We start from the raw sequence: 47,402 nt of genomic DNA on the forward strand, positions 1-47,402 counted from the left end.
CCGGTGGCCGTTCATCTATGCGGGCATCATCCCGACGCCGGAGCAAACCCCCGGATCAGGTCGAACCCGTACACCATCTCCATGGACGCAACCGGTCTTCGGGGAGGTCCGAGTCGGGCGCGACGCTCGTCGAACGGCTGGATGTCGGCATCCGTCGTGCCACAGCTCCGCTGTGCGGGTGTGCGCAGAGCGTCTCGGTGGCGGGGTATCCCGATCCCGCCGATCTCGACGCCACATCGCTAGTAAGCGGACCAGCCGTGACTGACCCGGTCAAGGTCATCTCTGCGCCACCTACCAGCCGGTATCGGCCATTCAGGGCGGCCACGCGGGCGCATCTGAGTACAAGTGCTCATGCGTCTGATGACGCTGGGGTGTTGGGTGGGCTCATGCTCGATGAGTCGCCTTGCTCCTGCCAGCGGGTCGAGGGGTACTACGTGGATGGCCTGCTCTCGGCCACTCCCCGCTACAGGGCGCCTGTGGACTGTCACCGCTGGTAGCTAGAGTTGCTGGTGGGGCTTCCGGTGTTCGGTGTTCTGACGGTAGGAGGAGGACGGTGTGTTGCCGAGCGATGCCGGGTCGACGTCGGGCGCGTCGTCGTGGGTGTCCGGCCTGTTCGACGTGGCACGCGACGCTGTCGCCGATGTGGCCACGGAGCTGTCGTCCTTCACCACCTTCCAGAACCGCGTCGACGCCCTGATCCACGACCTGAAGGGCTCGCAGGCAGGCCCGCGCCAAGTCGGACAGGAGCGGCTCGTGCGCCATCAGTTCGGTGGCGGGGCTGGGGCGTGGGCGGAGGCGGCCGGGCTGTTCAGCGCGTACGAGACGGTGATCAGCGAGCTGGAGACGCTGTCGAAGCTGCTGTCGGACTCCATGGAGGGCATGGGTATCGCGGTCATGGCCTCGCACAAGGGTTACCAGGACGTCGACCTGGACATCCGCGACCGCATGGCGGCGATCAGTGCGGAGACGACGGAGCACTACGGCGGCAGTTACGACCCCGAGGGGTCGAGCAGGGGCCACGACGGCGGGAACGGGACGCAGACGGGGCAGGCGCCGAGGCCAGCGCCGACGGGTGGCGACGCGGGCGGCTCGATCTGATGGAACCGACAGGGACGGGGGAGTTCTGATGCCTGGCAAGGGATCCGGCGGCGGCACGTCCTTCGAGGACATGAGCCACGAGCAGATGCTGGCGTGGCTCGACCAGGCCGACCCCGGCACAGTGCAGGCCGCCGCGGACCGACTCACCGCGGCCGCCAAGGAGATCCGCAAGATCGCCGAAGAGCTCAAGATCCGCCCGCAGTGGGTGGAATGGAAGGGCGAGGGCGCGCACGCGTTCCGCACCTGGTCTGGTGACCTGGCCAACTCCACACTGCGGCTTGGCGACTTCAGCGAAGGCGCTGGAAAGTGGCTGAACGAGGCTTCCGGAGCGATCGCGCAGGCGCAGGCATCCATTCCGCGCGACACCAAGGGTGCGACGGCCGATATGGACGCTGCGAACGCGGCGCACAACGACCCGGACGCGGCGGCGGTCAGCGCCAAGGCCAAGAGCGAGCCGGCTGCGCTGGCGGCGCACAAGGAGAGGGTCCGCCTGGAGGCGGCGGCGCAGATGCGGAAGCTGGGGCAGACCTACGAGTGGTCGGCCACGCAGATGAACAGGCTGGAGCGGCCGAAGTTTCCACCGCCGCCCGCGTCGATCGTGCCGCGTGACGTTGACGGACGGAGTACTGACCTAGCGCGTCCGAGCGCGGCAAGCTCAGGTAGGCCCAGCGGAGGTGGTGCCGGTGCCGCCGCGATCGGAGTGACACATGGGCATGCGGTGACCTCGGGACAGGCCGAGGCAAGACCGTCGACAAGTGCGGTGTCGCCACATCGCCTCGATCACCCGAGTTCGCGGCCGCCAGCAAGCGAGCCTGCAACGCATGTCGGCATTGACTCGGCGGGGGTGCTGCCGGAGGTCCACCATCCGTCCACTGATTCGCCGACAGGGGCACCCGCCACCCCTCGTCCGAACACGGAAGCACCACCTCTGTCGAACGGCACGCCTCCGCCTCCTATCGGTGTTCCTGCGCGTATGCCGTCTGTCCCAGGCGGCCTGGGGAGGGAAGCCGTCGGAGGACGCATGCCGGCACAGCCTGAGCAAGGAGCGGGCAGGCCAGTTCCCGGTCGAGGACCCATGGGACCCGGTGCGGCGCCGGGCCTGAACTTGCCCAGCCCTGAGGCGACGCCCAGCGGCCGCGCTGTCCCCGGGCAAGACCTGACACCCGGCCGCGGTGCCTCGACCAGTCCGGGAGTTACTGGTGGACGTCCTGCTGCGACCTCCGCCACCGGCCGGCGAGCAGGTCGGTGGCCCGGCGGGACGGTTGTCGGTGGCGAGCCTTCGGCCAGCCGCAGCTCGACTGGCGGCGGGCCGACCGCAGCCCCGCGAGAGCAGGAGAGAAATCCTTCCAGCTCGGCAGCCGGGCGTTCCATGACCACCCCGCGTAACGGAATCACCGGTGGTCGCCTGTTGCAGGCCGGCCGCACACCGGCGCGCCCGGGTGCACCGATACCCTCCGCACCGATGCGGGAAGGCATCTCCGGAGGTATGCCCAGCCAGGCCGGAACCCAACGCGGTGCTCGCGGTGCTGCCGCCGGGCCGACCGGCGGTGTCCGGCAGCGACAGCAGAAGCAGCAGACGGACCGTCGTGGCGAAGAACCGACCGAAGATCGCTGACTGAGAACCAGGCACACGGGAAGGAAGCACATGCTCACCGGCAACGCGCGGTACAGGGGGATCTGGGCCGCGGCCTCGGCGGCGATCAGTCTGCTTCTGGTGAGCGGTACGGCCACGCAGGCCGATGCCGACTCCACCCGAGCCGAGCAGTGGTATCTGGGTGCCATGCACGCCGGGGAGATGTGGCGGACGAGTACGGGCAAGGGGATCACTGTCGCCGTCATCGACACCGGAGTCGATCCGAACAATCCTGATCTGAAGGGACGAGTCCTCGACGGAAAGGACTACGCCCCCGCAGGCCGTGCCGGTGACGAGCACACGGACTACGACGGCCATGGCACGGGCATGGCAGGGCTCATCGCCGGCACGGGTGCGTACGGCGGAGGAAACGGCGCGTTCGGGCTCGCACCCGGGGCGAAGATCCTCCCGGTCCGGATGCCCGACACCGCGGACGTCAGTCCCTTCGCCGTGTCCGACTACTTCAGCAAGGGCATCCGCTACGCGGCTGATTCAGGAGCTCGGATCATCAACGTTTCGATGAGCGGTGGCATCAACACCCCTGAGCTGACCAATGCGGTCAAGTACGCCCTCGGCAAGGGTTCACTGATCTTTGCCGCAGTGGGCAACGATGCCGACAAGAGGCACGAGGTCGACTATCCGGCGGCCACGCCCGGAGTCGTCGGCGTGGCAGCGGTCGGCAAGGACCTCCGACGGGCCCCCTGGTCCCAGTACGGCCCTCAGGTGGACGTCTCTGCTCCAGGCGTGGACATGGTCCACGCCTGCGGTGGCAAGACAGGCCTCTGCAAGACCAGCGGCACTAGCGATGCCACGGCCATCGCCTCCGCCAGCGCCGCCCTGATCTGGTCCAAGCACCCTGACTGGACCAACAACCAGGTCCTCCGCGTCATACTCAACACCATTGGCGGCCCCACGGACGGATCCAAGCGCAACGACTCCATCGGCTACGGCATTGTGCGGCCGCGCGTCGCCCTGCAGAACCCCGGAGACCCGGGCTCCGCTGATGTCTATCCGCTGCCGGACCTGAAGGCCGCGGCGTCGAAGCCGGCGTCTCCGGAAGCCTCCGAAGCCGCAGGCGCCGGTGCTCCGGCAAAGGATGACAACTCCGCTGCGCCGGCATCCGCATCCGATGCCAGCGGCACCTACTGGATGGCGATGGGCATCGGTGGCGTCGTACTCCTCGGAGCCGTGCTCGCGGTTGGCGCCATCGCCCGCAGGCGACGGATGTCCGCAGCCCCACGCGCAACGCCAGTGTCCGCCCCGGGCCAAGCTCCTTACGCAGCACCGGGGTTCAGTCCCTCTCCTTACACACCACCGGTCCCACCGGACAGGTTCCCCCCGTCCGATCGAGGACCTGGGGCCGTCTGAGTACGGATACTCAGACGGGCTGGTGGCCGACGCGGATGGGGCACGTGATGCGGTCTGGCTACTGTGCTTCTCGACCACCGCAGCAATGCGGTCGCACGTTCACAGCATCTCGGCGGCGTACGACGAGACACGGGGAGGGGCCACGCGTGGCGTGGGATGAGTGGGAGCAGCTCAAGGCCGCGGCGGTCGAGCGGCAATCGGCGCACATGCAGCTCAACCAGCTGCCGGCCGACCTGGGAGGCACCAGCTCGGGCGGCGGCGTGTCCGGCAAACTCAGGTCCGACAAGGCCGCGTGGTCCACGGCGGGTGACGGCGTCGGCGATCTGCGGGACAACATCAGCAAGGCGCTGGCGCAGCTGGGAGAGGGCCAGAAGGGCCTCGGTAAGGATTCCGGGTGCCTGACCGCGGCTGCCCAGCGGGAGGTCCACACATCCTGGGAGCGCTACGTCGGGGACGTGAGCGGGCGCTGCGACAAGCTGGCCGGGCTGTTGGAGAAGGTGGGCAACGATCAGCTCAGGACGGACGAGGCCATCAAGGCTGAGATCGCGAAGGTGAAGACCGCGTACGAGGACACACCGGCGGTCGGCGGACAGTCCAGGGGCCGGTGACAGAGGCCATGGATTACATGACGCTGAAGACCTTGAAGCTGTCCGAGTACTCGGATGCGGCGGATGGTTTCCGCGCGGTGAGCGACATGGCCAGCGCGGCCAAGGACCGCATCGAATTGCAGATCACCGTGGCCATGAAGAAGGCCAACGAGGGTGAGGCAGCACATGCGGCGGACGGCCAGTTGCGGGAGCTGGCGAAGAACTTCCACTACACGCAGGTCGAGTGCGGCCTGGTCAGCACGGCGCTGGACGGGTTCGTGTACGACCTGGAGGCGGCCAGGAAGAAGCTGGACGCTGTGGTCGAGGAAGCGCACGCCAAGAAGTTCACCGTGAACTCCGACGGCTCGGTCAGCTACCCGCCCGCCGGTGAGAAGACCGACGGCAAACTCCCCGAGGGCGGCACCATAACCAGCCTGGCGGAGGACCCGACCGCAGACGCGATCGGCCGCTACGCGGCCAACATCGACCCCAACCCCAACGCCCAGTACGCGCAGGAATACGCCGACCTCATCGCGGACGCCGTCAAGGAGGCCACGGAGGCCGACGAGAAGTGGGCGCCGAAGCTGCGGGCGCTGAAGGCGGACGACGACCTGACGGTCTCCGACCGGGACTGGGCCGACGCGAAGAAGGACACCGCCGGTGTTCTCAAGGGAGCCGAGGACTACCTGCATTCCATCAAGGAGCCGCCCAAGCACGGGACTCCCAAGGAGAACGCGGAGTGGTGGAAGAGCCTTACCGACGAGCAGCGGGCGGATTACATCGCCGTCCATCCTGATTCGATCGGGTGGATGGACGGCCTTCCCGCCACCGTGCGTGATGAGGCGAACCGAACCGTACTTGCCGAGACCCGTGGCGCCACTCAGATCGAACTGGACGCCTGGATGGCGAAGGAGCCCGACCGCTTCACCACCGTTCACCAACTCAACCCCAACACGGGTGAGGAGGTGGACGTCCAGGTAAGGGATCCCGAAAAAGAAAATGAATGGCAGAAATGGGAAGCGAAGCGGAAGGAATTGCAGGGCCGAATCGACGGCATGGATTCGATCCAGAGTCGCTACGACAACTTCACCGGGGCTGACGGGACTCGGCCTTACCTGCTCGGATTCGACAACAAGAATCTCGGGCATGCCGCCGTATCCATTGGAAATCCGGACAGCGCCGACAATGTGGTGACGTATGTTCCGGGAACTGGCTCGAACCTGGGCGGCATTGATGGTGAAATCCGCCGAGCCGAAGCGCTCCAGGCCAAGGCGGAGCGAACTGATCTGACACATTCGACCGCATCAATCGTCTGGCTCGGCTACGATGCTCCGCAAAGTCTCGTGCCTGATGCGACTGACGACACCACATGGGCCGACAATGCCCGTGGGCCGCTGAGCAACTTTCTGACCGGCCTTGACACAGCCCACCACGGAGGGCACGTGAACTCGACGCTCCTGGGCCACAGCTATGGCTCTCTTGTGGCTGGCGAGACGATGCGCGACCATCCGAACCTGCCGGTGGACAACGCTATCTTGGTCGGAAGTCCGGGCACGGGGGTCAATCATGCCAAGGACCTGAACATCCCTACGGATCACGTCTGGGCAGCCACAGCGAAGAACGACCTGGTCAACATGGCCCCGCCGCCGGCAGGACGGCTGGCACCCCTGAACCCGAAGGCGTACATGCAGCTCTTTGACGACCACTCAGCCATGTACGGGACCGACCCGACATCCAACGAATTCGGTGGGCGGACCTTCGGGGTTCCTAACGGGCATCTTCCGGGTTGGCATTTGAAACTCATGCCCGCTCACTCCCAGTACTGGGAGGGGGACTCCCTGGACCATATGGCGGAGATCGTAACCGGAGGTGCTCCGTGAAGCTGCGCAACCTGATGTCGATTGGTGCACTGCTGACCGCGATGGTTGCGGTTACGGCGTGTGGGGCACACGGAAGTAAAGGAGACGGCGCCGCAACGCCGAAGCAGGTCGCGATGAACGAACATAAGGCAACCAAGCGCGCAGAGGAAATCATCCACCAGGCGGTGGACGGTATGTCGCCGAAGCCGAAACTCGAGCGCATCGGCCCCACGCCGGTGGGAGCCTGTATTGCCCGGGACGACGGCGGCCCCGATGATCGGTTGCAGGTCAGTCTCGCGTACAAGCTGACCGGAGTGCCAGGCAGTAAAGCCAAGTCGCTGGTGCGGCAGGCCAGGGACGCCTGGCTGAAACTGGGTTACAAGTTCCAGTCATCGGATGCGGACTGGTCCAAACCATTCCCCCACGTGAACATGCGTACCGAGTCCGATGACTTCTGGATGGACGCCATCACAGGCGTGGTGAACCGGGCCACAGGCGAAGGGCTGGCCTCCATCGGTGTGACCTCACCTTGCTTCTCGCGTAGCGCCAGTGATCAGTCCACGGCCGACTCCGCAGCCCTCCGGCGCACACCGGTCGACGAGCGCGCCGAGCATCGGGCCCTCGACCACTCCAGCCGAATCTATGACGCGCTCCAGGTACGGCACGCCCCAGCGCAGGAGGGGGAGGGGACCAGTGCCTACCAGGACTCGGAGGGGTCCTACGTCCACCACGCCTGGTCGACCCAGCCTCTTACGGAAGAGGAGACGGTCCGCGCGATGGCACGTGCGCAGACCTACTTCGAGAGGGCGGGCTGGATCGTGCGTCATGTTCCAACTGACACCGGCATCCCCGCGATCGTCGCCCGCAACGCCGAGGACGGGAGCGTGGCCCAGGTCGCCCCGTCGACGACCACCGGCGCTGTGCGCGTCGCAGTGACGACACCTGCTGTGCCAGAGGATCCCGCGAAGGTTTGAGTTTGCCCCAGGCCGAAAGCAATCGCGCGGAGAGCCCTGTACGCCAAACTTCTGGCGGTTGCGCTGCAGTTGACTGGAGCAGAGTGAGACCCCTTGGCTTGCGGCCAAACTGGGCTCATCGGCGCTCCTCCGGCCTCATTACGGCCGTGGGCGAGAAGGCCCGCCGAGACGGCGGCCGGATCCGGCGTACTCCCGTCTACGCGGCACAGCGCGAGGACATGTTCCACGTCCTGCGGCACACCTACGCCAGCGCGCAGCTGGAGGCCGGCGAGTCGGTCGTGAGCCTGTCCACATGGCTGGGGCACTCCTCGCCGAAGATCACACTCGACCACTACGCTCACTTCATGCCCGGCGCCGGTCAGCGCGGCCTGGCCGCGATGGACGCATGGCTGGATCAAGATCCACCGCGGTTTGTCCCCAAGGAGTCGAGTGCTGACCCCTCCCCCGCCGGCCGGCTCTCCCGCGTGACGTCCGGTTGCCGTTTCCACCGCCCGTCCTCGGCTCTCATGTTCAACTGCTCGTGAAAGACGCCCACTTCGCGAGGGCGATGTTCCTCCAGGGGCTACCGTTCAGTAACCGATCTCTCCTACGCTGCCGCCAACTCAGCGACAGCGAAGGGGAGTTCACGCATGCGCGCGGTTCGTGTGGTGAGACGGGCAGGGGTGTTCCTGGGTGCCGCCGCCCTGCTGATAGCGGTGCCGGCGAATGCCCACGGGGCGGAGCCGAAGTTCTCCGGGACGACGGCCATCGGGACGCACAACGCGTACGACAAGGCCAAGTACACCTACTTCGCACAGGCGTTGGACTCGGGTGCCTCGCTGCTCGAGCTGGACGTGTACGTGGACAGCATCAGCCACCGCTGGCGCGTCAGTCACAGCAATCCGTTCGGCGACAACAACAACTGCGAGGCCGCGAAGACGCCGGGCGAGCTGTACAGCAAGAGCCGGAACCAGGACCTGGGCAGTTGCCTGGACAACATCGCGGCCTGGAACCAGCTGCACCCCGACCACCCGCCGATCGTGTTCAAGGTCGAGATGAAGGTCGGCTTCAACGACAAGGGGGGCCTCGGCCCGGACGAGTTCGACACCCTGGTGTCGCAGAAGCTCGGCAGCAGCGTGTACAAGCCGTCCGACCTGCTGGGCGGGACGTACTCCTCCCTGGACGCGGCGGCCAGGGCCGACGCCTGGCCCTCCCGCGACTCCCTCAGGGGCAAGTTCCTCTTCGAGCTGATCCCGGGCACGGTGGAGCAGTCCAACCCGTTCGACCACTACTGGACGGACGAGGAGTACGGCGACCATCTCCGCGACCTGTACGCGGCGGGCAGGATCGGCGAGGCACAGGCCTTCCCGGCCGTGCTCGGCGCCGCGAACGGCGACCCGCGCACCAGCCGTTACGACGCCTCGATCAGGCCCTGGTTCGTGTTCTTCGACGGTGACGCGGCGACGTACGTGAACAACGGCTACGACACCTCGCTCTACTCCGCGAACCACTACATCCTGATCACCACGGGCGCCGACGGCGTGTCCCCCGCGATCTCCTCGACCGATCCCACGGACGCCGAAGTCGCCGCCCGGCTCGCCCTGCTGGCCAAGGACCACGCGAGCATCATCACCTCGGACTGGTCCGCCAAGTCGGCGTCGGTCCTGGGATCGGTGACGCCCCGGAGCTGACTTTTCGCCTGCAACGGCGGATCTCCGGCGCCAAGGTGGGGCATAAACACGTCAACTCCTGTCCCCCCACCGGCACTCAAGGGAGTCCCCTCATGCTGCACGGCATTGACGTCAGCGCGTACCAGTCGTCGTCGTACGACACGGACGGCCTCTCCTTCGTCTTCATCAAGGCGACGGAGGGGCGTTCGTACGTGAACCCGAGACTCGCCACCCAGGCCAAGCACGGCCGCGACGCCGGACTCGTCGTCGGCTACTACCACTTCCTGTGGCCGGGTCATGTCGCCGCCCAGGCCGAGTACTTCGTCAGGCACGCCCCCGAGCGGGCGGGCGACCTGCTCGCCGTCGACTGGGAGACGACCAGCGACGGCACGCACGCCAGCAACGCGGAGAAGGACCTGTTCATCCGCACCGTGAAGGAACTCCGCCCCCACAACAAGGTGTTGCTCTACGCCAACCGGGAGTACTGGCTGAACGTGGACGTCACCTCGTACGCCGGCGACGGCCTCTGGATCGCCGACTACGTGAGCGCGGGCCACCCCCGCATCGAGGCCAAGTGGCGCTTCCACCAGTACAGCAGCGAGCCGCACGACAAGAACGTGGCCGCCTTCGCCGACCGCAGCGCTCTGCGGGAGTGGGCCGCCGGCGACTGAGCCCCGCGTCGCCGGCGAGGACGAGGCCCGTGCGGCCGGGCGACCCGGGCGTCAGCCGCGGAACTCCGCCGGACGCTCCGGGGACGCCTCCGCCAGGGCGTTGCGCACGGCCTCCAGGCCCGCCTGCAGGCCGTACACCGGGGTGCCCGGCTGCTGGCGCCAGGAGTCGTCGAGGCCGCCCGCATCGACCGTGTCGAAGCCGAGTTCGTCGATGAGGTCGCGGACGACCTGCTTGGCGGCCCGGTCGTCGCCGGCCACCGGGAGGGCCATGCGCCCGGCGTCGCCGGCCGGGCGGGGGCGGTCGAGGATGTCCTGGGCGTAGGTGCCGTTGAACGCCTTGATCACGGGGTGTCCGAGGTGCCGTTCGGTCCAGCGGCTCTCGGTCAGGCCCTCGTCCTCGATACCGGCGATCCGGCCGTCGCGCTGCTGCGGGTAGTAGTTGTTGGTGTCGATCACGGCGACACCCTCGGCCGCCCCGTCCAGCAGGCCGGCGGGGAGGTCCGGGACCCGGTTGAGGGGAACGGTGACCACGACGACCTGGGCGCCCTTGGCGGCCTCCGTCGCCGGGACCGGGGTCGCACCGGTCTCCTCTGCGAGTTCCTTGAGGGTCTCGGGGCCACGGGAGTTGGCCACGGACACGTCGTGGCCGAGGGCGGTGAGCCGCCGGGTGAGGTTGCCGCCGATGTTCCCCGCGCCGATGATGCCGATCTTCATGACAGAACCTTCCGGGTCGATGCACGTGCATACGTCAGTCGTCGGCGACAACCTCGGGGGGAACGGGAGTATTCCGGTGACTGCGCCGGACGGGCGACCCCCCGCGGTACGTCCCCGGACCCGTACGACGATCTCGCCCGTGTGCCGGTTGGACCGCGCGGGGTGGCGTAGGCATGACGAAGGGGGTGCCCTCCCCGCGGGACGGGCACCCCCTTCGGGCGGGTCACTTGTTCAGGTAGGCCCAGAACTCGTCGAACGACAGGACCTTGTCGCCGTTCAGGTCGCGGGTCTTGATGATGGCCTCGGCGACCGTGTCGGTGACGTTCCAGTCGCCCCCCTGCGCCAGCGCGTGCTTGAACTCGGCAGCGGTGATGACACCGTCGCCGTCCGCGTCGATCCGCTGGAACTGCTTGCGTGCTTCCTCGATGTCGGCCACCGATCCGCCCCTTTTGTTCGTGGTTCTCATGCCGTTTCGGCGTACTGTCGCTGGTCAGATTAACGGCCGCCGTGAGCATGCGGTGCGGCGACCACCCACAGCCCACCCATGGTGAAAAGTCCGGTGCCGTTGTCGATCACGTCTGCGAGTCTGGGCCTTCCGGTCGGTGGAGACTCGAGGAGCACGGTTTTGGAGACTTTGCGGGACATTCTCGATGCGGCGGCGCAGGGCGTCTTCCCGCCGGCGGACGGCGGCACGACGGTCGTTCCCCAGCCCTCGCCCCGGGACGCCGGCGTCCTGGCCTTCACCGCGCACTCGGTCGTGTTCACCGACGAGGATCCGGCCTGGGTGCGGGAGACGCTGCGCACGGTCACCGAGGAGTGCGACGCACTGGCCGCCACGATGAACCCGCGTTTCCTGACCGCGCTGACGGACCGCACCGGGCGCCGTACGGACACGGTCGACGTGATGCTCGTCGGGTCCCCGCTGCCGGGCCGTCCGGCGCTCGCGCTGCGGGAGATCGCCGACCCGTCCCACCCGCGGGTGGTCAGCTCGCGCCGGCGGCGCGACGACGTCCGGGTGTGGACCACGGACGGCGGGGTGCTGGTGCTGGGGCGCGGGGTGGCGGGCCGGCTGGAGGTGGCGGTCGAGGTGGACGGCGCGGTACGGCACCGGGGGCTGGGCCGGGCGCTCGTGAGGGCGGCGCGGCAGCTGGCCGATGAGCCGGTGTGGGCCCAGGTGTCGGCGGGGAACGCCCGCAGTATGCGGGCGTTCCAGGCGGCCGGGTACCGTCCGGTGGGTTCGGAGGTGCTGCTTCAGCGGAAGATGCCGGTGTGCCCGAGTGAGTAGCGGCCCGGCTGCGGGTAGACGGCGAGGCCGTGCGGTCCGCTGCCGACCTTGATGCGGGCCAGTTCGGTGCCGGTGCGGGTGTCGATGGCGTACACCTCGGAGTTGTAGCGGCCGGAGAGCCACAGCACCTTGCCGTCGGAGGAGACCCCGCCCATGTCGGGGCTGCCGCCGCCGGGCAGACGCCACTTCTTGGTGAGCCTGTTCTCGGTGAAGTCGAAGATGGAGATGGTGCCCTCGCCGCGGTTGGAGATGAACATCTCCCGGGAGTCCCGGCTGATGTACAGCCCGTGGGCGCCCTTGCCGGTGGCGAGGAAATCCGGCTTGCCGAAGGTGTCCCCGTTCACGATCCACATGCCGTTGGCCACCATGTCGGCGATGTAGAAGAGCTTGCCGTCCGGGGAGACCTTGACGTCCTGCGGCATCGCGCCGTGCAACGGCAGCTTCTGGTGGGCGACGACCTCCATCCGCGCGGTGTCGACCTTGAGGAGTTCGCCGCTGAACTCGCAGGAGACGATGAAGTAGCGGCCGTCCAGGGAGAAGTCGGCGTGGTTGACGCCGTAGCAGCCGACCGGGAGTGCCTTCGCGACCTTCATGGTGTGCGCGTCGCGGAAGACGAGCTGACGGTCCATGGAGGCCATGACGATCGCGTACTTGCCGTCGGGCGTGAAGTACAGGTTGTACGGGTCGTGCACGGCGACCGGCCGGCCGGCCTTCCCGGTCCTCGGGTCGATGGGGGTGAGGCTGTTGCCGAGGTCGTTGTTGACCCAGAGGGTCTTCAGGTCCCAGGACGGCACGACGTGCTGGGGCTGCCGGCCGACCGGGATGGTCTTGAGGATCCGGTAGGTCTCCGGGTCGATGACCGTGACGGTGTCGGAGTTGGTGTTGGGGACGTACACCCGGGACGGGAAGTCCTTGACGACCGGGGAGAGTCGGTTCGGCCGGTCGGCCGCGTAGACGTCGGCCGGGTCCAGCACCGGGGGCATCCCGGGCAGCCCGTCCACCTGCTGCCTCTTCACCTGCGGCTGGGCGGGGGCCTTGCTGCCGAGGGCCTCGCTCTCCCTGGTCTGGGCGTCACCGCTGCACGCGGACAGCAGTGCCAGGGCGGTGAGGGCGGCTCCGGCGGCCAGGAGGCGGGCGGCTTTCGTGGTTCGCATCAGCTCAGCAGCTCCGTGGTGGTGACCGCGCGCAGGTGGCGGCGGTCGAGTTCGTGGAGTACGGCGGGGAGGGCGGCGACCGTGTCCGGGTATCCGAAGTGCAGGCTCACCACCGATCCGCCCCGCACTTCGGCGAGGACCTTGCGGGTGACCGCGTCGGCTCCGGGGCGGGTGTAGTCGAGCGAGTCGACGTCGTACGACAGCACGTGCGGGTAGCCCGCGGCGCGGGCCAGCCGGGTGACCAGCGGGGAGGCCGTCGGGGAGCGGGAGGGCCGGAACCAGGTGCCGATCGACCCGGTGAGCCGCTTCAGCCGGTCCGCGCAGTCGGTGATCTCCTTGCGGGCCTCCGCCTCCGCCATGGCGTTGACGGAGATGTGCCGCTGGGTGTGGTTGCCGAGGTCGTGGCCGCCGTCGAGGATGCGGCGGGCCAGGCCCGGGTGCTGGTCCAGCCAGGTGCCGACGGCGAGCACGGTCAGCCGGGCGCCGTGCTGTTCGGCCGTGCTGAGCAGGGACTCGGCGAAGTCGGGGTCGCCCTGCCCGTGGAAGGTGAGGGCGACCTGGGGGCGGGTGCGCGGGCCGTGGGTGATCTGGGCGGGCAGGCCGGCGTAGGCGCGGGGGGCGGGGGCGGCGTGGGGGGTGGCCGCGGGACGGCCGGACGCGTCGGCGGGCGGGGCGGACCCGGGATGCGCGGCGGTCGTCGCGCCGGGGCGGGCCTCCTGGCCGGCGCCGCAGCCGGCGGCGAACGCGCCCCCGGTGACGAGCCCGGCGCCCGCGCGCAGCACCCCGCGTCGGTTGGTCGTGGTCACCCGCACCATTTAAGGGGCGTTGGGTAAGAAAACGGCCGATTGCGCCGATCGAGGGGCGATTTCGGGTCGCGGTCGCCGCCGGACCCCGGGCACACGGGCGTGCCCGGCCTCTCGGGTCGGGCACGCTCGTGCCGTGGAACGGTCCTACGCGATGCCGAAGGCCACCAGGTGCCCGTCCCTGGTCCCTACGTAGACGCGGCCGCCGTCGGTGGCGGGCAGTGACCACTTGGACGCCGTTTCGATCGGGAAGGAGCGGCGCAGGTGGAGGGTGCCGTTGACGGGCACGGGGTCGTAGACCCGCAGTGCGCTGGCGGAATCCGATTTGTTGACGGTCCAGACCAGGGCGGATCCGGGCGTCGTCCCGTTGGAGGTGACCACCGGGGAGGACGAGCCGTAGCCGAAGTTCTCGGCGCTGGTGCCGGCGCTGGTCAGGACCGGGGTGCCGGCGCTGTTCACCGAGTACTTCAGCGCACGCAGCGGCGAGCGGCCGCTCCCGGTGTCGGTGCCCACCGTGTACACGTAGCCGCCGTCGCCGCCCCAGACGCCGGGGTGGCCCCAGATGCCCTCGAACGGTCCGGCCACGCTCACCGGGTTGTCCGTACCGTTCGGCCCCTGGCCCATGCCGCCCAGATGGTCCCGGTCCAGCAGGAAGACGCGGCCGTCCTTCGCGACCTGGACCAGCAGCCGCGGGTGCGCGGTGGTGCCGAAGCTGTTCGGAAGAGCGGCCGGACCGCCCGAGCCGAGGTCGGTGTCGTTCGCGTCCAGGGTCTTGTTGTTGGTCGGGCTGAAGAAGTTCCTGGCCGAGAGGGTGCCGTCACTGTTCACGCCGAGCCGCACCACCGACTCCCCGAGGCCGGCCGGGGGCAGGTAGCCGGGTCCGGCGCCCGGCGAGGCGCCCGTTCCGGAGCCGTTGCCGGTGGCGAGGAAGATCCGGCCGTTGCCGTCCGAGACCAACCCGCCGCCGCTCTGCCAGATGCCGGCCTCCTTGCCGTCGGATCCGGCCTCGGCGGACCAGAGGGTGAGCTTGCGGCTGGCGACGTTCACGCCGACCACCTGGCCGACGTACGGGCCGTGGTCGCAGTACGAGGCGAACCCGGCGTACACCGACCCGTTGAGCAGCAGCAGGCCGGGCCGCTGCGATGCCGTGAGCGGGTTGAACGGGTGGCCGGGGCTGTTGGTGGGCGTGCCCTTGACGGTCACCGGCCAGCCTGCGCGCTCGGCGCCGGTGGAGGCGCTCAACGCGTGGATGTACCAGTGCGGGTGCAACGCGTCCGGGCCGTCGTTCACCTTGCTGGTGAGGTAGACCGTGTTGGACGACGCGTCGTACACCGGCGTGGCGGTGACCCCGGTGAGACCGCTGTCGCAGTTGACGGCCGAGGTGGGCCAGGCCGGACCGAGCTGGCGGGTCCAGCTTTTCTTCCCGGTCGCGGCGTCGATCCCGTAGACGTAGTTGTTCTGTGTGGCGACGACCACGTTGGTGCCGGTGACCAACGGCTGGGCCGCCACCGTGCCGTTGACCGCGGCGGACCAGCGCTGCCCGAAGGCGGAGGACGACACCACGGACGGCGAGAGCTTCGGCTCGTGCGAGTCCCACCCGGTGCGCAGGTTGTTCACCGAGATGGTGGATTCGACGGCCTGCGACGGACCGGCGATCCCCAGCAGCAGGAGACCCGTCAGCGCGGCCGCCCTGGCCTTCGGCCGCAGCAGCCCTCGTCGTCCTCCTGCTCGTCGGTGCGTCGGTGAAGCGACTCGCGCCATGTGATCCGCCCTTGTCTCCGCCTGCGTGGACGCCGGCATCCGGCCGAGAGCCATTGTGGTGACCGAAAGTCATATGACCGGCACCCCGAGGGGGCGTGGCGGAGGATTCATTCGCAGGGACCACACCGCCGGGTCTCCTCGACCCGGCTGCAGGGCCGGTCCGGCCCTAGGGGGTTTCGTTTGGATCAGCCCGGGTCCGCCCTGATCCAAACGAAACCCCCTAGCGGTCGGCGACCCGCATCTCGAACCAGGTGGTCTTGCCGCGCGGCAGGAGGTCGACGCCCCAGCGGTCGGACAGCTTGTCCACCAGGAACAGGCCGCGGCCGCTGACGTCCATTTCCTGAACCGGCATCAGACAGGGCAGTCCGCGGGAGGGATCGCGGACCTCGACGCGGATCCAGCCGCGGCGGCGGCGCATCCGGAGGCCGAAGACCCGGGCCCCGGTGTGCCGTACGGCGTTGCCGACGAGTTCGGAGACGAGTAAGACCGCGTCCTCGGTCATCTTGGGGGTCAGCCCCCACTGCCGTAGTACGACGACCTGGGCGAGCCGGCGCGCGGTGGCCGCGGACTCCGGGCGGGACGGCAGCGGTACCTCCGCCTCCGTCGGGTTGCCGAACAGTTCGAGCGCCTTGAGCGCCTGTTCGTCCTCGACCGCGGGCGACCACCGCGCCGCGGCCGCACGGCTGTGTCCCCGCGGCTGTTCGATGCCCTCCAGCCCCGCCATGCCCCCATGATGGCCGTCCGGAGCCGTCTCCGTGGCCGTTCCGGAGGAATACGCCCCCCTCACGCCCCTGCCGTGCCCCGACCTGCCGGCATATGCCGATGGCATTTCCGATCTTGGAACAGTCCATCTGACCTGCGGCGACGGCTCGCTTTCGGGCAATCGACGGACTCCCTCGACGAGGCAGGTTTAAGGTTGCCTTAAGGCTCCCATAAACCGCCCCATCGAGGGACCCGGATCAGACAAGGCGTCAACTACAAGCCCTGCGGGGGACGTTCACCGGTGAATTTCACAGGAACTTCGCCTTGCCCGGCCCCTCCTCGACGAAGCTGCGCATGCCCCGCTCGCGGTCCTCGGTGGCGAACAGACCCGCGAACCAGTTCCGCTCGACGGCGAGTCCGGTGTCGATGTCGGTCTCCAGACCGGTGTCGATCGACTCCTTCGCCGCGCGCAGCGCGATGGCCGGCCCCTGGGCCAGCTTGGCGGCCCAGGCGTGCGCCTGCTCGTAGACCTCGGCGGCCGGGACGACCCGGTCCACCAGGCCGATCGCGAGAGCCTCGTCGGCCTTCACCATCCGGCCCGTGAAGATCAGGTCCTTGGCCTTGGAGGGGCCGACGAGGCGGGGCAGCCGCTGGGTGCCGCCCGCGCCCGGGATCAGACCGAGCAGGATCTCCGGCTGGCCGAGCTTGGCGTTGTCGGCGGCGATGCGGTAGTCCGCGCACAGGGCCAGCTCGCAACCGCCGCCGAGCGCGTACCCGGTGACGGCCGCGACGACGGGCTTGGGGATGCGGGCCACGGCGGTGAAGGAGTCCTGCAGGGCGCGGGCGCGCAGGACCATCGCGGTGTGGTCCATCGCCTGCATCTCCTTGATGTCCGCGCCCGCCGCGAACACCCGCTCGCCGCCGTAGATCACCACGGCGCGCACGTCCTCGCGGCGCGTGGCCTCCTCGGCGAGTTCCTTCAGCCGGTCCTGCGTGGCGACGTCCAGCGCGTTCATCGGCGGCCGGTCCAGCCGCAGCGTTCCGACACCTTCGGCGACTTCGAGATTCACGGTCATGCGCAGCAGGTTAACGGGGACTAACGAGTGCGGGCCCGGTGCCGTAGGTCACAGCGCCGGGCCCGTGGCTCAGAGGGGGCTCACTTCTTCCAGTCGGCCCAGGACATGTTCCAGCCGTTGAGGCCGTTGGCCGGGTCCACCGTGCGGTCGTGGGAGTTCTTCACGATCACCACGTCGCCGCTCATCGAGTGGTTGAAGAACCAGGCCGCCGGCACGTTCTTGTCGTAGCCGCCGCGCACGTCACGCAGGCCCACGCAGCCGTGGCTCGCGTTGTAGTTGCCGAAGGCGTCGCCGCCCCAGTAGTTGCCGTGGATGAAGGTGCCGGAGTCGGTCAGGCGGATGGCGTGCGGGACGTCCTTGATGTCGTACTCGCCGCCGTAGCCCACGGTCTCGCCGTTCATACGCGTCACCGTGAGCTTCTCACGCATGACCATCTGGCCGTTCCACGTGTCGTAGCCGGGCTTGCCGGTGGTGACCGGGATGGTCTTGATGACCTTGCCGTCCTGGGTGACCTTCATCGTGTGCTTCTTGGCGTCCACGATGGAGACCTGGTTGCGGCCGATGGTGAACTTCACCGTCTTGTGCTGCTCGCCGTAGACGCCGTCGCGGCCCTCGACGCCGTCGAGGTTGAGGTCGACGGTGACCTTCGTGCCGGCCTTCCAGTACTTCTCGGGGCGGAAGTCCAGGCGGTCGTTGCCGAACCAGTGGCCCTCGACGTCGACGGCCGGCTCGGTCTTGATCCTGATGGCCTTCTCGACGTCGTCGGGGTTGGTGATGCCCCGGGTGAAGTGGACCGAGAACGGCATGCCCACGCCGACGGTGGAGCCGTCCTCGGGGGTGAAGGAGCCGACGAAGGTGCTCTGCGGAGTGAGCGTCGTGAAGCTGGAGTCCTCGGCGGCCTCGCGGCCCGCGGAGTCCTTGGCGACCGCGTGCACCGTGTACTTGGTGCCGGCGGCCAGATGGGTCGACGGCGTCCACGAGGCGCCGCCGCCGGCTATGACGCCGTCGACCTTCGTGCCCTTGGCGTCCTTGACGGTGACCTCGGTCAGCTTGCCCTCGCTGACGTTCACCTTCAGGGCGCCGCTGGTGTCGACGCCCGTGGCACCGGACTTGGGCGAGATGCTGACGGCGGCCGTCGACTGCTTGCCCTGCTGCGTGCTGGAGTCCTTGCCCTTCCCGTCACCGGAACCGGACCGGGCCCCGGACCCCGAGTCACCGCCGCCGCACGCGGTGAGGGTCACGAGCAGGGCGCCGGCTATGAGCGCCAGCCCCTTACGGCCTCTCTCCCGGCTCCCCACCGACGCCCCCGAAACAGGCCGCACGTTCACTTGTTCTCCCCTCGCCGGGCCAGGTCAGGCCCGCTCCCCACCACACTTGGTGTGCGCATGTTAACCGCAGGGTTTTGAGCGAGGTGTCAGGTGAATGTCACCGTTCAGTCGCAAATTCAACCGGCCGCCCTCGCCCGCAACCCCGTCCCTCATCTGGTTACTTGACCGCGCTGCCCGCTTTCCACTCCTTCCAGCCCATGTTCCACCCTCCGAGACCGTTGTCGGGAGCGACTGTTTTGTCCTTGCTGTTGACGACCTCGATGACGTCACCGACCAGGCTGCGGTCGAAGAACCAGCCCGCCGGAGTGTCCGAACTGCCGCCTTTGACGTCCCTCAGCCCGACGCAGCCATGGCTGACGTTGACCCGGCCGGGGGCGTCCGGGGACCAGTAGTTGCCGTGCAGGAAGGTGCCGGAGTCGGTGAGCTTCATCGCGTGCGGGACGTCGGGGATGTCGTACTCGCCGCCGAAGCCGACCGTCCGGCTGTTCATGCGGGTGACCTCGAGCATCTCCATCACCACCATCTTCCCGTTGTAGGTGGTGGTCTCGGGTGCGCCCGCGGTGATGGGCACGTCGGCGAGCAGCTGACCGTCGCGCCGGACCTCCATCATGTGCTCGGCCGCGTCCACCAGGGAGACCTGGCTGCGGCCGACGGTGAAGGTGAACGTCTTGTCCTGCAGGCCGAAGGCGCCGGGCGCCCCTTCGACGTCCCTGAGGCCGAGGTCGACGGTGACCTCGGTGCCGGGCTTCCAGTAGCGCTCGGGCCGGAAGTCCAGGCGGTTGTTCCCGAACCAGTGCGGGCGGATCTCCACGGGCGGGTTCGCGGTGACCCGTACGGCCCGTTCGACGGCGGCGCGCTGGGTGATCTCCCGGCTGAAGGAGAGGGAGACGATCATTCCGGTGCCGACGGTGGAGCGGTTCTCGGGGGTGACGTAGCCGATGAACCGCTCCGCGGGGACGAGGGTGGTGAAGGTGGAGTGCCGGGCCGAGCGCCGGCCCTCGGCGTCCAGCGCGACCGCGTCCACGGTGTACTTGGCGGCGAGCGCCAGCCGTTTGTCGTCCGGTGCCCAGCTGAGCCCGTCGGCGCTGATGTGCCCGGGGACCGGGGAGTCCTGCGCGTCCTGGGACTTGACGACCTTCACCTTCTCCAGGCGCCCGTCGGGCACCCGCACCCGTAGCCGCTCCCCGGGTTTGACGGCCGTTCCGCCGTCGTCGGGGGTGACCCGGATGACGTCCCCGGAAGCCGGATGCTTGCCAAGGACCCGGTCGAAGTCCAGTCCGCCGGGGCTGCCCGAGGAGCAGCCGGCCAGCAGACCCGCCCATGTCAGTACGGCGGCCAGCGCGGCCCCCGCGCGCCGTGCGCGCCCTTTTACGTGCCTCACGTGGGACTCAACGACCGGGCACGCTCCGGGGAAACGTGAGTGCGACGCCAGGGCTGGGCAGAACAGTGGGGAGGACGACGGGGAGCCTCCCCCCGGAGGGGGTACCCCAGCCCGCGTCGGAGCCGTCGGGGCGCAGCCGTACCGGGCGGCCGAGCGTGTCCTGGGCCGGAAGGGTCCGGGCACGCCCGGCCCTTCGGCGCGGCCGGCTGCGCCCCGGGGGCGAGCCACTGAAAGAGGGGCCGACTGGTGACGAGCGCAGCCGAGCAGCGGGCACTGGCCGAGGGGCGGGCCGCCGAGAGCGGGCACCCGGCGGCCCTGGTGGACGGCGTCCGTCGCGCCCTGCCGGCCGCCCCGCCCGCGTGGCCGGGTGCGCCGACTCCGCTGGGGGCCCGGTTCCGGGTGGGCCCGGACGGGGTCGCGGGCACCAACTTCGCGCTGTGGGCGGGCGGGGCGGAGGCGGTGCGGCTGTGTCTGTTCGACGAGCGGGGCCGGGAGACGCAGATCCCGCTGACCGAACTGACGCACGAGATCTGGCACGGCTTCGTCCCGGGCGTGATGCCGGGGCAGCGCTACGGCTATCGCGTCGGCGGCCGCTGGGACCCGTGGACCGGCGCCCGCTGGAACCCGGCCAAGCTGCTGCTGGACCCGTACGCGCGGGCGGTGGACGGCGAGTTCGGGCTGCCGCCCGAGGTGTACGGGCACGTCCGGGACTGGCCGGAGCAGCATGTCGCCGACACCGTGCGCGACGACCGGGACTCGGCGCCGTACGTCCCCAAGGGCGTCGTGGTCCACGATGACGACGACTGGGCCGACGACCGCCGCCCCAAGACACCGTGGGCGGACTCGGTGATCTACGAGCTGCACGTGCGCGGCTTCACCAAGCTGCATCCCGGCATTCCCGAGGAACTGCGCGGCACCTACGCGGGTCTGGCGCACCCGGCCGCGATCGAGCACCTGGTGAAGCTGGGGGTCACGGCCGTGGAGCTGCTCCCCGTGCACCAGTTCGCCCACGAGGACCACCTGCTGCGCCGCGGCCTGAAGAACTACTGGGGCTACAACTCCATCGGCTACTTCGCCCCGCACGCGGCCTACGCGGCCTCCGGTACGACGGGCCAGCAGGTCGGCGAGTTCAAGCGGATGGTCCGCGCGCTGCACGCGGCCGGCATCGAGGTCGTCCTCGACGTGGTCTACAACCACACCGCCGAGGCGGGCGAGCTGGGCCCCACGCTCTCCCTGAAGGGCATCGACAACCGCGGCTACTACCGCCTCCAGGACGACGCCCGCCGGTTCGCCGACTACACCGGCTGCGGCAACACCCTGCACGTGGTCCAGCCCCAGGTCCTGCGGCTGATCACGGACTCGCTGCGCTACTGGGTGACGGAGATGGGCGTGGACGGCTTCCGCTTCGACCTGGCGGCGGCCCTGGCCCGCTCGATGCACGACGTCGACATGCTGTCGCCCTTTCTGGCCGTCATCGCCCAGGACCCCGTGCTGCGCCGGGTCAAGCTCATCGCCGAGCCGTGGGACATCGGCTCGGGCGGCTACCAGGTGGGCGCGTTCCCGCCGCTGTGGACGGAGTGGAACGACCGCTACCGCAACGCCGTACGCGACTTCTGGCGTCACGCCCTGCCCGACGTACGGGAGATGGGCTACCGGCTGTCCGGCTCCAGCGACCTCTACGCCTGGGGCGGCCGCCGGCCGTACGCCTCGGTCAACTTCGTCACCGCGCACGACGGTTTCACCCTGCGCGACCTGGTGTCGTACGAGACCAAGCACAACGAGGCGAACGGCGAGAACAACCGCGACGGCACCGACGACAACCGGTCCTGGAACGGCGGGACGGAGGGCGAGACGGACGACGAGCGGATAGGGGCCCTGCGGCGCAGGCAGCTCAGGAACCTCCTGACGACCCTGCTGCTGTCCACCGGCGTGCCCATGCTGGTCGCCGGCGACGAACTGGGCCGCACCCAGCACGGCAACAACAACGCCTACTGCCAGGACAACGAGATCAGCTGGCTGGACTGGTCTTTGCTGGACGACCCGGCCTGGCGCCCCCTGTTCGACCTGACCTCCCGGCTGATCGCCCTGCGCCACCGGCATCCGGTGCTGCGCCGCCGTGCCTTCTTCTCCGGCCGTGCCCACTCGGCGGACGGCCTGCGCGACCTGGCCTGGTTCACCTCCCGGGGCGAGGAGATGACCGAGGGCGACTGGTACGCACCCGCCGCCACGCTTGGCATGTATCTGTCCGGACGGGACATCCCGGGCCGGGACGAGCGGGGCGCGCCGGTCCTGGACGACAGCTTCCTCACCGTGCTGCACGCGGGCGACCGGCCGACGGGCTTCGTCCTGCCGGGCGCGCCCTGGGCGGAGCGGTACGAGGTCGTCGTCGACACCTCGCGTGAGGAGCAGTCCGAAGCGCCGGGCACGGTCCACCCGGCCGGTACGGAGATCACGGTGCCGGCGCGGGCGGTGCTGCTGCTGCGGGTCGACTGACGCTGTGTGAGTCCTGTGCGTGACGCGGATCACGCCGGCCGGGTGCAGCGCGGGAGGGGGTCCAGGGCCTTTCCCCCTGTGGAGACAGTCGGCGAGAACGGGGACCACGGGAATGGAGCAGGCTCGGGCAGGTGAGTACGACGCGTTCGTGACGGCCCGCTGGTCGGTGTTGCTCCATCTCGCACGTCTGCTCACCGGAGGGGACCGGCATCGCGCCGAGGACCTGTTGCAGGAGTCCTTGGTCAAGTTGTGGTTCGTCTGGCCGAAGGTCGCCGACGAGGCGCCGGAGGCGTATGTGCGCAAGGTGCTGGCCCGGGCCGCGGCCCGCTCGGCCCGCCGGCGCTGGTGGGGCGAGCGGCCCGTCGAGGAGCTGCCCGAGGCCGCGGCGGCCGGCGACATGTCCGCGACCGTCGCCGAGCGCTCCCGGCTGGAGGAGGCGCTCGCCCAGCTGACGCCGCAGCAGCGGGCCGCCGTCGTCCTGCGCTACTACCAGGACCTGCCCGACCGGCAGGTCGCTCAGACCCTGGGCTGCCCGGTGGGCACGGCCCGGTCCCACGCCGCGCGCGGGGTGGCCCGGCTGCGCCGGCTCCTGGCCGACGTCATCGAGCCGGTGGGGTGAGGAAAGAAGCCATGGATCACTTCGAACGGCAGCTGACGCAGCTGATGCACAGCACCCAGGAACACAGCCCCTTCGAGGCCAGGAACCAGGACCGGCTGTACTCCGGCGTGCGCACCCGGCGCCGGGTACGGGCGGCACGCCGGGCCGCCGGGTCCGTGCTGGCGGTCGCGGGGCTCGGCCTCGGCCTGTTCCTGTGGCCGCACGCTCCGGCCACGGACCGGCCCAGCGCGCCCCACCCGCGGCCCGCCGTCAGCCCGTCGCCCACTCCGAGCACATCCCCCTCGCCGGACGACTCGCCGAGCCCGCCGCCCAGTTCGACGGCGACCACCGGGGGACCGAACCCCGGCGGAACCATGGAGACCTCCGTACCGCCCGCGACGTCGACGACCACCGCCCCGGCCTCCGGGCCGCCCACCGGCACGGCCACGGCGACCCCCCCGGAACGGGACTCGAACACCTCACCCCCGCCCACGGACACCGCGAGCCCGGACGACTCGTCGTACGCACCCTCCCAGGTGGCCGGCCCGACCGGCTGACGCGCCGCTCTCCTCCGTCACTTCACCGCCGCGCGCTCCCTCAGCGCGCCCCGCACTCAGGAACACAAGGTACCTACGTGATAAATCTCCGCCCGCGTCGGGCCACACCGTCGAGGACTCCGCTGCCCCGGCGCGCCCCTCTGCCGACCGATCCCGAGGAGCCCGTCCTGGACCTGGCCGTGCCGGTGTTCAACGAGGAGAAGGACCTGGAGCCGAACGTCCGGCGGCTGCACGCGCACCTGCGGGACACGTTCCCCTACCCGTTCCGGATCACCGTCGCCGACAACGCCAGCACCGACCGCACCCCGCACATCGCGGCCCGGCTCGTGGCGGAGCTGGCCGAGGTGGAGTGCATACGGCTGCCCGAGAAGGGGCGCGGGCGGGCGCTGCGCGCGGCCTGGTCGGGCTCGCGGGCGCCCGTGCTGGCGTACACCGACGTGGACCTGTCCACCGGGCTCGCGGCGCTGCTGCCGCTGGTCGCACCGCTCATCTCGGGCCACTCCGAGCTGGCCATCGGCACCCGCCTCGCACCCGGTGCCCGGGTGGTGCGCGGTCCCAAACGGGAGGTCATCTCCCGCTGCTACAACGTCCTGCTGCGCTGCACGCTCTCCGTCGGCTTCTCCGACGCGCAGTGCGGGTTCAAGGCGGTGCGGCGCGATGTCGCCGAGCGGCTGCTGCCGCTGGTGCGGGACGGCGAGTGGTTCTTCGACACCGAACTGCTGGTGCTCGCCGAGCGGGCGGGCCTCAGGATCCACGAGGTGCCGGTGGACTGGGTGGACGATCCCGACAGCCGGGTCGACATCCTCGCCACCGCGCTGGCCGACCTGCGCGGGATCGCCCGGATGCGCCGCGCGCCGGGCCGCCGCCGTACTGGATCGAGCGCCGCATGACCATGACCCTGGACCACATACCCGCGCCGGCCGCGGCCCGCCCGCCCGGCCTCCGCGAGCGCCTGCGGGCCGCCGTCCGCCACCACGGGCCGGTCCTCGCCTTCTACGGTGCCCTGAAGCTGGCCGGCTTCTGTTCCTTCATGTACCTGCTGGACTCGGCCGGTGACTTCCGCACCAAGCACCCGCGCTTCGGCGGCGGAGCGCACACCTGGGACGTCCTGGCCACCTGGGACGGCTGGTGGTACCAGCAGATCGCGCTGCACGGCTACGACCCGAAGCTCGTCCACATCCCCGGCGCCACCGGTCTGATCACCCTGGAGGGCAACTCGGCGGCGTTCTTCCCGCTGTACCCGGCGCTGATGCGGCTGACCTCGACGGTCACCGGCCTGGGCCCGTTCGGCTCCGGCCTCCTGGTCTCGGTCCTCGCCTCGTTCGTCGCGGCCCTCGGGATCTACGCGGTCGCCGACTGGTTCGGCGGCCGGCGGGCCGGACTGGCGGCCGCCGGGCTGTGGGCGGTCTGGCCCGGCTCCGGCGTGGAGTGGGCGGTCTACTCCGACTCCCTCTACGTCGCCCTCGCCGCCTGGGCCTGCTACGCCGTCATGACCCGCCGCTGGCTCACCGCCGGCGTCCTCACCTTCGCGGCAGGTCTCAACCGGCCCACGGCCGCCGCGCTGATCGCCGCGCTCGCCGTCGCCGCGCTGTGCGCAGTGCGCGACCGCCGCGACGGCGTTCTGCGCCCGCTGCTGGCCATGGCCGTGGCCCCGCTCGGCCTGCTCGGCTACCTCGGCTGGGTGGGCCACCGGATGGGCGACTACGGCGGCTACTTCAAGCTCCAGTCGGGCGCGTGGGCGCACAGCTTCGACTACGGCAAGCAGACCTTCGACGTCCTGACGTCCGTCCCCGTGGGCCACTTCACGTACCTGTCCGCCTGGCCCTTCGCCGACGTGATCGGGGTCGGGGTCGTCCTGCTGGCGTTCGCCCTGCTCCCCCTGCTGCTGCGGCTGCGCCCGCCGGCGGTGCTGGTCGTCCACACCGTGCTCACCCTCGCACTGGTCCTGGGCAGCCAGCAGATCTTCGCCAACGTCTCCCGCTATCTGCTCCCCTGCTTCCCCCTGTTCGTCCCCCTCGCCGTCGCCATGCGCCGCCTCGGCGTGCGCACTCAGTGCACCCTGTTCGGCATCGCCGCCCTGGCCTCCGGCTCGTACGCGGGGTACGCGCTGTTCGAACTCGGGGTGCCGTAGGGTCCGGACCGGCGGCTACGCCAGGCTGTCCCGCCAGGCCCGGTGCAGGTCCGCGAACCTGCCCGTGCCCGCGATGAGTTCGTCCGGCCGCCCGTCCTCGACGATGCGGCCGTGTTCCATGACCAGGACGCGGTCGGCGATCTCCACGGTGGAGAGGCGGTGGGCGATCACCACGGCGGTACGGCCCCGCAGGACCGTCGACATCGCCCGCTGGACGGCCCGTTCGCCCGGGACGTCCAGGGAGCTGGTGGCCTCGTCCAGGATCAGGACCGCCGGGTCGGCGAGCAACGCGCGCGCGAAGGAGACCAGCTGGCGCTGGCCGGCCGAGATGCGGCCGCCGCGCTTGCGTACGTCGGTGTCGTACCCGTCGGGCAGTGCGCTGATGAACTCGTGCGCGCCGATCGCCTTCGCGGCCCGCTCGATCTCCTCGCGGGTGGCGTCGGGCCGGCCGATGGCTATGTTGTCCGCGACCGTGCCGGAGAACAGGAAGGCCTCCTGGGTCACCATGACCACCCCGCGCCGCAGCTCGGGCACGGCCAGCTCGCGCAGGTCGACGCCGTCCAGCAGCACCCGGCCGTCGGAGGGGTCGTAGAAACGCGCGAGCAGCTTGGCCAGGGTCGACTTGCCCGCCCCGGTGGAGCCGACCACGGCGACGGTCTGCCCGGCCGGGAGGGTCAGATCGAAGCGGGGCAGCACCACGCCGCCGGTGCGGTAGGCGAAGCGGACCCCGTCGAAGACGACCTCGCGACCCGGGAACTCGCTCTTCGGAGACGGGAGTTCACGGGGCGCCGAGGGCTCCGGCACGGTGGGCGTCTGCGCGAGCAGCCCGGCGATCTTCTCCAGGGAGGCCGCCGCCGACTGGTAGGAGTTCAGGAACATGCCGAGCCGGTCGATCGGGTCGTACAGCCGCCGCAGATACAGCACCGCCGCCGCCAGCACACCCAGCGCCAGCGAGCCGGACGCCACCCGGTAGGCACCCCACAGGACGATCGCGGCGACCGCCGTGTTGGCCACCAGGCGGGATCCGACCACGTACCGGGCCATCTCCAGCAGGGCGTCCCCGTTCGTCCGCTCGTGCCGCCTGTTGAGGACGGCGAACTCGGCGTCGTTCGCGGCCTCCCGGCGGAACGCGCGCACCGGGCGGATGCCGTTCATCGTCTCCACGAACTTCACGATCACCGCCGCGATCGCCGTGGAGCGCGCGCGGTACACCCGCCCCGCGCGCCGCCGGTAGACCCGGACGAGCACGTACAGCGGCACGAAGGAGGCCACCGCGACCGCGCCGAGGCCGAGGTCCAGCCACAGCAGCATCGCCGAGATGTAGACGAAGGACAGCACGACGGTCACCAGCTCCTGGAGCCCCTCGTTGAGGAGTTCGCGCAGCGACTCGACGTCCGTCGTGGAGCGGGAGATCAGCCGTCCCGAGGTGTACCGCTCGTGGAAGTCGACGCTCAGCGCCTGCGCGTGCCGGAAGATCCGCCCGCGCAGGTCCAGCAGCACGTCCTGGCTCACCCGGGTGGACGCCTCGATGAACGCGAACTGCAGCCCTCCGGAGAGCAGCGCGCACAGCAGATAGCCGACGGCGACCGCGATCAGCGGACCGTGGTCGTGGTCCCGGAACGCCGGTACGGCGGTGTCGAGGGCGTACGCCACCAGCAGTGGGCCCGCCTGCACCGCCGCCTGCTGCAGCAGCAGGAGGACGGTGGTGAAGGCGACCCGGGCCCTCATGGGCGCGAGCAGCGAGCGCAGGAGGGAGGCCGTTGCCCCGGGCGGAGTGGGCAGGACGTCCTGGTCGAAGGGATCGCCTGCGCCGCCGGTGCCCTCGGGGCGGGGGAGTTCGTCGTCGTTGTCCGTGGCGGGGGCGGCGGTCGTGGTGGTGGTCATCGGAGGTCCCCTCGTTCCCCTTCTCGGCCTTGCTCGCCTTGTTCGCCTTGTTCGCCTTGTTCGCCTTGTTCGCCTTGTTCGCCTTGTTCGCCTTGTTCGCCGGACATCAGGTGTGCGTACTCGGCGTTGGTGCGCAGCAGTTCCTGGTGCGTGCCGACGGCGGTGATCCGGCCGCCCGACAGCAGGGCGACCCGGTCGGCGAGCAGCACCGTGGACGGGCGGTGGGCCACGATCAGCGCCGTGGTGTCCGCCAGGACGTGCCGCAGCGCGGCCTCCACGGCGGCCTCCGTGTGCACGTCCAGGGCGGACAGCGGGTCGTCCAGCACGAGGAACTCCGGCCGGCCGACGACCGCGCGGGCCAGCGCGAGACGCTGGCGCTGACCGCCGGACAGGCTCAGGCCCTGCTCGCCGACCTGGGTGCCGGTGCCCTGCGGGAGCGCGTGCGCGAACTCGGCCTGCGCCACGGCGAGGGCGCGGTCGAGGTCCGCCTCCGAGGCGTCGTCCCCGGCCCCCATGAGCACGTTCTCGCCGACGCTGGCCGAGAACAGGGTCGGCTCCTCGAAGGCCACGGCGACCTTGGCGCGCAGCTCCTCGCGGGACATCGCGGTGATGTCGACCCCGTCCAGGGTGATGTGCCCGGAGGTCAGCTCGTGCAGGCGGGGGACGAGGGCGGTGAGCGTCGTCTTTCCGCTGCCGGTGGCTCCGACCAGGGCCATGGACTCGCCGGGGCGGATCCGCAGGTCGATGCGGTCGAGCAGGGGTGGGGAGTCCGGGGGCGCGTCCGGGTAGCGGAACCGGACGTTCTCGAAGCGCAGTCCGCGCGCAGCGGCACCTCGCGGCGCCGAGTCGCGCGAGCCGCCCCCGGCCGACCCGTCCTCCGGCTCCTCGTCCATCACCTCGAAGTACCGCTCGGTCGCCGTCGCCGCCTCCTGGCTCATCGCCAGCAGGAAGCCGATCGAGTCCACCGGCCACCGCAGCGCGAGTGCCGTGCTCAGGAAGGCGACCAGCGTGCCCGCGGACAGCTGCCCGTCGGCCACCCGGACCGCGCCCAGCACCAGCGCCGCCCCGATCGCCACCTCGGGAAGCGTCACGATGACACCCCAGATGGTCGCGAGCAGCCGCGCCTTGCGCAGCTCCGTGCCGCGCAGCGTGCCCGCCAGCTCCCGGAACGCCCGTGCCTGGCTGCGGTGCCGGCCGAAGCCCTTGATGATGCGGATGCCGAGCACGCTCTCCTCGACCACCGTCGTCAGGTCCCCGACCTGGTCCTGGGCGCGCCGCGCCACCTCGGCGTAGCGCCGCTCGAAGACCACGCAGGTCCACATGACCGGCACGGCCGGCCCGAGGATGACCAGCCCGAGCACCCAGTCCTGCATCAGCATGATCACCACGCCGATGAGGATCGTCACCCCGTTGACCAGCAGGAAGGTCAGCGGGAAGGCGAGGAACATGCGCAGCAGCATCAGGTCGGTGGTGCCCCGGGAGAGCAACTGGCCGGACGCCCAGCGGTCGTGGAAGGACACGGGCAGCCGCTGCAGACGGCCGTACAGGCCCGCCCGCATCTCCGCCTCGACGTGCGACAGCGGCCGGGCCACCAGCCAGCGCCGTATGCCGAACAGGACGGCCTCGGCGACGCCGAGCAGCAGCAGGTACAGCGCACCGAGCCACACCCCGGCCGGGTCGCGGTCGGCGACCGGTCCGTCCACCAGCCACTTCAGTACGAGCGGGATCACCAGTCCGGTACAGGAGGCGACGACCGCGACGACCGCGGCCGTGAACAGCCGGGCCCGCACGGGGCGGACATACGGCCACAGCCGCAGAAGGGTGCGTACGGCGGAGCGGTCCTCGGTGGTTGCACGTGTCGTGGGCATCATCGCGAGCCTACGGATCCGCACTGACATCGCCCACCGAGTTTTGGCCCGACCCGCATCCGTCCCTGGTCCTACGACCTGGGGGTTCCCCTTGCTGGAGCGAGGCCGGGAGCTCGGGGGGAGTGTTCGAGGAGTCGTACAAGGGAGTCGAGGAGCCGCGGGCAGGGGGTCGTAGTCCGCCGTCAACCGATCGGTTGATGCCGCGTCGAGCGCGACGGCCGATGTGCCGGACCCCGCCCGCACGGGACTCTCGACGCATGCCACCCGTCATCGAAGTCACCGATCTGCGCAAGTCCTACGGCGGCCGCCCCGTCGTGGACGGCGTCTCCTTCGCCGTCGAGGAGGGCGAGATCTTCGGCATCCTCGGCCCCAACGGCGCCGGCAAGACCACCACCGTCGAGTGCGTCGAGGGGCTGCGCGTCCCGGACACCGGCCGCGTCCGGGTCACCGGCCTGGACCCCGTCGCCGACCACGAGCAGGTCGCGAAGGTCCTCGGCGCCCAGCTCCAGCAGAGCGAACTCCAGCCCAAACTCACCGTGCGGGAGGCGCTGGAGCTGTATGCGTCCTTCTACCCGCGCCCCGCCGACTGGCGGACGCTGGCCGAGCGGCTTGGGCTGGCCCCGAAGTCGGACACCCGCTTCGGCAAGCTCTCCGGAGGCCAGCAACAGCGCCTGTTCATCGCACTGGCCCTGATCGGCAACCCCCGTGTCGTGGTGCTGGACGAGCTGACCACCGGCCTCGACCCGCGGGCCCGCCGCGACACCTGGCAGCTCATCGAGGACGTCCGCGCGAGCGGGGTCACCGTGCTGCTCGTCACCCACTTCATGGAGGAGGCGCAGCGGTTGTGCGACCGGGTCGCGGTGATCGACAAGGGCCGTGTCGCGGCGCTGGACACACCGGCCGGGCTGATCCGCCGCTCGGCGGGCGCGACCGTCATCAGCTTCACCCCGTCCGCCCCGCTGGACGAGCGTGAGCTGGCCGCCCTGCCGGCGCTCGCGTCGTGCGAGCACCGGGACGGCCGGATCACCCTCTCCGGCACCGACGAGACCGTCAACGCCGTCATCACCCTGCTCGCCCGCCACCGCGTCACCGCTCATCAGCTGCGGGTCCTCGACGCCACCCTCGACGACGCGTTCCTCGACCTGACGAAGGAGGCCACGGCATGAACACCGCCGTCCTGCGCACCGAGTTCCGTCTGTTCCGCCGGGAACCCGGCGCCGTCTTCTGGATCTTCCTGTTCCCGACGCTGCTCCTGGTCGTCCTCGGCTCGATCCCGTCGTTCCGGGAGGCCGACAAGTCCCTGGGCGGGCTGCGGCCCGTCGACGCCTACGTCCCCATCGCCGTCCTGATCGCCCTGATCATGTCCGGGGTGCAGTCGCTCCCCCAGGCACTGACCGGTCACCGGGAGCGCGGCATCCTGCGCCGGATGCGGCTCACACCGGTACGGCCCTCCGCCCTGCTGTCGGCGCAGATGGTCGTGCAGGGCACGGTGGCGCTGGCCTCGGCGCTGCTCGCGCTCGTGGTCGGCCGACTGGCCTTCGGCGTACGGCTGCCCGAGCAGCCTGCCGGATATCTGCTGGCCCTGCTGCTCGCCGCCGGGGCGGCTCTCGCCCTCGGCTCCGTCGTTTCGGCGCTGTCCCGCACCACGAAGATCGCGAGCGCGATCGGCTCGGCGGTGTTCTTCCCGATGATGTTCTGCGCGGGTCTGTGGCTGCCGGTGCAGGCGATGCCGCACACGCTGGCGCGGGTGGTGCAGCTGACCCCGTTCGGCGCGGCGGCCCGCGCCCTGGGCGAGGCGGCGGCCGGGCACTGGCCCGGGTGGGGGCACCTGGGCGTGCTCGCGGCCTGGACGCTGCTGCTGACGGCGGCGGCCGCGCGTTGGTTCCGCTGGGAGTGAGCGAGCCGTGCCGGACACTGGTGCCATGACGACCACCGCCCGACAGCAGCCCCGGGCCTCCTTCGACGCCTGGGGCCCCTGGGCGCTGCTGGCCGCCGGTGTCGTCGCGGGGACGATCTCCGCCCGCCTCACCGGCATGGACCGTTCCGAACTGGTCGTCACGGGAGTGCTCGTGGCCGCGAGCGTCGTGCTGCAGGCGGTCTGGGGAAGGGCGAGACGGAGGCGCCCGGGTCCGAACCGCGCCGACGCCGGCCTCTACCTGCTGCGCTGGGCCATCGGCTTCGTACTGACCTGGATCAACCCGTTCTTCGCCTTCTACGCCGTGACCGGCTACTACACCGCCGTCCGTGAGCTGCCCCGCCGCCTGGTGATGCCCGGTCTCTTCCTGACCGCCGTCACCATGTCCGGCAGCGAGATCGGCGGTATGCCGCCGCACGGACTGGTCCTGTGGCTCGGCTTCTTCCTGGTCCTGGGCGTCAACGTCGGCATGGTCAGTGTGTTCACCCGGTACGCCCTGCAGGAGCAGGCCCGGTCCGACGTCCAGAGCGACACCATCGCCGAACTGGAGCGCACCAACGCGGCGCTGCAGCAGGCCCTCGACGAGAACGCCGCCCTGCACGCCCAACTCCTCGTCCAGGCACGGGAGGCCGGGGTCGCCGACGAACGCCGCCGGCTCGCCGCCGAGATCCACGACACCCTCGCCCAGGGGCTGACCGGCATCATCGCCCAGCTCCAGGTCGTGGCGAACGCACCCGACCTGGCCGTCGCCCGCACCCATCTCGAACGCGCCTCCGCACTAGCCCGGCACAGCCTCGGCGAGGCCCGCCGCTCGGTGCACAATCTGGCCCCGGTGGCGCTGGAGCACGACGGCCTGCCGGAGGCGCTGAAGAAGACCGTCGCCGAATGGAGCGAACGGGTCTCCATACGTGCCGAGTTCACGGTCACGGGCACCGCGGAGCAACTGCACGAGGAGGTCGCGGCCACGCTCCTGCGCATCGCCCAGGAAGCCCTGTCCAACGCGTCCCGCCACGCGCACGCCACCCGCGTCGGCGTCACCCTCTCCTTCCTGGGCGACGAGGTCATCCTGGACATCCGCGACGACGGCCGCGGCTTCGACCCGCTCGCCGCCCCCGAACGCACCCGCTCCGGCGGCTTCGGCCTCGACGGCATGCGCGCCCGCGCCGAACGCATCGCCGGCGCCCTGGCGGTGGAGTCCGAGCCCGGCCACGGCACGGCGCTGTCGGCTCGCGTACCGTTGGTCCGCCATGACCAGTGAACCGGGTATCTCTCTGCTGATCGTCGACGACCATCCCGTCGTACGGGACGGCCTGCGCGGCATGTTCGAGTCCGCCCCCGGCTTCACCGTCCTCGGCGAGGCGGCCAACGGCGTCGAGGCCCTCGAGCGCGCCGCCGCACTCGACCCGGACGTCGTCCTCATGGACCTGCGGATGCCGGGCGGCGGCGGAGTCGACGCGATCGCCGAACTGACCCGGCGCGGCGCCCGCGCCAAGGTCCTCGTGCTGACGACGTACGACACCGACTCGGACACCCTCCCCGCGATCGAGGCGGGCGCCACCGGCTACCTCCTCAAGGACGCCCCGCGCGACGAGCTGTTCACCGCGGTCCGGGCGGCCGCGGAAGGCCGCACGGTCCTCTCCCCCGCCGTCGCCTCCCGCCTGGTCCACGCCGTCCGCTCCCCCGGCAACGAGCCCCTCTCCACCCGCGAACGCGAGGTCCTGACCCTGGTCGCCAAGGGCACCTCCAACCGCGAGATAGCCCGCGAACTGTTCATCAGCGAGGCGACGGTCAAGACCCATCTCACGCACCTGTACACCAAGTTGGGCGTGAAGGACCGGGCTGCGGCGGTGGCGGTGGCTTATGACCGGGGGATCCTGGGCTGAGCCTTTCGCTCGGGGCGCGGCCGCAGGTTCACCGGGCGTCGCGCAGCCGAAGCAGGTACATCGCGGTCAGCGCGACGGCACGGTCCGCGTCATGCGACAGTTCCCCGAGCGCACCTGACACCCTCGTCCCCGGGATGCCCGCCAGCGCCTGGGTCAGCCGGCCGCGTGCAGCCGCCCCGGTGGTGTCGTGGGCGAGGCGGTCGCAGATCCTGGTCGCGATCCGATCCGCCGCCGCGGTGTCGCTCGCCAGCACGCTCAGCGCATCGGCCGCGTCGGTGTCGTTCCTTCCCTCCACGATCATGTCGATGAGCGTCGGGACGGCATCGGCCGCACCGCGTGTGCCGAGCGCCAGAGCCGCATGCCCGCGTACCACGGCGTCGGGGTGCGCGAGGGCGTCCCGCAGCCGCTCGGCGGCTTCCTCACCGGGCATCTCTGCGAGGGCCTGGACGGCGCGTTCCCGCACCACGGCCGCCGGTGAACGAAGGCTCTCCGCCAGCAGTGCCGGGCCGCCGTCGCCCGATCGGGCCAGCGCCCATCGAAGGGCCCCGGCGACGTTCGGATCCGTCTCGCCGAGTGCCGCCTCGACCAGGGCCTCGACCGGCACCGGAACCTCGCCGCCCGAGGAGAGGGCCGCGCGCTGGCGCACGTCGGCGCACTGCGACCCCAGTGCCTGCAGGAGCGCCACGACCTGGAGGACGTCCTCCCAGCCGGCGGGGTCCGTGGCATGGATCCGGCGCAGCCGCGTGAGCAGTTCGGTCTCGGCCGCGATGCGTTCACGCGTCTGACGGACGACGTCGTCGACGAGTGCCGAGGGCACGAAGCCCGGATCGTCGAGCGCGCGTCCGATCTCCCGCAGCGACAGTCCGAGCGACCGCAGGCTCTCGACATGGAAGATCCGCCGGATGTCCTCGCCGGAGTACTCGCGGTATCCGGAGCCGGTACGACCCGAGGGGCGTACCAGGCCGAGCGACTCGTAGTGCCGGAGCATGCGGGCGCTGACCCCGGAGCGCCGCGCCACCTCACCGATCAACACGCCCTATCGTCCCTCCTGGCCGGACCCGCCGAGGGCCACGACGCGCTTCGCCTCCTCGATCGCGAACTCGAGTCCGGCGTCCGGGTCGCTCAGCAGCCGTCGTGTGGCGAGCGCGTGCGCGCGCATGCGCGGGTCGGGCGCCGTCGTCGCGGAGCGAAGCACCGGCACGATCGCTTCACCCAGCGCGACCAGGGCCCGGCTGAGACTCAGCTTCGTCTCCCGGCCGCCGCGCCCGAGCTGCGTCGCCAGCACCGTGGCCAACGTGGACTCCTCGCCTTCCGGCACGAGCACGACCGCGGCGCGCCAGGCGCTTCGCGCCACCTCGTCGTCGGCGTCGGACAGGAGGGACCGGGTGATCGCCGGCCACGCCTGCCGGTCCCCGATCTTGGACAGCGTGTGCAGCGCCTGGCTCCGTGCCTGCGCACGTTCCGAGCGGACCTCGCGGAGCAGCCGGGGAAGCGTCATGGACACCGGGTGGCGGGTGAGCGCCCAGGTCAGCATGTCCCGGACCAGGAACTCGGGTTCGATCGCGCATCGCTCGACGAGCTTGTCGACGAAGCGCGGGTCAGGCGTCGTGCCGGCCGCCATGGCGGCCCGCAGCCGTACGGACGAACGGCCGTCCTCCAGCCCCTGGAGTGCTCGTACCGCATCCGTGTCCTGTCCCGTGACCGTCATCGAGACCACCTCCTCGGCAAGGAGTGAAGACCCTGTCACCGTGTCAAGGTCAAACAGCCGCGACCGCCTGCCCGCCTGCCCGCCTGCCCGCCTGCCCACCTGCCCACCTGCCCACCTGCCCACCTGCCCACCTGCCCACCTGCCCACCTGCCCAAATAGGATGCCGTCTTATTCGTTGGAGCAACCATCCTTACGCTGAGTACGTTCGACGTCTCCGGTCAGGGCCGCTGTTCCGGTGGGTGCCGAGCGAACGGGGGATGGATGATCGACGCGTACGCGGATCCGGGCACGCCCGACATTCGGGGCGGGTGGCACTACCTGTGGTGGCTGGTGCTGCGTCAGCCGTGGCGGTCGTTGGCCGGCGCATTGCTGGGCAGTGCGTGGATGGTGCTGATGGCGGCACAGCCGTACATGATGGCGCGGGCCGTGGACGACGGGCTGGTGCCTGGGCGGTTGGGGGTGCTCGGCTGGTGGACGGCCGCGATGTTCGGGCTCGGGGCGCTGAACTCCTGGGTGAGCATCATGCGGCACCGCACGATGACGCGGGTGCGGATGGACGCCAACTTCCGTACGGTCAAGCTGGTCGTCGGGCACGCGGCCCGGCTGGGGGCGGTGCTGTCGCGCCGGGCCGGGGCCGGGGAGGTCGTCACCATCGGGGTCGGTGACGTGGCGACCCTCGCGCAGGCGCTGACGGTGGTCGGGCCCGGGGTGGGCTCGATCGTGGTGTATGTCGTCGTGGCGGGGCTGCTGTTGGCCATCTCGGCACCGCTCGCCGCCGTGGTGCTTCTCGGGGTGCCGGTGATCGCGCTGCTCACCGGGCCGCTGACACTGCGGCTGCAGGGCGCGGAGAGCGAGTACCGGGAACGGCAGGGCGTGCTGACGGCGCGCATCGGCGACCTCGCGGGCGGGCTGCGGGTCCTCAACGGGCTGGGCGGCAAGGGGCTGTTCTCGGACGCCTTCCGGAAGGACTCGCAGCGGCTGCGCGCGCAGGGCTATCGGGTGGGCGCTGCGGCGAGTTGGGTGCAGGCGCTCGGGGTCGGGCTGCCGACGTTGTTCCTGGCCGTGGTGACCTGGCTCGCGGCCCGGCTGGCGGCCGAGAAGTCCATCAGCGTGGGCGAGTTGGTCGCGGTGTACGGCTATGTGGCGGTGCTGATCGGGCCGGTGGCGTTCTTCGTGCAGATGGCCTACGAGCTGAACCGGGGCGTGGTGGCCGCCCGCCGGGTCGTAGGGCTGCTGCGGCTGGAACCCGAGCCGGACACGGGCACGCTGGCCGCACCGGACGGGCCGGCCGAGCTGTGCGATCCGGCGTCCGGGGTGCGGGTGGCGCCGGGCCGGCTGGTGGCGCTGGCCGCAGTCCGGCCCGCGGAGGCCGCCGCCGTGGTCGACCGCCTGGGCCGGTACGGGCCCACCGAGGCGACCTGGGGCGGGGTACGGCTCGACGCCGTACCGCTGGCCGACGTACGGGACCGGATCGTGGTCGCCGACAACGAGGCGGACCTGTTCGCCGGACCGCTGAGGGAGGTCGTGGCCGCCGAGCACCCGGCCGAGGAGGCCGCGCTGCGCCGGGCGGTGTACGCGGCCGCCGCCGAGGATGTCGTACGGGGGCTGCCGGACGGGCTGGACTCGGCCGTGACCGGGCAGGGGCGCAGCCTCTCCGGTGGGCAGCGGCAGCGGATCCGGCTGGTGCGGGCGCTGCTCGCGGACCCCGAGGTGCTGCTGGCCGTCGAGCCGACCTCGGCGCTGGACGCGCACACGGAGGCCACGGTCGCCGAGCGGCTGCGGGCGGCTCGGGAAGGCCGGACGACGGTGGTGGTGAGCACGTCGCCGCTGGTGCTGGACCGGGTGGACACGGTGCTGTTCCTGGTCGACGGCAAGGTGACGGCGAGCGGCCCGCATCAGCGGCTGCTCGTGGCGGAGCCCGGGTACCGGGCGCTGGTGGCGCGGGACACCGATGAAGCTGCTGACGCTGCTGACACTGCCGAGGAGGCCGTACGGTGACGACGACGGACACGGGGCTGCTGCCGGTCGCGGACCGGGCCGGGGTGCGGCGGGCCACCGGGCGGCTGCTGCGGGCCGACCGGCGGGCGTTCGCCGTCGCGCTGGTGCTGAACGCGCTGGCGGCCGGGGCGGGGCTCGCCGGGCCGTGGCTGGTCGGGCGGATCATCGACGAGGTGCGGGCGGGACACGGGGTCGGGGCGGTGGACCGGCTGGCGCTGTGGATCCTGCTCTGCTCGCTGGCCCAGCTGCTGCTGGCGCGCTGGGCGCGCTACGTGGGACACCGGTTCGGGGAGCGGACGCTGGCCCGGGTGCGCGAGGAGTACGTCGACCGGGTGCTGGCGCTGCCCGCCTCGGCGGTGGAGCGGGCCGGCACCGGTGACCTGACCGCGCGCGGTACGGCCGACGTGGCGACCGTGGGCACCACGCTGCGGGACGTCGGGCCGGAGCTGCTGGTGTGCACCGTGCAGGCGCTGTTCGTGCTCGGTGCGGTGTTCGCACTCGACCCGGTGCTGGGGCTGTTCGGTGTGCTGGGACTGACCCCGATCTGGCTGGCGCTGCGCTGGTATCTGCGCCGGGCGCGGGACGGTTACCTCGCCGAGGGCGCGGCCACCTCGGAGGTGGCCGAGATCGTGGCGGCGACGGCGACCGGGGCCCGGACGGTCGAGGCGTTCCGGCTCCGGCGGCGGCGGATCACGGCGAACCGGGACGCGCTGGAGAAGTCCCGCCTGACCCGCTTCTACACCCTCCGTCTGCGGTCGGTGTTCTTCCCCGCGGTCGAGGTGACGTACACCGTCCCGGTGGTGGGCGTGCTGCTGCTCGGCGGGTGGCTGCACCAGCGGGGTGCGGTGGGCGTCGGGGCGGTGGTGGCCGCGGCGCTGTACCTGCGGCAGTTCACGGAGCCGCTGGACCAGATCCTGATGCGGGTGGAGCAACTGCAGAGCAGCGGTGCCTCGTTCGCCCGGGTGGAGGGGCTGGCGCAGGCACCCCGGGCCGAGGCGGAGGGCGGCTGTCCGGAGCCGGCGGACGACCTGATCGACGTGCGCGGAGTGCGGTACGCGTACGAGCGGGGCGGTGAGGTGCTGCGCGGGGTGGACCTGACGGTGCGTCCCGGTGAGCGCCTCGCCGTGGTGGGTCCGTCGGGCGCCGGCAAGACCACGCTCAGCAGGCTCCTCGCCGGCATCGACTCGCCCGGGGCGGGCACGGTGACGGTGGGCGGCGTACCGATCGCGTCCCTGGAACCGGAACGCCTGCGCCGCCAGGTCGTGCTGGTCACCCAGGAGCACCACGTGTTCCTCGGCACGGTCCGCGACAACCTCCTGATCGCCGAACCCGGCGCCACGGACGACGACTTGTGGGCGGCCCTGAAGGCAGTGGGTGCGGACGACTGGGTGCGCGCCCTCCCGTCCTCCCTGGACACTCCCCTCGGCCCGAACGGCCACCCCACCGACGGCTCCCAGGCCCAGCAACTCGCCCTGGCCCGGGTCGTGCTGGCCGATCCCCACACCCTCATCCTCGACGAGGCCACGGCCCTCCTCGACCCCACCACGGCCCGGCACACCGAACGCGCCCTGGCCGCGGTCCTGGAGTCCCGCACGGTCATCGCCATCGCCCACCGCCTCCACACGGCCCACGACGCGGACCGCGTGGCGGTCATGGAGAACGGCCTTCTCACCGAGCTGGGCACCCACGACGAACTGGTGACCGCGAACGGTGCGTACGCGGCCCTGTGGCGAACGTGGCACGGGGACACGGTCGCCGAGGACTAGTCCGTCGGTCCAACCGGTGCAGCATCCGTCCCAGTTGCCCGGTCGGGCCGCCTTCGGGCCAACGGTCCGCATATCGAACATGAACATCCGGTCAACGAACCATTTCCAGCCAAGTTTCTGACGCGGTCCTGACAGATGCCGTGATCCCCTGCCACTCTTCCCACGGCCGACTCACAGCAACCCCACAGTTCCCCATGCTCGCGTGAGCCGGCCCTGCACCTGCACGTGGTTCCGCGTAACGCCCTGTTCTGCCCGGACGTCCCAACCCACCGTCCGGTCTCCCCTTGGCCGCGCGACCCGCGGTCACGCAGAAGGAGTCAGTGTGAGCAGCACCTCTCGCAGACGCACCTCCCACACAGCGCACCGCCGCACCGCCACCGTCGCCCTCGCGGGTGTCGCCGCCCTGATCGCCGCGGCCGTCCAGTCCGGCGCCGCGAGCGCCGCCCCGGCGAAGCCGCAGGCCGGCAAGGTCAACCCCGCCCATGTGGCCGTCAAGCTCACGCCCTCGCAGCGCGCCGAGCTGATCCGGCACGCGGACTCGGAGAAGGCCGCGACGGCGCGGTCCATAGGTCTCGGGGCCAAGGAGAAGCTGGTCGTCCACGACGTCGTCAAGGACGCCGACGGGACTGTGCACACCCGCTACGAGCGGACCTACGCGGGTCTGCCGGTGCTCGGCGGCGACCTCATCGTGGACACCGCCAAGTCGGGCGCGACGAAGTCCGTCATCAAGGCCAGCAACGCCTCGCTGAAGGTCGCCGGCCTCACCCCGGCCGTGTCGAGGGCCTCGGTCGAGAAGCAGGCCGTGCAGCGGGCCAGGGTCCTCGGCGGCAGCAAGCCGGCAGCGGACAGCGTGCGCAAGGTGATCTGGGCGGGCGGCGGCAAGCCCGTTCTCGCGTACGAGACCGTCGTCGGCGGGCTCCAGGACGACGGCACCCCGAACCAGCTGCACGTCGTCACCGACGCCGTCACCGGCAAGAAGCTCTTCGAGTACCAGGGCATCAGGACCGGCGTCGGCAACACCCAGTACAGCGGCCAGGTGACGCTGACCACGACCCAGTCGGGCTCGAACTACACGCTGACCGACGGGGCGCGCGGCGGCCACAAGACGTACAACCTCAACCACGGCACCTCGGGCACCGGCACGCTGTTCTCCCAGACCAACGACACCTGGGGCAACGGCACCACGTCCAACGCCGCCACCGCGGGCGCCGACGCCCACTACGGCGCCGCGGTCACCTGGGACTTCTACAAGAACACCTTCGGCCGCAGCGGCATCAAGAACAACGGTGTCGGCGCCTACTCCCGTACGCACTACGGCAACGCGTACGTGAACGCGTTCTGGGACGACAGCTGCTTCTGCATGACCTACGGCGACGGCTCCGGCAACGCCGACCCGCTGACCTCGCTGGACGTCGCGGGCCACGAGATGAGCCACGGCGTCACCTCCAACACCGCCGGCCTCAACTACAGCGGTGAGTCCGGCGGCCTCAACGAGGCCACCTCCGACATCATGGGCACCGGCGTGGAGTTCTACGCCAACAACAGCTCGGACGTCGGCGACTACCTCATCGGCGAGAAGATCGACATCAACGGCGACGGCACCCCGCTGCGCTACATGGACAAGCCCAGCAAGGACGGCGCGTCCAAGGACAGCTGGTACTCGGGGATCGGGTCCATCGACGTGCACTACTCGTCGGGCCCCGCGAACCACTTCTTCTACCTGCTGAGCGAGGGCAGCGGCACCAAGGTCATCAACGGTGTCACCTACAACTCGCCGACCGCGGACGGCCTTCCGGTCACCGGCATCGGCCGCGACAAGGCGCTGCAGATCTGGTACCGGGCGCTGACCACCAAGTGGACCTCCACCACCAACTACGCGGGCGCCCGCACCGGCACCCTCGCGGCGGCCGGCGAGCTGTACGGCACCACCAGCGCCGAGTACAAGGCGGTGCAGGACGCCTGGGCGGGCGTGGCGGTCGGTTCGCGCTCCGGTGGCGGCGGGGGCGGCGGCACCTCGTACGAGAACACCTCGCCGGTGTCGATCCCGGACAACGGGCCGGCGGTCACCTCGAACATCACCGTCTCCGGCAGGAGCGGAAACGCGCCGAGCAACCTCTCGGTGAGCGTGGACATCACGCACACCTGGCGCGGTGACCTGGTGATCGACCTGGTCGGTCCGTCGGGCACCTCGTACCGCCTGAAGAACTTCTCGTCCTCCGACTCGGCGGACAACGTCAACGAGACCTACACGGTCAACGCTTCCTCCGAATCGGCCAATGGAACCTGGAAGTTGAAGGTCCAGGACCAGGCCGCACAGGACGTCGGCACGATCAACAGCTGGAAGCTGACGTTCCCGTAAACCGCACCCCACCAGCACCGGAACAGGGCGTCGTCCGGGGGTTCAACCCCCTCGGGCGGCGCCCGTTTTACATTCCTGAAACGTTAACCAGACAGTCGAATTCCGGCCAACATCACTTTGGGGTCCTGACATGTACGCGCCCCTGATGTCACTCTCTCTCCACCCGCCGCAGCAGCACAGCAACTTCGCAACACCACACACTCCGGCCAGTAACCCCACACTGCCCGGACTCCCCCACGAGAAGGAGCTTCTGTGAGCCCCCTCTACGCGCGTCACAAGCGCACCACTCTGGCCATCGCCACCGCTGTCGCGGCCGGAGCCCTGCTCTCCACGGGGCTGACCACCAGTGCCAGTGCCCAGACCCCGGCCGGGTCCGCCGCCGCCAAGCCCCTGGCCGCCGCCCCGGCCGCGCTGTCCGCCGCTGCCCGTACCACCCTGATCCAGAAGGCACAGGCCGGCGCGGCCGACACCGCGCAGAAGATAGGCCTCGGCGCCAAGGAGAAGCTGGTCGTCAAGGACGTCGTCAAGGACACCGACGGCACCGTCCACACCCGCTACGAGCGCACCTACGCGGGCCTGCCGGTCCTCGGCGGCGACCTGGTCGTCCACACCGCCAAGTCGGGCAAGTCCGAGGGCGTCACCAAGGCGAACAAGTCCGCCATCAAGGTGGCCTCGCTCAAGCCGCAGATCTCCGCCGCCAAGGCCGAGAAGCAGGCGCTGGGCGCCGCGAAGACCCTCGGCTCCGCCAAGACCGCCGCGGACGGCGCCCGCAAGGTGATCTGGGCCGGCTCCGGAAAGCCCGTCCTCGCCTACGAGACGGTCGTCGGCGGTCTGCAGGACGACGGCACCCCGAACAAGCTGCACGTCATCACCGACGCCGCCACCGGCAAGAAGCTCTTCGAGTACCAGGGCATCGAGAACGCCACCGGCACCGGCAAGACCCTGTACTCGGGCACCGTCAGCCTGAACACCAACCTGTCGGGCTCGACGTACCAGCTGTACGACACCACGCGCGGTGGTCACAAGACGTACAACCTGAAGCACGGCACCAGCTCGGGCACCGGCACCCTGTTCACCGACTCGGACAACGTCTGGGGCACCGGCACCGCCTCCAGCTCCTCCACCGACCAGACCGCGGCCGCCGACGCCGCCTACGGCGCGCAGGAGACCTGGGACTTCTACAAGAACACCTTCGGCCGCAGCGGCATCAAGAACAACGGTGTCGGCGCCTACTCCCGCGTGCACTACGGCAGCTCGTACGTCAACGCCTTCTGGGACGACGACTGCTTCTGCATGACCTACGGCGACGGCGAGAGCAACCTCGACCCGCTGACCTCGCTGGACGTGGCCGGCCACGAGATGAGCCACGGCGTCACCGCGAACACCGCGGGCCTGGACTACTCGGGCGAGTCCGGCGGCCTGAACGAGGCCACCTCGGACATCTTCGGCACCGGCGTGGAGTTCTACGCGAACAACGCCTCGGACCCCGGTGACTACCTCATCGGCGAGAAGATCGACATCAACGGCGACGGCACTCCGCTGCGCTACATGGACAAGCCCAGCAAGGACGGCGGCTCGGCGGACTCCTGGTCCTCCTCGGTCGGCAACCTGGACGTCCACTACTCGTCCGGCGTCGCGAACCACTTCTTCTACCTGCTGTCCGAGGGCAGCGGAGCGAAGACGATCAACGGCGTGAGCTACAACTCGCCGACGTCCAACGGCTCCACGGTCACCGGCATCGGCCGCGCCAAGGCGCTGCAGATCTGGTACAAGGCGCTGACGACGTACTTCACGTCGACGACCAACTACAAGGCGGCCCGCACCGGCACGCTGAGCGCGGCGGCGGCCCTGTACGGCTCCACCAGCACCGAGTACAAGGCGGTGGCCGCGGCCTGGTCGGCGGTCAACGTCAGCTAGTCGCACACCACTTGAGATAGGGCGGTACCCGGGCGGAAGACGTCCCGGGTACCGCCCTACCCTTGTGACCCATGTCCTCGGCGCCCTTCACCTACGAGCCGGTCGGCGCGACCCGCGACGACCTGACCAGCTGCCCGCCCGGCTTCCACCCGCTGTTCGAACGCACCCGGATCGGCGAGGGCCCTGAGGTCTTCCGCCGGGCCGCGGAGGCGGTCCTGACCTGGCAGATGCACCGCTCGCTCGGCGTGGGCATCGACGCCACCGCCGACCGCGCGGCCCCCGACGTCGAGGTCACGGTCACCCTGGCCGGCCTCATCAAGGCCCCCTGCCGCATCGTCTGGACCGTCGACGAGCCCCGCCGGGCCGGCTGGGCCTACGGCACCCTGGAAGGCCACCCCGAGTGCGGCGAGGAGGCCTTCGTGGTCGACCGCACCGGCGACGGCACCGTCTGGCTGACGGTGGCCGCCTTCAGCCGCGCCCAGAAGTGGTACGCCCGCGCGGGCGGGGCCGCGACGCGCGGGCTGCAGCACGCCTACGCCCGCAGGTGCGGCAAGGTGCTGAGGGAACTGGCCACCCGGGGCCTGGAGGACTGACGCTCACCGCATCAGCAGCCCCGCCCCCTCCACCGCCTCCTCCGACGGCACGGACACCAGACCCAGTTCCGCGCCGGAGGCGAGCAGGCGGTGGGCCGGCAGGATGCGGATCGTGTAGCCGTAGGGGCCGGTGCGGTCCAGGGAGAGCGGGCCCTCGTAGACGCGACGGCCCTCCAGGTCCGGGGCGCCGGTCGCCTTCAGCGGCACCACCGTGGCGTCCGTGATGCGGTCCTGCGCGTCGACCCGGCCGGAGACCGCCTGCACCTCCACGTCGTCCGGCCCGAGGTCACCGAGCCCCACCCGCACCCGCAGCCCCACGGTCGAGCCCAGTTCCGCGGTGGCCGTCGTGGCCGTCGTCTCCACGTGGTCGACGCTCACCCGGTGCCAGGCGGCCCGCACCCTCGCCTTCCAGGCGGCCAGTTCACGCGCCGTGTCCTCGTTCAACGCGCGGTGGGACTGGGCGGCCGGCGTGTACAGGCGGTCGACGTACTCGCGGACCATCCGGCCCGCCAGCACCTTCGGGCCCAGCAGGGTGAGGGTCTGGCGCACCATGTCGATCCAGCGGTCGGGCAGCCCGCCCCGGCCGCGCTCGTAGAAGCGCGGGGTGACCCGCTGTTCGAGCAGGTCGTACAGGGCCGCGGCCTCGATGTCGTCACGGCGGTCCGGGTCGGTGCCCACGCCGTCGGCGGTCGGCACGGCCCAGCCGAAGTCCGGCTGGAACCACTCGTCCCACCAGCCGTCCAGCACCGAGAGGTTGAGGCAGCCGTTGAGCGCGGCCTTCATCCCGGAGGTGCCACAGGCCTCCAGCGGGCGCAGCGGGTTGTTCAGCCAGACGTCGCAGCCGGGGTAGAGCTTCTGGGCCATCGCCATGCCGTAGTCGGGCAGGAAGACGATCCGGTGCCGCACGCGCGGGTCGTCGGCGAACCGCACCAGCTCCTGCACCAGCCGCTTGCCGCCGTCGTCCGCCGGGTGCGCCTTGCCCGCGACGACGATCTGGACCGGCCGCTCCGGGTGCAGCAGCAGCTCCATCAGCCGGTCCCGGTCGCGCAGCATCAGCGTGAGCCGCTTGTACGACGGCACGCGCCGCGCGAACCCGATCGTCAGCACCCCGGGATCGAGCACACCGTCGATCCAGCCCAGCTCCGCGTCCCCGGCGCCGCGCTGGCGCCACGAGGCGCGCAGCCGCTCCCGTACCTCCACCACCAGCTGTTCGCGCAGGGTACGGCGCAGCTCCCAGATCTCCTGGTCCGCGATGTCCGCGACCGAGTCCCAGCGCTCGGAGCCGCCGACGCTCAGCGCGTCCTCGGCCCGCTGGGCGCCGATCTCCCGGGCGCCCAGCCGGAGCACCTCGGGGGCGACCCAGGTCGGGGCGTGCACCCCGTTGGTCACGGAGGTGATCGGCACCTCCTCGGGGTCGAATCCCGGCCACAGTCCCGCGAACATCTCCCGGCTGACCTGCCCGTGCAGCAGCGAGACCCCGTTCGCCCGCTGGGCCAGCCGGAGCCCCATCACGGCCATGTTGAACAGGTTCGGCTCGCCGCCCGGGTAGGTCTCCATGCCGAGCGCGAGGATCCGCTGGACGTCGATGCGCGGGAGTTCGCCGTCCGCCCCGAAGTGCCGGGCGACCAGCTCCCGGTCGAACCGGTCGATCCCGGCCGGGACGGGGGTGTGCGTGGTGAAGACGGTGCCGCCGCGCACGGCCTCCAGCGCCGAGTCGAAGTCGAGTCCCCGGTCGCCCAGTTCGGCGATCCGCTCCAGCCCCAGGAAGCCGGCGTGTCCCTCGTTGGTGTGGAACACCTCGGGCTCCGGGTGCCCGGTGAGCCGGCAGTACGTCCGCACGGCCCGGACACCCCCTATCCCCAGCAGCATCTCCTGCAGCAGCCGGTGCTCGCTGCCGCCGCCGTACAGCCGGTCGGTCACCCCGCGTTCGCCGGGGTCGTTCTCCTCCACGTCCGAGTCGAGCATCAGCAGCGGCACCCGGCCCACCTGGGCCAGCCAGATCCGGGCGTGCAGCGCCCGGCCGCCGGGCAGCGCGAGGGAGACCCGGGCGGGGCTCCCGTCGGCCTCCTTCAGCAGGCTGACGGGCAGCTCATGGGGGTCGAGCACCGGGTAGTGCTCCTGCTGCCAGCCGTCCCGGGACAGGGTCTGGCGGAAGTACCCGTGCCGGTAGAGCAGGCCGACACCGATCAGCGGGACCCCGAGGTCGCTGGCCGCCTTGAGATGGTCGCCGGCGAGGATGCCGAGGCCGCCGGAGTACTGGGGCAGCGCGGCCGTGATGCCGAACTCGGGCGAGAAGTAGGCGACGGCGACGGGCAGTCCGTCGTCCTGCTGCTGGTACCAGCGGTCGCCGGTCACATAGTCGTTGAGGTCGTCGACGGCCGCGCGCAGCCGGCGCAGGAACCGCCGGTCCCCGGCCAGCTCGGTGAGCCGGGCCGGGCGCACCCCGCCCAGCAGCCGCACCGGGTCGCCCCCGGCGGCGGCCCAGCGTTCGGGGTCGACGGACTGGAACAGGTCGCGCGTTTCCACATGCCAGGACCAGCGCAGATTGCGCGCCAGGTCGCTCAGCGGCCGGAGGGGTTCGGGGAGAACGGGACGGACGGTGAACCGACGGATCGCCTTCACATTCCACCTCGGACGCGTTACGGGGTGAGACGCACGGCGCCGTACGTCTCGTCGTCAGGGTCGACGTTAGTGGTTACCGGGGCGTCGGTGGGGACGCCGCGAGCGCGGGTGTCGGGACGCGGCGGTGGCGTAATGGCCGCCCTGGCGGGAAACCGGGAAAGGGGCCGGTCTTGTGCGTAGACATACGCGTGAGTAGTTAACAAAGTGCCGGATTGCCCACCCGAATAGGGTGGGAAGGCTCCTCCGGTACGTCCCACAGCAGCACCACGTCTCACCTGCAGGACCCACCTCCCCACAGCCATCCGCCCACACCCACGTTGAAGCGGACAGGAGCGGTCATGCCCGCCACGCACCACTCGTCAGCACCCTCGACACCCAGCAAGGCGGCCGGAAGGAAAACTTCTGGCAAGAAAACCGGAAAGCCCGCCGAGGAACTTCGCGAGGAGGCTCCGGCCCCGCCCCGGCAGCAGCTTCCCGCCCCGCCGGAACCGACCGTTCTCGGCCGAATTCCCGTCCTCGACGTGCGCCCGGTGGTCCAGCACGGGCGCAGGCCCGCCAAGGCGGTGGCCGGTGAGTCGTTCGAGGTGTCGGCCACCGTGTTCCGGGAGGGGCACGACGCCGTCGCCGCGAACGTCGTCCTGCGGGATCCCGAGGGCCGCCCGGGCCCCTGGACCCCGATGCGTGAACTCGCCCCGGGCACCGACCATCTGGGCGCCACCGTCACCCCGGACGAACCCGGCCGCTGGACCTACACGGTCGAGGCCTGGTCGGACCCGGTCGGCACCTGGCGGCACCACGCGCAGATCAAGATCCCGGCGGGCATCGACACCGGCCTGGTCCTGGACGAGGGCGCTCGGCTGTACGAGCGGGCGGCCGCCGGAGTGCCCGAGGAGCAGCGGGACGTGGTCCTGGCGGCCGCCGCCGCGCTGCGGGCGGAGGACCGCCCGGCCGCCTGGCGGCTCGCGGCGGCCCTGTCACCCGAGGTGGACGCGGTGCTGTCCCGGTATCCGTTGCGCGAGTTGGTGACCGCGTCGGACGCGATGCCGCTGCTCGTGGAGCGGGAGCGG

Annotated in this window: 37 protein-coding genes and 2 pseudogenes; 25 read left to right on the plus strand and 14 right to left on the minus strand. The window is 70.8% G+C overall.

Annotated elements, in window-relative coordinates:
* Positions 1–555 precede the first annotated feature (555 nt).
* From FB157_RS45255 to FB157_RS45295, 9 genes and pseudogenes are all read left to right on the plus strand, one after another.
* Positions 556–1,098: a hypothetical protein gene (locus FB157_RS45255; protein WP_261387007.1), complete on the plus strand. Its 543-nt coding sequence runs from the start codon at positions 556–558 to the stop codon at positions 1,096–1,098.
* Between the two features lie 28 nt (positions 1,099–1,126).
* Positions 1,127–2,713, plus strand: a complete 1,587-nt coding sequence (locus FB157_RS45260) for a translation initiation factor IF-2 (protein WP_145887405.1) — start codon at positions 1,127–1,129, stop codon at positions 2,711–2,713.
* Positions 2,714–2,743: 30 nt separating this feature from the next.
* The gene (gene mycP, locus FB157_RS45265) at positions 2,744–4,099 is read left to right on the plus strand and encodes a type VII secretion-associated serine protease mycosin (protein ID WP_145887407.1); all 1,356 of its coding nucleotides are present in this window, start codon (positions 2,744–2,746) and stop codon (positions 4,097–4,099) included.
* Between the two features lie 146 nt (positions 4,100–4,245).
* On the plus strand, positions 4,246–4,707 hold the full coding sequence (locus FB157_RS45270; protein WP_145887408.1) for a hypothetical protein: 462 nt from the start codon (positions 4,246–4,248) through the stop codon (positions 4,705–4,707).
* Positions 4,708–4,724: 17 nt separating this feature from the next.
* Positions 4,725–6,566 carry an alpha/beta hydrolase family protein gene (locus FB157_RS45275; protein WP_261387008.1) on the plus strand — a complete coding sequence of 614 codons (1,842 nt, stop codon included), beginning with the start codon at positions 4,725–4,727 and terminating at the stop codon, positions 6,564–6,566.
* A complete protein-coding gene (locus FB157_RS45280; RefSeq protein ID WP_261387009.1) occupies positions 6,563–7,519 on the plus strand; it encodes a hypothetical protein in 957 nt (318 codons plus the stop codon). Before FB157_RS45275 ends, FB157_RS45280 begins: the two co-directional genes overlap by 4 nt.
* 197 nt (positions 7,520–7,716) lie before the next feature.
* Positions 7,717–8,043 (plus strand): annotated as a pseudogene (locus FB157_RS49250) (hypothetical protein); the annotation flags it as partial.
* A gap of 105 nt (positions 8,044–8,148) precedes the next feature.
* A complete protein-coding gene (locus tag FB157_RS45290; RefSeq protein WP_186581980.1) occupies positions 8,149–9,189 on the plus strand; it encodes a phosphatidylinositol-specific phospholipase C domain-containing protein in 1,041 nt (346 codons plus the stop codon).
* A 92-nt stretch (positions 9,190–9,281) separates the two neighbouring features.
* Positions 9,282–9,839, plus strand: a complete 558-nt coding sequence (locus tag FB157_RS45295; protein ID WP_145887412.1) for a GH25 family lysozyme — start codon at positions 9,282–9,284, stop codon at positions 9,837–9,839.
* A gap of 51 nt (positions 9,840–9,890) precedes the next feature.
* Here FB157_RS45295 and FB157_RS45300 read toward each other — a convergent pair whose 3' ends face one another.
* On the minus strand, positions 9,891–10,553 hold the full coding sequence (locus tag FB157_RS45300) for an NADPH-dependent F420 reductase (RefSeq protein ID WP_145887414.1): 663 nt from the start codon (positions 10,551–10,553) through the stop codon (positions 9,891–9,893).
* A 223-nt stretch (positions 10,554–10,776) separates the two neighbouring features.
* Positions 10,777–10,989, minus strand: coding sequence for an EF-hand domain-containing protein (locus FB157_RS45305; RefSeq protein ID WP_145887416.1), 213 nt, complete (start codon positions 10,987–10,989; stop codon positions 10,777–10,779).
* A 189-nt stretch (positions 10,990–11,178) separates the two neighbouring features.
* On the opposite strand from FB157_RS45305, the gene FB157_RS45310 reads away from it, so the two are divergent.
* A complete protein-coding gene (locus FB157_RS45310; protein WP_145887418.1) occupies positions 11,179–11,838 on the plus strand; it encodes a GNAT family N-acetyltransferase in 660 nt (219 codons plus the stop codon).
* On the opposite strand, the gene FB157_RS45315 is transcribed toward FB157_RS45310, so the two are convergent.
* From FB157_RS45315 to FB157_RS45345, 7 genes are all read right to left on the minus strand, one after another.
* The gene (locus FB157_RS45315) at positions 11,805–12,992 is read right to left on the minus strand and encodes a beta-propeller fold lactonase family protein (RefSeq protein ID WP_145887420.1); all 1,188 of its coding nucleotides are present in this window, start codon (positions 12,990–12,992) and stop codon (positions 11,805–11,807) included. The genes FB157_RS45310 and FB157_RS45315 overlap by 34 nt on opposite strands.
* Entirely contained in the window at positions 12,992–13,807 is an 816-nt protein-coding gene (locus FB157_RS45320) for a polysaccharide deacetylase family protein (RefSeq protein ID WP_145887422.1), read from the minus strand. Before FB157_RS45320 ends, FB157_RS45315 begins: the two co-directional genes overlap by 1 nt.
* A gap of 135 nt (positions 13,808–13,942) precedes the next feature.
* Complete coding sequence (locus FB157_RS45325; RefSeq protein WP_186581981.1) at positions 13,943–15,556, minus strand: PQQ-binding-like beta-propeller repeat protein; 1,614 nt, start codon at positions 15,554–15,556, stop codon at positions 13,943–13,945.
* A gap of 220 nt (positions 15,557–15,776) precedes the next feature.
* Positions 15,777–16,280, minus strand: coding sequence for an ATP-binding protein (locus FB157_RS45330; protein ID WP_145887424.1), 504 nt, complete (start codon positions 16,278–16,280; stop codon positions 15,777–15,779).
* A gap of 286 nt (positions 16,281–16,566) precedes the next feature.
* Positions 16,567–17,334: an enoyl-CoA hydratase/isomerase family protein gene (locus tag FB157_RS45335; protein WP_145887426.1), complete on the minus strand. Its 768-nt coding sequence runs from the start codon at positions 17,332–17,334 to the stop codon at positions 16,567–16,569.
* A gap of 80 nt (positions 17,335–17,414) precedes the next feature.
* Positions 17,415–18,662 (minus strand): Ig-like domain-containing protein, encoded by a 1,248-nt coding sequence (locus tag FB157_RS45340; protein ID WP_186581982.1) that lies wholly within the window; start codon positions 18,660–18,662, stop codon positions 17,415–17,417.
* A gap of 157 nt (positions 18,663–18,819) precedes the next feature.
* Positions 18,820–20,043: an Ig-like domain-containing protein gene (locus tag FB157_RS45345; protein WP_145887428.1), complete on the minus strand. Its 1,224-nt coding sequence runs from the start codon at positions 20,041–20,043 to the stop codon at positions 18,820–18,822.
* Between the two features lie 246 nt (positions 20,044–20,289).
* Here FB157_RS45345 and glgX point away from each other — a divergent pair, with 246 nt between their 5' ends.
* From glgX to FB157_RS45370, 5 genes and pseudogenes are all read left to right on the plus strand, one after another.
* The gene (gene glgX / locus FB157_RS45350; RefSeq protein WP_186581983.1) at positions 20,290–22,536 is read left to right on the plus strand and encodes a glycogen debranching protein GlgX; all 2,247 of its coding nucleotides are present in this window, start codon (positions 20,290–20,292) and stop codon (positions 22,534–22,536) included.
* A gap of 112 nt (positions 22,537–22,648) precedes the next feature.
* Positions 22,649–23,155 carry a SigE family RNA polymerase sigma factor gene (locus FB157_RS45355; protein WP_145887429.1) on the plus strand — a complete coding sequence of 169 codons (507 nt, stop codon included), beginning with the start codon at positions 22,649–22,651 and terminating at the stop codon, positions 23,153–23,155.
* A gap of 11 nt (positions 23,156–23,166) precedes the next feature.
* Positions 23,167–23,691: a hypothetical protein gene (locus FB157_RS45360; RefSeq protein WP_145887431.1), complete on the plus strand. Its 525-nt coding sequence runs from the start codon at positions 23,167–23,169 to the stop codon at positions 23,689–23,691.
* Positions 23,692–23,813: 122 nt separating this feature from the next.
* Positions 23,814–24,554, plus strand: a pseudogene (locus FB157_RS45365) (dolichyl-phosphate beta-glucosyltransferase); the annotation flags it as partial.
* A 23-nt stretch (positions 24,555–24,577) separates the two neighbouring features.
* Positions 24,578–25,822, plus strand: coding sequence for a glycosyltransferase family 39 protein (locus FB157_RS45370; protein ID WP_186581984.1), 1,245 nt, complete (start codon positions 24,578–24,580; stop codon positions 25,820–25,822).
* Between the two features lie 15 nt (positions 25,823–25,837).
* On the opposite strand, the gene FB157_RS45375 is transcribed toward FB157_RS45370, so the two are convergent.
* Positions 25,838–27,706, minus strand: coding sequence for an ABC transporter ATP-binding protein (locus FB157_RS45375; protein WP_145887433.1), 1,869 nt, complete (start codon positions 27,704–27,706; stop codon positions 25,838–25,840).
* Positions 27,703–29,574 (minus strand): ABC transporter ATP-binding protein, encoded by a 1,872-nt coding sequence (locus FB157_RS45380; RefSeq protein ID WP_145887435.1) that lies wholly within the window; start codon positions 29,572–29,574, stop codon positions 27,703–27,705. The genes FB157_RS45375 and FB157_RS45380 overlap by 4 nt, the downstream gene beginning before the upstream one ends.
* Before the next feature lie 257 nt (positions 29,575–29,831).
* Here FB157_RS45380 and FB157_RS45385 point away from each other — a divergent pair, with 257 nt between their 5' ends.
* The 4 genes from FB157_RS45385 to FB157_RS45400 are packed head-to-tail and all read left to right on the plus strand — an operon-like array spanning position 29,832 to position 33,372.
* Complete coding sequence (locus FB157_RS45385) at positions 29,832–30,740, plus strand: ABC transporter ATP-binding protein (RefSeq protein ID WP_145887437.1); 909 nt, start codon at positions 29,832–29,834, stop codon at positions 30,738–30,740.
* Positions 30,737–31,471: an ABC transporter permease gene (locus FB157_RS45390; RefSeq protein WP_145887439.1), complete on the plus strand. Its 735-nt coding sequence runs from the start codon at positions 30,737–30,739 to the stop codon at positions 31,469–31,471. Before FB157_RS45385 ends, FB157_RS45390 begins: the two co-directional genes overlap by 4 nt.
* Before the next feature lie 25 nt (positions 31,472–31,496).
* Positions 31,497–32,747: a sensor histidine kinase gene (locus FB157_RS45395; protein ID WP_145887441.1), complete on the plus strand. Its 1,251-nt coding sequence runs from the start codon at positions 31,497–31,499 to the stop codon at positions 32,745–32,747.
* Positions 32,737–33,372, plus strand: coding sequence for a response regulator transcription factor (locus FB157_RS45400; RefSeq protein WP_145887443.1), 636 nt, complete (start codon positions 32,737–32,739; stop codon positions 33,370–33,372). The genes FB157_RS45395 and FB157_RS45400 overlap by 11 nt, the downstream gene beginning before the upstream one ends.
* A gap of 28 nt (positions 33,373–33,400) precedes the next feature.
* On the opposite strand, the gene FB157_RS45405 is transcribed toward FB157_RS45400, so the two are convergent.
* Together FB157_RS45405 and FB157_RS45410 are read right to left on the minus strand one after the other, a co-directional pair.
* Positions 33,401–34,405 (minus strand): HEAT repeat domain-containing protein, encoded by a 1,005-nt coding sequence (locus FB157_RS45405; protein WP_145887445.1) that lies wholly within the window; start codon positions 34,403–34,405, stop codon positions 33,401–33,403.
* A 3-nt stretch (positions 34,406–34,408) separates the two neighbouring features.
* A complete protein-coding gene (locus tag FB157_RS45410; RefSeq protein ID WP_145887447.1) occupies positions 34,409–35,080 on the minus strand; it encodes a HEAT repeat domain-containing protein in 672 nt (223 codons plus the stop codon).
* Positions 35,081–35,341: 261 nt separating this feature from the next.
* Here FB157_RS45410 and FB157_RS45415 point away from each other — a divergent pair, with 261 nt between their 5' ends.
* The 5 genes from FB157_RS45415 to FB157_RS45445 all read left to right on the plus strand — a co-directional run bounded on the left by FB157_RS45415 (position 35,342) and on the right by FB157_RS45445 (position 43,713).
* The gene (locus FB157_RS45415) at positions 35,342–37,078 is read left to right on the plus strand and encodes an ABC transporter ATP-binding protein (RefSeq protein WP_145887449.1); all 1,737 of its coding nucleotides are present in this window, start codon (positions 35,342–35,344) and stop codon (positions 37,076–37,078) included.
* Positions 37,075–38,844, plus strand: coding sequence for an ABC transporter ATP-binding protein (locus tag FB157_RS45420; protein WP_145887451.1), 1,770 nt, complete (start codon positions 37,075–37,077; stop codon positions 38,842–38,844). The genes FB157_RS45415 and FB157_RS45420 overlap by 4 nt, the downstream gene beginning before the upstream one ends.
* A gap of 322 nt (positions 38,845–39,166) precedes the next feature.
* On the plus strand, positions 39,167–41,203 hold the full coding sequence (locus FB157_RS45430) for a M4 family metallopeptidase (protein WP_145887453.1): 2,037 nt from the start codon (positions 39,167–39,169) through the stop codon (positions 41,201–41,203).
* Positions 41,204–41,455: 252 nt separating this feature from the next.
* Entirely contained in the window at positions 41,456–43,120 is a 1,665-nt protein-coding gene (locus FB157_RS45440) for a M4 family metallopeptidase (RefSeq protein ID WP_145887457.1), read from the plus strand.
* A 71-nt stretch (positions 43,121–43,191) separates the two neighbouring features.
* Positions 43,192–43,713: a DUF1990 domain-containing protein gene (locus tag FB157_RS45445; protein ID WP_145887459.1), complete on the plus strand. Its 522-nt coding sequence runs from the start codon at positions 43,192–43,194 to the stop codon at positions 43,711–43,713.
* A 3-nt stretch (positions 43,714–43,716) separates the two neighbouring features.
* Here FB157_RS45445 and FB157_RS45450 read toward each other — a convergent pair whose 3' ends face one another.
* The gene (locus tag FB157_RS45450) at positions 43,717–46,335 is read right to left on the minus strand and encodes a glycosyltransferase family 1 protein (protein WP_145887461.1); all 2,619 of its coding nucleotides are present in this window, start codon (positions 46,333–46,335) and stop codon (positions 43,717–43,719) included.
* Between the two features lie 338 nt (positions 46,336–46,673).
* On the opposite strand from FB157_RS45450, the gene FB157_RS45455 reads away from it, so the two are divergent.
* Positions 46,674–47,402: maltotransferase domain-containing protein (locus tag FB157_RS45455; RefSeq protein ID WP_145887463.1), on the plus strand; the 729-nt coding region annotated here is incomplete at its 3' end.

It is taken from the genome of Streptomyces sp. BK340 (assembly GCF_007827595.1).
Taxonomy (GTDB): domain Bacteria; phylum Actinomycetota; class Actinomycetes; order Streptomycetales; family Streptomycetaceae; genus Streptomyces.

Coding starts and splice junctions, on each gene's coding strand:
- FB157_RS45445 (WP_145887459.1), top strand. CDS start 43,192: ATGTCCTCGGCGCCCTTCACCTACGAGCCGGTCGGCGCGACCCGCGAC.
- FB157_RS45385 (WP_145887437.1), top strand. CDS start 29,832: ATGCCACCCGTCATCGAAGTCACCGATCTGCGCAAGTCCTACGGCGGC.
- FB157_RS45300 (WP_145887414.1), bottom strand. CDS start 10,553: ATGAAGATCGGCATCATCGGCGCGGGGAACATCGGCGGCAACCTCACC.
- FB157_RS45360 (WP_145887431.1), top strand. CDS start 23,167: ATGGATCACTTCGAACGGCAGCTGACGCAGCTGATGCACAGCACCCAG.
- FB157_RS45370 (WP_186581984.1), top strand. CDS start 24,578: ATGACCATGACCCTGGACCACATACCCGCGCCGGCCGCGGCCCGCCCG.
- FB157_RS45290 (WP_186581980.1), top strand. CDS start 8,149: ATGCGCGCGGTTCGTGTGGTGAGACGGGCAGGGGTGTTCCTGGGTGCC.
- FB157_RS45315 (WP_145887420.1), bottom strand. CDS start 12,992: ATGCGAACCACGAAAGCCGCCCGCCTCCTGGCCGCCGGAGCCGCCCTC.
- FB157_RS45275 (WP_261387008.1), top strand. CDS start 4,725: ATGACGCTGAAGACCTTGAAGCTGTCCGAGTACTCGGATGCGGCGGAT.
- FB157_RS45260 (WP_145887405.1), top strand. CDS start 1,127: ATGCCTGGCAAGGGATCCGGCGGCGGCACGTCCTTCGAGGACATGAGC.
- FB157_RS45400 (WP_145887443.1), top strand. CDS start 32,737: ATGACCAGTGAACCGGGTATCTCTCTGCTGATCGTCGACGACCATCCC.
- FB157_RS45320 (WP_145887422.1), bottom strand. CDS start 13,807: ATGGTGCGGGTGACCACGACCAACCGACGCGGGGTGCTGCGCGCGGGC.
- mycP (WP_145887407.1), top strand. CDS start 2,744: ATGCTCACCGGCAACGCGCGGTACAGGGGGATCTGGGCCGCGGCCTCG.
- FB157_RS45390 (WP_145887439.1), top strand. CDS start 30,737: ATGAACACCGCCGTCCTGCGCACCGAGTTCCGTCTGTTCCGCCGGGAA.
- FB157_RS45415 (WP_145887449.1), top strand. CDS start 35,342: ATGATCGACGCGTACGCGGATCCGGGCACGCCCGACATTCGGGGCGGG.
- FB157_RS45335 (WP_145887426.1), bottom strand. CDS start 17,334: ATGACCGTGAATCTCGAAGTCGCCGAAGGTGTCGGAACGCTGCGGCTG.
- FB157_RS45325 (WP_186581981.1), bottom strand. CDS start 15,556: ATGGCGCGAGTCGCTTCACCGACGCACCGACGAGCAGGAGGACGACGA.
- FB157_RS45395 (WP_145887441.1), top strand. CDS start 31,497: ATGACGACCACCGCCCGACAGCAGCCCCGGGCCTCCTTCGACGCCTGG.
- FB157_RS45330 (WP_145887424.1), bottom strand. CDS start 16,280: ATGGCGGGGCTGGAGGGCATCGAACAGCCGCGGGGACACAGCCGTGCG.
- FB157_RS45295 (WP_145887412.1), top strand. CDS start 9,282: ATGCTGCACGGCATTGACGTCAGCGCGTACCAGTCGTCGTCGTACGAC.
- FB157_RS45410 (WP_145887447.1), bottom strand. CDS start 35,080: ATGACGGTCACGGGACAGGACACGGATGCGGTACGAGCACTCCAGGGG.
- FB157_RS45355 (WP_145887429.1), top strand. CDS start 22,649: ATGGAGCAGGCTCGGGCAGGTGAGTACGACGCGTTCGTGACGGCCCGC.
- FB157_RS45380 (WP_145887435.1), bottom strand. CDS start 29,574: ATGCCCACGACACGTGCAACCACCGAGGACCGCTCCGCCGTACGCACC.
- FB157_RS45375 (WP_145887433.1), bottom strand. CDS start 27,706: ATGACCACCACCACGACCGCCGCCCCCGCCACGGACAACGACGACGAA.